Source organism: Anabaena azotica SJ-1 (assembly GCF_047275885.1).
Taxonomy (GTDB): domain Bacteria; phylum Cyanobacteriota; class Cyanobacteriia; order Cyanobacteriales; family Nostocaceae; genus Trichormus_B; species Trichormus_B azotica_A.
In genome coordinates this window covers 57,672-115,342 of sequence record NZ_CP178455.1, presented here as the reverse complement: position 1 = coordinate 115,342, position 57,671 = coordinate 57,672, and the positions used below count along the sequence as shown (strand labels likewise).

The window sequence follows — 57,671 nt, the reverse complement described above, 5'->3', positions numbered from 1 at the left end:
AATAATATGCAAAATTGAGTCTGTTATTTCCATTAGAAGGATTACCCATAGCTTCAGAATAGACAGGCGTACCATTTAAGGAGGAGTTATTGAAATATTGCACTTGCCACTGAGGACTTGAAGTATTAGATGGCAAAGAAATTGTTGTACCACCCGAAGTGCTTGGTTGATATTGCCCAGTGATAGATGTTTGTAATGTATATTCACTGTCTGTCCCAGACTTTTCTTGATAAGCCAATATATAGTAAGCACCTGCTGCCAAATTTTTAAGTGTGATTACATCCTCAATAGTTCCAGGATTGTAAGATGCTTGAACAAAGTTGAAATTTTTATCAAATACCTTTAAGTTGACATCGGCACTCTTTGATTGCAACGCAATCCTTACATCACTGGTTACACCAACTCCAATCTGATAATAGTCTTGGCGATCGCCATCATGAACGCGATCGCTCACTCCCATACTGGAATTGTAAGGTATCTCTAAGAAACGAGCTTGTTCAGGGGTATTTCCTGCATAATCAGGAATAAATGATGCTGCTAAATTATAAAAAGTTTTATCTTGAGGTGTTTCTGAATAGATATGAATAAAGTATTTACCAGGCTTATCGAGATAATGAGAAATACTTTCTGGGTTGCTTCCTAGATTATAGGATGCTTGTACGACAGATAATTTTGAAACAAATGCAGGATCAATAGAATTCCCATACAACGGAACAGACTCATAAGTACCTTCAGGGTAGTACAGAAGCCGTAGATTTGCATTGGCAGTTAAACCAGTTAAATCCAACTTGATATTACCACCGCTAGAAATTTTAAATGGGATAAAGTCATGCACATCTATATCTCCTACCCAGCCTGTACGAGTATGAACTTCATTTGTAGATATTGATTGAGAAAAATCAATATATTTCTCGACATCAGAGTATGCTCTAGTTGTTAGCGTGTAAGCTGTATCTGCCCATTTACTACCAATTGCAATATAATAGTTTCCTGCTGGTAGATTTTGTAAAATCTCAAATGAGCCTGGAGTTGACGGATCATAGTTTTTAATTATGTTCTGATTGTAATCCAGTAACTTCATTGAGATTGGTGCAGTCATCCCTGAAAGAGCTACATTAAAATTACTATATTCAGGTAAATTGAATTCAAATATATCCAGTGAGTCATTGGTTGGACTTACGAATTCATTTAACGATTGTGAACCATTAAGAACACCTAACTTACGAGCAGTGATTAATGTATTTCCTGCTGAATCTGAAGGATTTATTACAGGTGGAGCAGAAAGCTTAAGAGTATAATTTGTATTGTCCCCTGGTGCTTCGCGGTAAACATGAACAAAGAAGTTTCCTGCACCTAACTGATAGGTAAAAGAATCAGTTGCTGTACCTTTATTATAAGAAGCTTGGATGAAGTTACCTTGTGCATTCAATAAACGAACATTGGCATCTTTTGTTAATCCACTTAATTCAACCGAGAATACACTGGGTGTAGTAACTTGGAATTTCAGATAATTATGAACAATATTATCTCCAACAAATCCTGTAAAGACTTGGGTTGTAGAACCTAATACTCCAATATTTTGAGCCGTTTGCAGCGTATTTGCTGTGTTACTCACAACAGCCATTTCCACAGGTACTATTTGCCCATAAACAGTAATATAACCACGATCATCTTCTTGGTTAATACGGTTTAGTTCAGCATTGCTCAGATGTACACCAAAAACCGAGTTTCTCGCTAGTTCCCCTTCATCACCTGGGGTATCTGTACCTACTCGATTATCTAACCAGTGGAAAGTTTCTTCAACTAGAACACCTACTCCACCATTGACTGAATTGAGTGGCGCAGCACTGAGTCCAAATAATGTATCTGAAAGATAAATGTTGTTATTGGCACTATCATAAGCACCAACCGCACCATTCATATCAGCAGCCGAAAGCACTTGCACGAAAGGCAATTGACTAAAATCACCTACTAACCACTGCGATCGCACTAATTGTATTTCTGGTGTATTTGCTTTATCTCTTAAAACTTGTACAAATAGATCATCATCGTTGGCAAATTTTCGGAGTATTTCACCTGTTAAAGTCTTTATTGAATCAAGTGTAAACTGCTGATTTTCTTGTAATGAATATTCAATTGGACTAGGGATAACTTCGGATTGGTAGTTAATTGCACCTTGTGATTTTGGCAAGATTGGAGTAATAGTATCTGCATTAGTTAGTTGATACTCTGTACCCAAAGGAGGTATTTCTTGATTAACGGGGATATATTCATTATTCATATTGATAAGCAATCCTAGAATTACTGTTAGTGTTTTTAACTTTATATTAATACATAATAAATCTTTTTACACAATGCTTAATATAGTGCTTTTACGTAAATTAGTATGAATTTCTCGTGAAGAATTGATGAAATAACTTTGCTTTCATCTATGGATGATACTTTTTGTCAACAAATAGCCAAGTGGACAAAAAAGAAATAGCCAAAAGGTCAATGCCATCAAAGACAAAGCCCTGTTACCTTACCAACTAAGGCAACCAGCGTCATCGTCACTATGGCTACCAAAACACCAACCAAACCAAAGCGAAAACAAACACAAACTCGCTCATGGGAAAACCTGACAGACCGCCGCAAACTCCGCCATATAGAAAACACACTCGATAAAGCCATTACTCAATCACTAGAAAACGGTTCTATTCAATCCCACGAAGACTTTAAAGCCTGTGTAGAAAATTACAGCAAAGCATCAGGCAAAGCACCCATCACCGTAGAACTCTGCGTAGGAGGAGATGATGATGAAGAAATTAGAGGCTATCGCTTCTACCTTATCAGTGACCCTAGTCATAGAACCAGTGGTAAATATCTGCTCAAAAACCTAGAAGGAATAACCGACAAAGACGAAAACTACTTCACCCCTTCCAACATCGCTGAAATTTGCGGCTTTGCAGAAACAGAACTTGATGATTTAGATGATAATTTACTAGATTTAGATGAGGAAAACGAAGAAATAGATGAAATTGAAGATGAACTAGACGACCTATTAAACGACGATTTCAACAATGAACTAGACGACCAAGACGACTTATATGAAAAAGACGAATTACCTCAGAGTCGTGTTGGTGTAGCCGCAAGTAAAACTCAAACCAAAACCTCAACTAAAACCTCAAGTAAGTCCCAACCCAAAACACAAACTAAAACTCAAGATAAAACCCAAACAAATAAAACTGCTGCCAAAAAATCCAAATCCAGAGAACCACTAGATGAAGCTTCCCGTTTAAGTGCCACAGCAGCCACAAATGGAAGAGAAGTAAATGGTGTAAACTTAGCAGGATTAACAGGTCAACTAGCAACTTTAGGAATAGCTGTAGGACAAGGAGTTTTAGAACAACTGGCAGCCGAAGCTGATGAAAAACGACTGGAACGAATTCTTAAACAACTACAAAAGCAGAATGACCGAGTAGATAACCTCACCAGTCGCTTACAGGAAATAAACCCAGAATCATCAGAATTTCTAAATCCTTCAAATCCTGCAACATCTTCGACTACTCCAAACTTTTCAAATACTTCAAACTCTGTAAATTCTTCAAATCCTGAAAATTTACCAGATTCAACATTTGAAGCATCCACAGAAAATAATCCACTGGCAGTAGCCACCATGAAAATCGGCTCTAAAGTAGACAAGTTAGGTTCTACTATAGATCCTAATTATCAAACTCAACCTTTTGAGTTAGATAAAGATGCCAGCATCATTGAACAACTCCAACAAATCGAAGATTACCTGCAAAATATTTCTCAACGACTTGACCGTTTAGAAAAGATAGTTGACCGACTGGAAAAACAAATAGCAGCACAACAAAATAGTTCTGTAACTGAATCAAAAACTACTGATGAAACTGTTCAAGCTAACTCCAAGAACCAACCAGAAAACGACGTTTTAGGACATTTGACAAAACGCCAAACCAAGCAACAACAAATAGCCTGTGCTGATGCTTTAGTGGGATTTGCTGATGTTGCCAGTGAACTATTTAACAAATCTCCTGAAGATGGTATTCCTATTTCCAACAACAAAACTTTAACAGTAAAACAACAGGGGGTAAAACAACAGAGTAAACAAACAGCACAAACAGGAATATCTGCGGACGTAGCCATTGCTTTGGAGAATACCCAAGGTGAAACATTATTTGCGGGTACTTGCACTGATGGGCAGTGGAAAATTACACAAGATAATCTCACCTCTGATGAAAAAATCGGTATTTGTAAACTACCACAATCAAAATCAGAATACGCCCTCAAAGCCACCGCCCAAGCATTAGTGCAAAAGTTTCAAAAACAACTACCTAACAAATTTAATGGTGATGAAGAACCGACATTTACCTGGGCTGAAAATGGTAAACCCAAGTACGATTTTGAAGTGGTGAAACTGTCTAATGGTACACAACTACTTCAAGGATTTAACCCCAACCGTGATAACGAACAAGTGCTTGATGCAGCTTTAGTACCAGGAGAACCCCCAGAAATTAAACAATGTAATATCCCACTTAGAGAAATGGAAGCATTACTAGACAATCAACAATCAACTCGTTCTAGTCAAGCTGATAGAAATAATGCGAAACAGCAGAAAAAACAAACTAAAAATCAAACCAAAAAATCAGAAATTCAAGTTTAATTGTCAGGGGTCAGAATATTTGTTTGTATAGCTGTAGCCAGGATAATTAGGACATTATTAATCCTTGAAACCTAGATATAACAAGGCTTTCCCTCCTGCCCTCTGCCTCCTGCTATAGCAGTAATCCATAGTGGCAAGTTTTTTCATCAAACAAAATTAAAGATGTGTTTTTTGGTTCACTTCAATAACTGCTGACACCGTGCATTGTACCAAAATCACAAATTTTTAACCACAGTTGAATTTAAAACATTTGATAAACATTTGAATTTGACAGAGGAAAGAAAAATGAATAACACACAATCTCGCAGTTTTCAGTTTAAATTACTGCCATCTGCTAACTCAGTAATAAACATGAAAAACCAGAAAATAAACCGTACTGATTTATCATTCATTTTCATATCTCTAGCAACAGCAATTTATTTATTGGCAACAAAACCCATATTTGTAACCATTTTGGGATGTGCCAGTATTGTTTTCTTGAGTATCGGCTATGTAATTCGCACAGTACCAATTTTAGAAAAATATTTAGGTAAAAAAATTCGTTTTTGGCATATTGTGACTGCAATTATCACAATTACCGCTTTACTTGATACCCTAATAACTCCCACCTATGCCATTTTTTTAAGCGGATTAGAAAATTTCTTTGTAACACTTGCCCAACAGAGTTCACAAGCTGGAGGAGGAGGTGCAGCTACACTTGATGCTAACGTTGTTGGCTTAACATTTAACCTGATTCGAGGTGCATTTTTATTACTCGTTGCTGCTGCTTCTTTATTTGCCTATAACCAAGCACAACAAGGTAATGATTGGCGACCAATTGTAACTCAAGTTGGTTTAGCTTTTGCAATTGTCATTGCTATAGATGTCATCACTTTTATATTTATTGGCAATGGCACTGGTACAGGAGGAGGCGTTTAAGTTCACAAGTCGAAAGTCAAAAATCAAAAATATTATTTCTTAATGCAGCACTTTTGGAGTAAATGAGGTACAGGTTATTCTCAGGGGGAATGGGATTCGTTTTTATCTGTGTACCTCATAAACCTGAAAAACGCTGTATTAAGAATGAACAATTGATAATTACTAATTATTCATTATGAATTATCAATTGATAATCGAAATAATCAGGTATAACCCCTTTAATTTAAAAGTGAAAAATCTTTGAATCAGGATAAAAAATCCCCATTACAATAACGCCCTCTTGCCCTCTGCCTCCTGTCTTCGTTAATAGTTATGAAAAACAATCCACATAACGAATTTATCAAAGTTAATCGAATTCTAGGTAAACAAGCCAGCATTGGACCAATACTAGCAGAACAACTAGGTCCCTGGATTGCCATCATCATAATTTCCTACCTGACTACCAATGGTTTCCTCAGTTTAGGAATAGGTTGGTTTTTCCTCACATCATTCTGGCTAATTATTAGTTGGTGGATATTAACCGGCAACCAACCCCATCAATTCCTAGACAGATGGCGTAAACCACCCGGAAATGAATGGTACAACGCCAACAATATCTACATTTCACCAATACCAGAAAACCGTCCTCCTTGGTTACGTCATCGTTACAGTGATTCACAAATCAACATTCGACATAAACCCCTAATTGTACCAAATCAATATGGAGGTAAAAACAGATTTATGCCCTTTCAAAATGAAGTAAATATCTGTTGTATTGCAGAAATCAAAAAAGATGACCGGGAAGTAGCAGCTTTATTATTAGAACAAGGAAAATCACAATATCAACTTATATTTGGATTCCAAATTGCTGGACTACACGACATATTGCATGAAAGTGAAATCAACGAATTTGCCCATGCTATTACTGAAGGAATGAAAGATATACCACCAGCAGAACGCATCACTTTTTGTACAGGCTGTTACAGTGATAATACTCAACGTCAAACCCAACTTCATACATTAGCAGATGACTGTCACCTCAAACCCATATCTGTTCTCATTCGTAACGAACAACTGCGAGTAGAAGAATTAAAAAACGCAGGTACACGCCAAAAGTGGCAGCAAATAGCCTTTTGTACCTGGACAAGTGATCAACAAGGTAATTCCCAACAAAAAGATTTTGTCGGTGCTGTGATTGAAAAATGCCGTAATCTAGGCTCTTGGGTAGTAGAATCAATCACAGGCAACAAACGAATATACCAAGAAACATTCTTTAAAAAGCTATTACTACAAGGCTTTCAACAAGGATTTATTCAATGGGAAGTATTACTAAATACAAAAATAGGCTTAGAAATCACACCATGTAGTGCAGCAGATTTATGGCAATGGTTGTGGAACAGATTTAACGCAGGTGTTGCACCTCCCATTCCCCAGGTTATCACCTTAGAAGAAACAGCCACAGGAATACAACTCACAGAAACCCTAACCACAAACAAACATATCTGCACACTACTCATTGAAGGTACACAAGGACGTTCCGCAAGTCCAGAACATCGTGGAGATTATGATCGAGTTTATCTCACAGGCAAGGGTCAAGTCTGCGGTGTAATGACAATGACAGACCCGCCACTGGGTTGGACAAATGCTCAAGAACAACTCAAGTGGATGTGGAAAATACTGTCTTCCAGTTATGTCCATGATACAGAAGCATGGATAGAAATCAGCCGTGTTAATGACTTTTTCATTCAAGATAACCTTGCCCGTCAAGCCAAGCAATCTAAAACAGCCCGCACCATAGCCATAACCAAAGGTCAGGGACGTGACATTGGTGCAGAAATCAAGCAAGAAGAATCATTTGAAGCACAACGGCGACTGTATGAAGGTACAAAAGCCTTACATTGTGCGCCAGTATTCCTGGTATACCGTAACAGCACAGAGGAATTGACTCATGCTTGCAATCTATTGGCTAACAGTTTTGAAACCGCCAAGGTACTGCGTGAACGTAACATAGCTTGGGAAATATGGTTACAAACTTTACCTATCACCTGCAAACGCTTATTGCATGATGGCAATTTAAGTGAGCGACGGTTGACACTTGATACACAAACAATTGCCGGATTGATGCCTCTGACCGTACCTAAAGATATTGATAAACAGGGTGTAGAGTTTTTTACCAGTCGAGGTGGTAAACCTATTTACATAGATTTGTTTCATCAACAAATTGGACGGGCTTTAATTACAGGTACTTCTGGTTCAGGAAAGAGTGTTTTGGGGTGGCGATTTGCAGAAGAAGCCTTAGTGAACAATATTCCTGTAGTGGGAATGGATATTTCCGCCGGAGGTAACAGCACTTTTAAAACAGCGATTGAGCTACTGGGAGAACAGGGTGCATACTATGACATTGCCAGTGGCAGTAGTAATTTATTAGAACCGCCAGATTTGCGTCGGTTTGATAAAGCAGAACGGGAACGACGAATGGAGTCTTGGAAGGATTTTATACGCAAGGCGTTATTAGCGATCGCTATGGGTAAAGTTGAAAATCCTCATCTATCCCAAAGAGTTGACGCTTTACTGGTCAAGGCTTTGGATGTGTTTCTCAAAGACCCGGATATCATTGCTCGTTATAACCGTGCATTTGAGAAGGGTTGGCGTTCTTCAGAATGGCAGCAAATCCCTACCCTACCGGATTTTATCAAGTTTTGTACGCGAGAACGTCTAAATCTGCGTTCATTTGAAGAGATTGACCGGCAAGCACTCAACCAAATTCAAAATCAGGTCAGTGCGCTGTTATCGTCAAGATTGGGAAAAGCGATCGCACGTCCCAGTACATTTTCCCCTGAACCAGCGATTAAATTCTTTGCTTTGAGCGGGTTAAGTAACGAACAAGATGCGTACTTGATGGCGATTAATGCTCATACTGCTTGCATCCGCAATGCTTTATCCCATCCTAAAAGTTTGTTTATTGGTGATGAACTTTCAGTATTGTTGCGTAAAGATGGTTTTGCTCAAGTGATTGGTGAAACTTGTGCTACAGGACGTAAGGAAGGTATTGCAGTTTTACTACTATCCCAAGATCCAGATACGATCTGCGAGTGTGCAACAGGCGCTCAAATCATGCAAAACATGACTTACCGAATTACTGGACGCATTACCAGCACTGGAGTTGCTTCTTTTGAGCGTTATCTGGGTTATCCTGCCCATATCATTAGCCAAAATGCCACGGAAGCGTTTTTACCACGTATCAGTGACCTTTATTCCTGTTGGTTAGTAGAAACAGGTGGTAGATTTTGGCGTACTCGTTTTTACCCAGGGGAAATGATGTTGGCTAGTGTTGCTAATAACCAAGATGAGCGAGAAGCTAGGTCACGGGTAATGGCACAGTATCCAAATACTCCTAAAGGTAGGCTGTTAGGACTCAGAGCTTTTACGGATGCTTATATCAGTGCTTTGAAGGAAAACAAAGGTTTTCAACATATTGGACAGGAGGTATCTATGGTGAATACATCGCATTCTCGATTTAATTCTGGTGAACAGGCTGAAAATCGTCCTTTAATTGCTAGTTAAAAAGGAAGCATAGCAGCAGCTATTTAACACTTACATTAAAAATTTTGAACCATAACGTGAGCATAAGTTTTCAATTCACAACATCAAAATTTTTGAATCATAATGTGAGCTTAATGTTTCAATTCACAACATCCGATTTTTTGAATCATAACTTGACCCTAAGTTTTCAATAAATAAAATCCTGAACAATTCAATTAGGTTTAGGCGTTTTAAATCTAAAATCCAAAATCTAAAAAAGTTTTATCTGAAGGATTTTTGATTATGAAACTAAAAACGAAATCCTGAACGATTAGGTATTTTCAATCTAAAATCCCAAATCCGAAATCCGAAATCCCAAAAAGTGTTATCTGAAGTAATTTTGATTATGAAACTAAAAAGTAAGTCCTGAACGATTAGGTATTTTCAATCTAAAATCCCAAATCTAAAATCTAAAATCTAAAATCTAAAATCCAAAAAAGTGTTAGCTAAAGGAATTTTGATTATGAAACTGAAATGGATGTCAATTCAATTCATCACCATGATTTTAGTGTTGGGTATTAACTCAGTTAATAAACCAACCTTAGCTGCTACCCAACCTAACAATGTAGCAAACAACAATGTAGCAAACAACAATGCGGTTAACGGCAATAGTATTTTGGTGGAAAATACTGAAAATCAAATTAATAACTTCATTGGAGATGTAACAAACTTTGTCCAACAAGACTTATTCAGCCCCATAACTGATTTGATTAACTCAACAATTGGTGCATTCCAAATTCCTGATATTTCTAAATTATGGAATCAGATTTTATCTGGAACAGTTAATCAAAGTCCAGGTGCTATATTGTCGGAAATTTTGGAAAATAAAACCAATGGTCAAAGTTCTTATGGTATTCGAGAAGATATAGGCAAGAATACTACTAGGAATGTTGTGAATGAAATTGCTAATCAAACAACTTTAGGAGAAAACGCCCAAACTCAAATGGCTCAAATTAAAGAAGCTACTCGACAAGACACTCAAACAATTATTAACTTAGGAGAAGAGTCCCAGAGTTTGGATGTCACCCAACAAATTTTACAAAACTTGTCTCAACAAACAGCCCTCAATGGTCAAATTAATGAACGAATATTTCAAGAGGCACAACAAGCAAGAATTGATAGAGCATTAAACAATACTTTAATTACTCAAACAGCTAAAGAACTTGCAGCTATCAATACTGCTGACAGACGAAAAAGTATTGCTGCTGGTAATGCTATGTCTCAACAAGCAGGTTTATTAATGATGCCTGGTGGCGTGACTTTGGGTAACGATAATTAACTTGAAAGATATCAGTCTGAGTGAGGTACATCTATTGTAGGTAAGATACCCACATTATAAGAGTTTTACTATTCCTATCTGTACCTTCATTGACCTGCAATTTACTGTATCTGAAAACCCTACTCAACTTTTATTTTACTCACAATACTACTTGTTTAAGCCTTTTTATATGACACAAGATGATATTTCAAAGGGTTAATCATTTTTGATTTTGTTAACCGATTAGTATTGATTTTAATCATCCTTTTGATTTGCTGTTATGAGATATTGTGTGACTTTTTCGTAAGTTATCAATAATTTGCATAAAACAACTTTTTTCAACTAAAACTTTTGTAAAAATTAAAAAGTATGATGTACCTAATTGCTCAATCATTTCCTGTTACTGGTGGAGAAACTCAAGCTTTAGATATTGTCTCCAGTGCTTTAGAACTATCTCGTGCTACCGTTGAATCATGGAATTTAGTTTGGCAAGTTACCTTAAATCCCTCATCTCTTTTATGGTATGGCTTAGTTGATTTAGGTGTCACCTTGGGAGCAGCTAGTATCTTATTTGTGGCACTAACAACGGGAAAGGAAATTATTGAAAAACAATCTTGGTCAGAATTAGCAGCTATTTTTGTTTGGCCACTTGTAATTATGATATTCCTTGGTGGTAATGGTAATTTTTTAGCCAAAACCATTATTTTTATCCGAGGATTTGCTTATAATCAAGTACAGAATATCCTGGAAATTCAAGTTAGTGAGTTGACATTCAAATCGGCGATCGCTAATGTAACTATCAGCAGTATTGCTAGACAACAGCTAGAAAATCTTTACAGTGAATGTCAAGGACAAGTTGGAGAGGAGTTAATTGAATGTTGGGATTCAAAGCGAGAACAAGCAGAAGCAATTGTTACAGAAGCTGAAGAGAAAGCTGAATCTCCACTGCAACCATTAGAGGATTTTGCACAGTTCCTTTGGTCTAGGACTTTACCCGGTCAAATTGGCACTGCGGTACAATTTGTTAATGACCCAGGTAGTGTATTTCGAGATACTGCTATTCCCATTATTCGCTTTATTCTTTATGCCTTACAATGGGGATTTGTTAACATTTTAGAAGCAGCATTATTGCTAACTGCTTTATTTGCACCTATAGCAGTCGGTTTATCACTTTTACCATTACAAGGTCGTCCTATTTGGGCTTGGTTAACTGGGTTTATTTCCTTGTTTGGAGTTCAACTTGGATATAACATTTTAGTCGGTTTAACAGCTGTTGTTTTAGTTAAATCAGGTGCAGCATTAGCATCAGATGTGGCTTTTATGTTTTTCTTGAGTATCTTTTCTCCAATTTTGGCAGTATTGATAGCGGGAGGTGGAGGAATGGCAATTTATAACGGTATTTCTGCCAACATTAAAGGTTTAATTGATGTTTTCAGCAGTGCTATTGGTACTGCAACTAGCGTTGCTTTAATTCGCAGGAGTTAATACTAATTACTTGGAAGGCATAATTTTTTTAGTTGTATTTAGCTGTAATTAGCAGGAGAATATAATGGGAAAGAATTATCAATTGATAATTGACAATTGTTTACAGCACTTTGCTCAACTGTTTGGTACAAAATGAAATCGTATAACCCCTGCTGCATAAACCTTTTGGACATTTAAGTGTGGCACTTTAACAAGAAAACTGCTGTAATTCCAAAAATGTGAAATCTGGCAACAAAAGTTTACAATCTTTGTATTTTAGTATTTTACCCAGCAATTAAACTGAGATAGCTATGCAAATCAAACGATTACAATCTCCGCTATTACCGGAATCCAAAAATTTATTAGCTATTTGTTTCTTGTGTTTAACAGCATTCAATGGTTTAATTTTATTATTGACATTGTTTACTGCTTTTAAAGTCAATAAAATTGCTGAACGCAAAACTACCTTTGCTCAGTTAGTAAATGGTCAAACTATCTATATCTCGGAACAAGAACGCAATTGGCGTTATCCAGCAGTAATTCAAAAAGTTGTTAGTGATTGGACAACGCTAACATTTAATTGGGATAACAAATTGGTAATAACTGAAGAAACAGATCCAGGTATTCAAGTTGGTAAAAAACGCATTCCTACTAATACTTGGTTTGCTTCTCTACTATTAGAATCGAAATTTGCTCAAGCTTCTTTACCAAAGATTGCTGAATTAGTTCCAACGAGTGTTTTTACAGGTCAACTTCGTAGTACAACAATTATTTCCTATTTATCAGAACCAAGAGCAATTAGATTAGGAGAATGGGAAATAGATATGATTGCTACTCGTGTTTTAGTTGACCGTTCTACTGGTAGAGATGAACGTATTCCTTTTAATCGGACATTTACTGTTCAAGCAGTAGAAATTCCCCGTTCTCCACTCGGAAAAGATGCTTCTTTAATAGAACAGAAAATTTATGAAATGCGTTCTTCGGGGTTGCAAATTACTAAAATGGTTGATTTTAATCCTCAACAACGTCGTTAATTAGTAAGCAATCAGCTATCAGCAGTCAGCTAATAACAAGAATAACAAATATTCATCTAAAGGTTTGTGTGAACTTAATCAAAATTAATTAAACCGTTGATAAGTAAAAAAGTAAAATCATGGAAAATACAAATCAGAATCAAGAATTTAATTCCCACAATGGTAATTCTGCCAATTATTCCTTAGAATCTAATACTAATAACGGTCATCATCGTTTGACTCAAAACATTGTAGAAGAGGAAGAAAATATTAGTCCTGAAGAGGAACAAATGCTGGCAGGGTATAACCCTAATGCAACTGGGCTTATTTCTCAAGAATATCGCTTGAAACAGGATGAAGAAAAAGCAATAGAGCGACCTTTAACAGAAAAACCAGGTGTCCGTCTCGTTTTTGTAGTTGGTTTGGTAGGAATGGTTATTGGTTCTGGTTCATTGCTTTGGTTTGGATTTTTACAACCTAAACCTCCTGCTAAACAAGCTGTGAAAACTGCTAATCCTACTCCCAGCAGTGAACCAAATTTAGATGAATCTGCTGAACTCAAAAGCAGATTAGCATTTCAAGATCAACAGCAACAACTTCAAGTAGAACCAGTTCCCACTACCTCTCCTAGTCAAACATCACAACCAAAACCGACACCATCAGTTCGGACAGTACAGCAGACTGTTTCACCGCGCAGGACTGCTGTCAGAGTTGCTGAACCTCCACCTGTTGTTAGAAGGTATTCTTCCGCACCTGTAAGTTATACACCTCCACAAACAATTCAGCCATCAGTAGAAAAACCTGAAAGTCTTGCTGATGCTTTACAGCAATGGAATCAATTAGCCAGTTTGGGACAGTCACAAATTAGTAACTCAACAGACTCAACTCAACAAAAACTGACATCAAGTAATCCAGCTACTAAAACCTTAAAACCAGGTACACCCGCCCTCGAAGAAACTGAACTAGAAACAGTTTTGATTGGTTCTAAAAGCGTTGATAGTCAAACTGATTTAACACCTGGTATGATGGGTATTCTCAACCGTACTCCTGTTGATTTAATCAATGCCAATACAAGCAACAATAAGGATGTAGCATTGGGTACATCTGCATCTGCTAAAGTGATCATGCCGATGATTTGGGATGAAGCTGGTAAAAATGCTAATGACCGCTTTGCTGTGGAGTTAACTAAACCTCTCAAAGCTACAGATGGTAAGGTTGCGTTTCCTGCTGGTACTGTTGTGGTTGCTAAAACTACATCTGTAAGTAAGAGTAACTTGGTTTCCGCTACTGCGATCGCATTGGTTTATCCTAATTCCCAAGGTACAGTTAAACAGGAAACAATACCAGCGAATACTCTATTAATTCGCGGTGGAAATAAGCGTCCATTACTTGCTCAAAAACTGCATGATGCAGGGTCAGATATTGCCAAACAAGATTTATTGGTGGGATTACTCAGTAGTTTGGGAAGAGTGGGCAGTATCGTTAATCAACCCCGCACTCAATCTAGCACTGTTGTTTCTGGTGGTAATTTTAATCAAAGTACGGTTACTACTAATGCTGACCCGCAGATATGGGCTGCTGCATTGGAGGGATTTTTTAGTCCGGTAAGTCAGCGTTTATCGAGACGTTCTGACCAAGCTGTTCAGGAATTGCTGCAACGTCCTAATATTCAGTATCTACCTGAAGGTACGGAGGTTTCAGTTGTTGTTAATAATTTTTTGAAAGTTGAAAGGTAAGCATTCAGCTATCGGTAATCAGTAGTCAGCCTATAATTGTAAAAACAAAAATTTAGCACATTAATTGCGAGCATCCTAATTTTGAAAAATAACCGCAGCAACACCAAAAAATCTCTGAAACTCTCTTACCTTTGTGTCCTTTGCGCTCTTTGCGGTAATGCCTCCGGCTCCCGTTAGGGATACAATCATATCAGGCTCTTGGAGAATTTTATGTAATAAAAAAAATCAATTTATACATTTGGGATGCTCCCCCTTAATTGAGATAATTTACACTCTGTGCTTTGGTTTTCATTCTTTGTATTTTAGTTAGCATTGAAATCTTTTAGCAGAGCGTGCTGTATTACTTCTGCTTAGTCAATCTATAGCCATTTCCTGATAGCTAACGACTGAAGACTTACATTTTAGATAAATCAAAATTTTTAATTCAAAATCTCAAATAGATATGAAATTATTTGCTATAAAAATCATTGCCAGTAGTGTATTATTGTTTGGCGGAATAGTGCCTGTTGTCCAAGCACAAACTCCTGCTTATCGCTTGATTGAAAGGGATATAGCTGTTAACAATAAAATTCAAGTTAAAGTCACTCCTGGACGTGCTACACCTATCAGTTTTAGTCAAACGGATGAAACTATTGCTTACATTTTACTAGCAGATCCTTCACGACTGGTCTACACTACAGATACAGATTTAAATAGTGGAAAAGCTACAACCATTTTTTTAAGAGTAATCAAAACTTTGAAGTTTCCCCAATCTACCTCTACTACTATTACTAATTTACTGGTGCAAACTGTAGATTCTCAAGGACAAAAGCGACTTTACAATTTTGATATCATTCCCCATCGGGGAAAACCTGGTTATGTTGGTATTCAAATTGCAAAAGCAATTCCTGGACAACAGAAATTATTAATAGATAAAAATCGCACTGCTACAGTTGATGATATTGAAAATGGGCTAAGAATTGCTATTAATCGTGGTTATACTCAGAAAAATGATCCTGTTGTTTCTAAAGTGCGGCAGGTTTTAGCATTGTTACGCACTAACAAAGTTACTATTTCTGAGGCTGCTAAATCTGTTGATGTGCCACTGGCTGTAATTTTGGAGTTAGGGAAAGTTGCAATTAATCAGCGTGATTGTAAATTGCTTTTGAATGGTTGTTAAATGCAACAACTGTTGACAATTTCTAGTCCAGATTAATAAAATACTTGAACTTACGTGACTATCGTTAATTTTCATATTTTGAACCCTATTTTTTATTTTTATAAATTGTTCGGACATTTTTGCTTGACTAAACCGGTCAATGGAAATTTTGGATGCTAAAATCAGAGAACAAGTAACTGCAATTATTATGGAGTTTTTAGTATGATTAACTTAACTTATAAACAAGAAACCTTTATTAAAGATGCTATTTATATCAAGTTAAATAATCTAAATACTCACTTAACACAAATTCAGTCCTTATCACAAGATACTGGTAATAATGAAATAGTTAAAAGTTTGATTAGAGAGACAATGTATTTTATTGAATGGATTACCCCAGATGTAGAATTTGACCATGCTTTTGAGTTAGCTAATTTAGGAAGATTTCTGAGTCGCTGGTTGTTTAGTGTTGAAGGCTGGAATAACACAGACATCAAAAATCAATTTATTCAGGAACTTGTCACTTGGAATGACTGTATATTAGAAATGTCAAAATTACGAGATGCTTAACATTATGACTCAACCACCATTACCACAACCAAAATTAGAACCCAGTGGAATTACATTTGACCAATATGCAGAGTTCACGCCCCAAAAACTAGAATTGAGTAACGGATACATGGGATACGGTGGACAAGACCAGCTTGGGTTTCATTTAGCAGTGCTTACCAATATGGGGTTATTAAAAGCAGCCAAGCACACCAATTTAGCATTATGGGTAGAAGCCCTGAACTTTGTAGTGAGAGAAAAACTAGCAAAAGTTGATGCAGAACCAGAAGTAGCAGAAGCAATGTTAAATAGATTCAATCAGGCAATGTTAGACCTAGAAGCTGTGATAGATTATTTGGGTGAATAGCCTAGTTTTTCGATTTTCCTCTAAGAAAATTTCGCCAACAGTATCAGTGCCGGAAGCGATCGCCCTCTCAACAAATGAGATGTGAACAAAACCCATGCCCTATGCTATGAAGCCCAGCCTTCACGAGTGAGTTTATGATTCAAATCGGATTAGTATTTCTACAAAATCAATTAAAAAGCTAGTATTTTCCCTGTAATTGCGATTATCTTAGTATTATAAAGCTCAAGCGGATAAGCAGTAAGCAATTTTCGTCACACCAAAAGACCAAGGAAAATCAGATACATGAAAACCTTATTTGAAATCTGTACCCCCCGTGCTGACATATTAAAAGGAAATATTCGTGAATCTGATTTTGCCGCCGACTTAGCTCAAGTCATCAATGGTACAGCACCTCCAGAATATGCCAAGCCTGACCTGTTCTTTGATAACACCCATCCCACCCAAGGATTAAAAACATTATTAAAAACCGTGTGTCAACGGCTGCAAGGAAACGGTGGTTCTGCCGTCTTGCGTTTGGATACTCAATACGGTGGTGGAAAAACCCACAGTCTTATTGCCCTTACCCACGCCGCCCAGGGGATGCAAGGTGTAAGCAATGTCCAAGAATTTATAGATCCGGCACTTGTCCCCACAGTCAAAGTTAGACTGGCCTCCTTTGATGGCGAAAATGCAGATCCACTAAATGGCAGACCTTTGGGCAATGACTTACGGGCTTATACACCTTGGGGAGAACTGGCTTATGGACTAGCTGGAGTAGCAGGTTATGAAAAAGTTCGTCAAAGTGACATTGAAAAGGTTGCACCAGGGGCAGCTACCATACAAGAATTATTTGGCAACGAGCCAGTTTTAATCCTATTAGACGAATTATCTATATATTTACGCAAAATTAAAGGTAGACCAGAGCAAGACCAACTGACACCATTTCTCACCTCTTTATTTAAAGCTGTTAGTTCCTCAGAAAAAGCTTGTGTAGTCTTTACCCTAGCAGTTGGTAAAGAAGGGAAAGCCACAGATGCCTATTCTCAGGAAAATGAATTTGTAGCCAAAAGATTAGATGAATTTGTCGCTGAAAAATTAGACGAATCTACCAAAGTCGCAGGAAGACTAGCTACACTCCTTAACCCCACCACAGAACAAGAAACAGTCCAAGTATTACGCCGTCGCTTATTTGCCCACATAGACCAGAGTGCAGTACAAGAGGTAGTTAATACTTATAAACAATTGTGGATTACCCATCGTAGCTACCTACCCACGGAACGGATAAATGCAGATAGGGAAACAGATTTTCAAAATGGCTTTCCTTTTCATCCTGCATTAATGGACTTACTCACTGATAAACTTTCCACCTTGAGTACCTTCCAGCGTGTGCGGGGAATGTTGAGATTATTAACGCGCACAATAGCCCATCTTTGGCAAGAACAACCCGCCAATACCTACGCTATTCATTTACATCATGTCAACCCCGGTTATAATCCCATTCGGGATGAAATTAACACTCGTTTGGAACTAGGGAGATTTGACCCCGTAATTCAAAATGACGTAGCCGCAACTACAGGAGGAGTTTCCTTAGCAGAACAGTTAGATGCTAAATGGTATGCAGGTTTAGCACCCTACGCTTCTTGTCTTGCCCGGAGTATTCTTTGGCATACCTTTGCATTTAATGAAAATTTACAGGGAATAGATGACATAAATTTACGCTATAGCATTTTAGCCCCTGGTATGGATGTGGGTTTTATCAATGATGCCCGCCAAAAGTTTATTGCTGAATCTGCTTATTTAGACGATCGCCCCACAGCCCCGTTACGATTTTTAACAGAAGTCAACCTCACTGTTTTAATTAACCGCCAGAAAAAGCAAGTAGACACCAACGCGGCCAGAACCGAATTACAAGACCGAATTCGGGAAATTTTTAAAGGCAATACCTTTAATTTGATTCCCTTTGCTGGAGGTGCTTATGATGTCGCAGATGACGTGGGAGATGGCAGACCCAACTTAGTTTTAATTAGCTACGATGCAGAAACAGTTCGCAATGAAGCCGTCACCGTACCACAGTTAGTCGAAAATATTTACACTACCCAAGGTTCTCAAGGTAAATACCGTGATTTAAAGAATAACTTAGTGTTTTTGGTTGCTGACGATGCCAGCCGTGATGAAATGAAAGAAAAGATGGTGTATCGCTTGGCATTAGAAGCGATGAAAACACCAGACAATTTGGCACAATTACCAGAACACCAGCAGGATAAAGTTAAAGAACTTCATCAAAAATCAGAACAAGAATTAGCAATTATCATTCAACAATGCTATCGCCACTTATTTTATCCATCTAAAAATCGTTTAGATAATGCCAATGTGGACTTAGCCCACATAGTTTTTGATTTACCCGCAGCGTCCCAGCGTCCGGGGAATGGACAGCAGGAAGTTAATAAAGCACTACAGGACGCGCAGAAATTACTTACTGCTAATAGTGAACCATCAGCCCCTAATTATGTCAGAGACAATACACCCTTAAAAAAAGGACAAATCAGCACTGCGGGGTTAAGAGGTGAATTTCGCAAAGACCCCCGCTTTCCCATCATGTTAAGTGATGATACTTTTATTAAAATGGTGCGTAAGGGCATACAAGAAGGAATTTATATTTATCAAAGTGGGGATTTACTGTTAGGACAAGGCGACCCCTACGCGGACATAAAAATTGATGAACAGTCAATTATTTTTACAATGGCCTATGCCAAAGAACATGGTATTTGGCCACGTCGTCCCGTCACCCCAACAGATAACCAAAATCCAGATGGAAGCTCCTACGGAAACAGTGGAAGCGGTGATAGTGGTGCTACTGGAACAACTAAAGCAGGGGAAACAGGGGGAGGTTATGCTTCGGGGACAGACTCCACTGATACAGGTACAGACGGCGGTGATACCCCACCTACTCCACCAGCTACACCCCGTCAGCGAGTATTTAAAGCCGAAGCCCCTTTGCGTGAAGCCTTAACCAAAATCTGGGAAGATGCTAAAGGCGCAAAAATCAAAAAAATTAGCCTACTGAGTTTAAGAATTTTTGACAGTAATGATGGTTTTAAGCTACTGGCAGCCATTAACAATGCCACCAATGCCGAAAAACAGGTGAAGCTGACAGCAGCCTATGAAACTAAAAATGGCAGTAGTTTCAGCATGGAATTTACTGGACAGGTGAATGATGTCCAAGCAATTAAAGAATTTTTACAACCCCAACTGCGGGCAGCTTCTGAGACAGATGTAGAGATAACTTTAAATTTAACCTATCCTAATGGTTTAGACCTTAATGGAGATGAGCCAGAAAAGATGACGGAAAAGTTAGCTAGATTTGCTACGGGTGCTGCTTTTGTCGAAGCTTATGCAGAGGCGGGTTAAACAATGACTATTTCTATTTCTCCCCTAATTCAATTAGCAAATCACCATGATAATTTACCCAATAATTTGAGCAAACCTCACTACCAGCTACAAGTTGAAAAACTCCCAGGTAGTGATTTATCTTTAGAAATTTGGCAGTTACCAGCCCCAGCTACACCCCATCTCAAACATCCCCGGCGAATTGCTGGACTAAAAGGCAGAAATTTAGCTTTAATTGAAAATCGTTTATTGCGACAGTTAAAACTGATAAATATTGATTTACCAAATATGCAAAGGGGGAAAAAAAAGGAATTTGAAATTGATGAAGAAAATGCTTTGAGAATGGGTTTAATGTTTCGGGTATTAGCACCAATGCGAAACCGAGAAAATATGTGTTGTTGTGCGGAGGGAGTTGAAGCTATGGGTAAGGAGGAAGCTGCTTATTGGTTGGGAATGGCTATGCACCGGAAAAATCCCAGACGGGTATTAATGGCTTTGCGGTGTTTATTAACTGACCCGAATAGATAATAAAAATTATAGAATTGCCTTACTTTGTTATCAGGGACGATGCACGTTATTAGTTTTAGAATCTTAAGAGAGTATGCAGAAAACCATGCAGATTGTCAGGAAGCCCTGAATAATTGGTATAAGGTGGCTGTAAAAGCCAAATAGTCAAATTTAGTGGAAGTACAGCAGGTTTTCCCGAAAGCAGAAGCCGTTAGTAATTTTACTGTTTTCAATATTAAGGGGAATAAATATCGCTTGATTGTTAGTATAGATTATGAAGGGCAGTTAATTTATATTAAGTATATCCTCACTCACGCGGAATATGATAAGGAGAACTGGAAAAATGACCCTTACTTTTAATCGGGAAAAATACAAGGAATTATTAACAGCTTATCTTCCCAAGTTGATAAAAACTGAAGCGGAAAATGAGCAAGCTTTAGGAATTGTGGAAGATTTAATGCACCGGAAACGTACACCGGAAGAAGATGAATTATATCAGTTATTAATTACTTTAATTGAAAAATTTGAACAAGAAAATTATCAACCTAATCAGCAAAATCATCCTCTATCTATGTTATTATTTTTATTGGAAGAATCTGAAAGAAGTCGAGATGATTTAGTAGCAGTTTTAGGGAATGAAGATATAGTTAATAATATTGTCAATGGACAAGAAAAGATAAATGCAGAACAAGCCCGAAAATTAGGAGAGTTTTTTCATGTAGAACCGAGTTTATTTACGGAATAATAATTAATTGAATAAAATTATCAAATTAGTAATAAAGAGAATATTGCTTTAGTCTCTAGTTGTAAATTACCGATTTTTTTGTTTGTAAATTGTAAAATAAATGGAGTTTACATGATTGATATAATTCATCATAAAATTTATTTCAAGATAGCGAAACAAAAACTAGAATTAGCTTTGTCGTGTGAAAAATCAGTCAGAAGCTGGATTATAGACCGCAATCGCAATGAGTGGGTTAAACAAGATTCAATTGACCATGCTTATTATGAATTTCTAGAAAATGCTATAACTTCCATTATTTTTTCTGGATTAACTGTTGAATCTTTCATAAATTATTATGGAACGACTAGACTTTCAAAAAATAAATTTAATACTTATTTGGATAAATTAGATTTATTATCTAAATGGATTGTTGTTCCAAAATTTATTACAGGACAAGAAATTAGTACCGATTCTCAAGCTCTTGAGTTACTAAAAAAATTAGTAAGTAGCAGAAACAAACTGATTCACTATAAATCTTCACAAACTGACCCACGAGAATTTTATAATAACTTTAAAACTTTTGAACCAACAGATTCAAATAATCGTCTTCCTTGGGTTAAAGATGCTGAAATAGGTGTAAAAGCAATATATGAATTATTCAATGAAATCAGAAAAATTGATACTAGCATTACAAAAGAAGAAATTGAATGGAGCGAAGAATCAAACCATTGGTTTGAATTATTTTCAATAATTTAAATAATTATTGAAAATAAAGCTTATTGAGGCTGTATTATAGTATTAATTTAAGGTATAAAATTATGACTAAAAGATTAATTGAAGAATGGCTACCTGTAGCAGCACTTGGCGAAGAAAGCGTTAGAGAAAGACGCTCAATGACAGCTTTACCACCTATTTATTATCTTCATGTTTGGTGGGCTAGACGGCCTTTGGTAGCTTCACGGGCTGCGGTTTTAGCTTCTTTATTACCTGCGGATACTGATAAACAGAAATTCTTGCACGTTTTAGGTATTCATGGCGACCCAGTAGCAACTAGAAAGAAAATTGAAAAGGCTAAAAAGACAGGCGAAAATTTAGGAACTAATATTTATGGTTATGATAGAGCTTTTTCTTATATTCCTACAGATGAGGATAAAGAATGGTTAAAATATGAAACTAATAGAATTGGTTTAGAAAATCCCAGTGTTTTAGATCCAACTTCTGGTGGTGGTAGCATCCCTTTTGAGTCAATTCGTCTTGGTTTTGATACTATTGCTAATGATATTAATCCCGTTGCATCTATTATTCTTAAACAAACGTTAGAAGCTCCAATGCAACATGGAGTTAAAGTATTAGAAGAATATAATCGTATTTCTCAAGAATTTATTAAAAAAGCATATCCAAAATATCAAGGAATTTTCCCTGCTGAACCAAATAATAATAGAGTAGATGGTTATCTTTACGCTCGCACTATACGCTGTCCATATTGTGAGGGAATTATCCCACTTTCTCCTAACTGGAAACTTGCACCAGATGGTACGGGAGTAAGATTAAAACCTGATGTAAATAAACGGATTTGTGAATTTGAAATTGTTAGTAAAGCTAAAGATCAATCACCTGGAACAGTAACCAGAGGTGATGCTCAATGTCCCTATCCTGATTGTAATCGAGTTGTTTCAATTGATGCCATAAAAGCTCAGGCTGAAGTGGGAGAAATGGGTGAACAGTTATTTGCTGTTGTTTATAAAGAAAGAATAGTTACCACAACTAAAACAGGAAAAACTAAAGAAAAATGGCAGAGAGGATATCGCGCACCTTTACACAGTGATGATAATTCAACAGAAATAAGAGCAAGATTAGAAGAAAAATTAATTGACTGGCAAGCGTTAGATATTATTCCTAGCGAGAATGTTCCTTATGGATTTGAAACTCGTGATGCTTACCTATATGGATTCAATGCTTGGTGTGATTTCTTTTCTCCTCGTCAAGTTATTTGTCATGGAACAAGTGTAGAGGTATTTCGAGAATTATTAGAGGAAGAAGAATCTAACGGAACATTAGAAGACGCTACAAAAGCAGCATTTATTTATTTAAGTTTTGCTATTAGTAAATTATTAAATTGGAATGCCAGATTAAGTAGTTGGAATGTAGAAGCAGAAAGAATGCGCTCAGTATTTGATCGTCATGACTTCGCCTTCAAATGGTCTTATGCTGAAATGTCTCTTTTGATTACTGGACTTGGTTATGATTGGGCAATTGAACAAACCGGAAAATGTATTAAAGAGCTAATTGAATTAAGCCGTCCTGATATTGATACCAAAAAAGCCAGCAATAAAAGCGAACAACTCAATTTATTAAATTCGTTAAATTCCTCCTCTTTTACCCCTCCTAATATTACCATTATCAACGAATCAGGAGATAACCTTTCTCACTTAAAAGATAACAGTATAGATGCAGTTGTCTTTGACCCTCCCTACTATGACAACGTAATGTATGCAGAATTAAGTGATTTCTTTTATGTCTGGCTGAAACGTACAGCCGGATATATTTATCCAGAATTTTTCACCCGTCAACTTACAGATAAAGAAAACGAAGCAGTAGCAAACCCGGCTAAATTCCCAGGTGAAAAAGGTGCAAAAGCACTAGCAACAAAAGACTATCAAGAACGCATGGCCAGCATTTTTAAAGAATGTCGCCGTGTTCTCAAAGAAGATGGTATTCTCACCTTAATGTTCACTCACAAAGCCCAAGGTGCTTGGGATGCTTTAGCCAGTGGTTTATTAGAAGCTGGCTTTACCATTACCGCTTCTTGGCCTATCAACACAGAAGCAGAAGGTAGCTTACATATTAAAGATAAAGCCGCCGCTAAAAGTACCATCTTCCTTGTTTGTCGTCCCCGTATAACCAAAGCGGAAGCAGATACAGTTTATTGGGAAGATGTAGAAAAAGACGTTGCCAAAGCCGTCAGAAAACGAGTCAAAGAATTCCAAGATTACGGCATCAAAGGCGTTGATTTATATCTATCCTGCTTTGGACCAGCCTTACAAGAATTATCCCAACATTGGCCACTCACTCGCGGTACACCCAAAACCCCACCGCAGACTAAAAAAAGAAGCAAACAAACCAGCCTATTCGATGAATTTGACCCCTACGCAGTCAGCCCAGAAGATGCCTTAGATGCAGCCAGAAGAGAAGTAAAACAATGGCGCATGGAACAACTTTTAGGCACAAAACGCCAAAGTAATTTAGACTCTATTACCGAGTGGTTTGTATTAGCTTGGGATGCCTTTGAAGCCCCCCGCTTCCCCTACGATGAAGCATTGCGGTTAGCCAGAGTAGTCGGTGTAGACTTAGACCGGGAAATTGTCGGTAACTTAGCCCAAAAACAAACCAGCGATTTAGTTTTATTAGACAGTAGCCAACGTGCTGCTAAAGGTTGGTTAGGTTCTCCAGATGGTAGCCGTGCCATGATAGATGCCTTACATCACGCCGCTAACCGCGCCCGTAGCAATGGCTTAGAAGCTGGTATCAAACTTTTAGAAAGTAACCAAGTTGAGAAAAATCCTGATTTTCAAATCGCATTGTCGGCAGTGTTAGAAGTATTACCAGTTTCCGGCACTTATACGGGAATTACAGAAGAAGAAGGAGACGTTGCCGAAGCAGCCAAAGATTTTGATGTTTTAGAAAGTCTACGACGGTTGGCATTTAGTGAAAAAGTACCCCAACCCAAGCAGTTAGAATTGTGGTTGAATGTTTAAGTAGTTAAATGTTTAATTAGTTGAATGTTTAATTTTAACTGGGTATTTCATCCATCAAAAAAGGGCAGAAATACCCATGTTGCAGATTTTTTAGGGTTAAAACCCTATTCATAGGTGTCAACTTAACCAAAAAATGACTTATCTGTTAGCTTCCACACCCGCCAGAGAATAAATTCTCTGTCTCATAGCTAAAGTCCGTTAAAACGGACTGGTTAATTTTCCTAGTGTTTAGTCATCTTGAGATGACTTTCGCTATTAGCAAGGAACTTGAGTTCCTTGCAGAATATGAGTTTTACGTTAAGTTGACACCAATGAACCCTATTCCCTGCCTATACTATAAATAACTACATCAAAAAACAGACTAACAATAATTAAGGTATTGATATGCAAATTACCATCGAACTTCCAGAAGATATTGGCAACCAGTTACAACAAAACTGGCAAAATTTACCTCAGAAAATTTTAGAAGCCATAGCATTAGAAGCCTATAGAAGTGGGATAATGACTACTGCACAAATTCAAGAATTACTCAAATTTTCTTCCCGTTGGGAAACAGAACAGTTCCTTAAACAATATCATGCTTATCTTGATTATACAGAAGAGGATTTAGAACAAGATATCCAAACTATAAATCAGGTTTTATCTAAATGATCATTATTGCAGATACTTCGCCAATTTGTTATTTAGTTCTCATTGGAGAAATTGAACTTCTCCCCCAATTATTTGGAAAAATTTTAATTCCCACATCTGTTTATATAGAACTAACTGCAAAAGGTTCACCCCCAGAAGTACAAACTTGGATAAATACACCACCAACATGGTTAGAAATTCGCTCAGTTACCATGTTAGATGACCCCCAGTTAAAGCATCTTCATCCTGGTGAAAAAGAGGCTATTCTCTTAGCAGAACAATTACAGGCTGATTTAATTATTTTGGATGAAAAAGCTGCTCGTAAAGCAGCACAACAAAAGAAATTAAAAGTAACTGGGTTATTGGGGATTTTAGATGTAGCAGCTAGTCAAAATTTAGTGGACATTCCCTCAGCAATTCTAGCTTTACAAAAAACTAACTTTCGGGCAGCATCTAAATTATTGACATCTTTGTTAAATCGTCATCAAATCTCAGATTAATTAGATAGGTATGATAAAAAATATCTATAGCAGATTGCAGAAAAATGAGGTATAAAATCTAAAAAATCTAAATTAAAACCTACACTGTTTCCTACTCTAATGAAGTACAAAATCATCTGCGTTTATCTGCGTTCAATTATTAATGCTTGTACCTCACTTGAATGGAAATTGATATATATACCAAGCCAGTTTTACTCCTGACTCCTGACTCCTGACTTTTGACTCTGCTGTATGTTTATTCTTGTTTAAAAATGAGCTTACTTACAGATTATACCTGGGCGACTAAATACGACTCAGACACCCTGAGTTTAATTAAACAATTCTATGTACCAGCCCTCAATTGTGCAGTCCGCTATGACCGTTCCACAGGCTATTTTTCTGCCCGTATTCTCACCTTAGCAGCCATAGGAATTGAAAGTTTAATCCGTAATCATGGAGTCATGCGGTTAATTATTGGCTGTACTCTGAGAGAAGAAGAAACAGAAGCCATCTCCAGAGGTGAAAAACTCAAAGATGTAGTAGAAAATTCCCTAGTAAATTTACCCTTAATTCCTGATGATATAGCAGAAGCAGATGCTTTAGAATTACTCTCATGGATGATAGCTAAAAATTACTTAGAAGTAAAATTAGCCCTTCCCTGTTCTCCCCAACGTCAACCAATTCCCGTCCAAGGTATTTTTCATGAAAAAGCCGGAATTATTCAAGATAAAGCCGGAAATAGATTAGCATTTAATGGTAGCGTCAATGAAACAGCTAGAGGTTGGACAGGTAACTGGGAAAGTTTTCATGTTTTTACAGACTGGGGTGGAACAAGAACCTATGTAGATGATGAAGAAATAGGCTTTACTAAACTCTGGAATAATCAAGCTAAACGCTGTCTTATTGTTGATGTTCCTACAGCAGTTAGAGACAAGCTACTTACTTTTTTACCAGCCAACGACCAAAAACCAAGACGCTTAGAAATAACACCAGAAGTAGACAATCATCCTCAGATTAATATACCATTAATTGATACCCAAAATCCAAACTTAGAAAATAATCATCAAAATCTTCCCAATGTAAATACTCCTTCTCCTCAAAATTCAACAGATAATCAAAATACCGAGGACTTAAATAATCATCCTCATCAAGATTTAATAGATAATCAAAATACCAAAGAATCAAATAATTATCCCCATCAAGATTTAATAGATAGTCAGAATCCAGAGAACTTAAATGATCCTTCTCATCAAGAAGATTTAATAGATAGTCAAAATACCAAAGAATCAAATAATCATCCTTCTCAAGATTTAATAGATAATCAAAATACCAAAGAATTAAATAATCATCCTCATCAAGATTCAACAGATAGTCAAAATCCAGAGGAATCAAATAATCATCCTCACCAAGATTTAATAGATAGTCAAAATCTAGAGGACTTAAACAATCCTTCTCATCAAGATTTAATAGATAGTCAAAATCTAGAGGACTTAAACAATCCTTCTCATCAAGATTTAATAGATAGTCAAAATCTAGAGGACTTAAATAATCCTTCTCATCAAAATTCAACAGATAATCAAAATCCTGGTGAAATTAATCATCCTCATCAAGATTTAACAGATAATCAAAACCCAGAGGAATTAAATAATAATTCTCTGCCACAAGAAACAGAAATTAATAATAACACACCGCTAGATTTACAAGAACAATTTAAACAAATTTGGCGCATGATTCAAACTGGGGCAGCCACCCCAGGAGCAGGAGATTATATTGGTGTAGCCACCTGTGCTATTACTCCCTATCCTCACCAAATTAGTGCCTTCCAACGCCTTTATTTTAACTGGCCTCCCAAACTTCTCATCGCTGATGAAGTTGGTTTAGGTAAAACCATTCAAGCTGGATTATTAATTCGTCAAGCATGGTTAGCAGGTAAAGCCAAACGGATTCTTATCCTTGCCCCCAAAGCAGTTCTTACCCAATGGCAAATAGAATTAAGAGAAAAATTTAACCTCAATGTTCCTATTTATGACGGTAAAAAATTAATTTGGTATGATTGCCCAGCCTTGAAAGTATTAGGTGAACCAATTATTAAACCCGTCAGTCGTCAAGAATGGCATCAAGAACCCATTGTGATTACTTCTAGCCACTTAATGCGGAGAACAGATAGAGCCAAAGAATTAATTAATGCAGCAGAACCTTATGACTTAATCTTCTTAGATGAAGCCCATCATGCCCGCCGTCAAGGGGTGAGTGGTAATCAACCGAAAGGGGCAAATCAATTACTACGTTTAATGCAGCAGTTAAAGCTAAAAACCCAAGGATTAGTATTATTAACTGCCACTCCCATGCAAGTAAGCCCCATAGAAGTTTGGGACTTACTAAATTTATTAGGACTACCACAACTATGGGATGTAAGCAACTTTAAATATTTCTTTGATTATGCCAGTACAGCCAACCCCAGCCATGATCAATTGGAATTTATGGCGCGGTTATTTCGGGCTGTAGAAGCAGAATTTGGGGAAACATCCCTGGAAACTGCCAAAAAATTTGTTACTGGTGGCAGTAAATTAGCCACCAAAAAGATATTACAAGCCCTCAGAGATGAAGCCACCTTACCGAGAAAACAACTCAACAGTGATAAACGACGGGCAGCAATTTCAATTATGCGTTCTAATACTCCCGTTAATCGTTTAATTTCTCGTCATACCCGTGAATTACTACGTCGCTACTATGAAGCCGGAAAAATTAGTAGTCGCATTGCTACTCGCCATGTTGAAGATGAATTTGTTTCTTTAACTCTTGCAGAAAGAAATGTTTATGAAGCAGTGGAAGATTATATTTCTAGCACCTATGATAATGCCTCCCAAGCTGATAAAAATGCTGTGGGCTTTGTGATGACAATTTATCGTCGGCGTTTAGCTAGTAGTTTCGCAGCTTTAGAACGTACTCTCAGCCAGCGAGTTACCAACCTCAAAAATCGTAACTTCTCCCAACTAGAACTGAATGAAGAAGATATTTCTGATGACGAAACTGCCGACGAAACAATGGATACAGAAGAAGCTAATGAATTAGAACAAGAAGCATTACAAGCAGAAGAAGTGCAAGAATTAGAATTTTTATTAAAACAAGTTCAGAAATTACCAACAGATAGTAAAGCCCAAAAATTGCGCCAGAAACTGCAAGAAATCAGACAACAAGAATATCCCCAGGTGATTGTGTTTACTCAATACACAGACACAATGGACTTTCTGCGTCAGTATTTAATGGCCACCAAAGAATATAAAGTGATTTGTTTTTCAGGACGTGGGGGAGAATTAGCTGTCAGTAATGACAGTTGGCGAGTTATTTCCAGAGATGAAACTAAGCGGATATTTCGGGAAGGTAAAGCCGATATTCTTCTCTGCACAGATGCCGCCGCCGAAGGGTTAAACTTTCAATTCTGTGGAGCATTAATTAACTATGATATGCCTTGGAATCCCATGCGAGTTGAACAACGCATTGGGAGAATTGACAGGTTAGGACAGGTCTATGAAAATATTAAAATTATTAACTTGCACTATGAAGATACTGTGGAAGCAGATGTTTATTTAGCATTAAGAGAAAGGATTAGTTTGTTCTCTCAATATGTAGGTAAACTCCAACCAATTTTAGCTACATTACCTAGAAGTATTGCTGCTGCTGCTTTATCCAGTCGTTCTCAAAAAGAACAACAACGAGCTACTATTGTCAGTGAATTGGATAACAGTATTCTTCAGGCACAAGCAGATGGTTTTGATTTGGATGCCATAACAGATGCAGATTTAGAAGAACCACCACGTCCAGAACCACTGTATGATTTAAAAACCTTAGACCAATTACTACAAAATCCTGCTTTACTACCACCAGGAATTGATGTGGAACTAATGCAGGATGGGGAATATAAATTTTCTATGCCGGGAATGAGGGAAACTTTGCGTGTTACTACCAAGGCTGATTATTTTGAACAGCATCCAGGTAGTACGGAGTTATGGTCTCCTGGTAGTCCCTTGTTTCCTGTGGTGGATGGGTTAGGGACAAATGAAGCATCAAATTGATATCGGGGTGGAGAGCGATGATGGGTTTTCACCGAGACACGGAGGTAAGGGCTATGTTACAAATAAAAAAAGCTCTACAGATTTAAAAGTTATGCCGCCAGTTCGCTTGATCAACGATCGCTATGCTCTATCTCCTCAACCGCGCTCTGGTGGAATGGCTGATGTCTATAGAGCAAGAGATTATGAACAAGAAGAACGACTTGTGGCGGTGAAAGTATTTAAACATGGGCAGCTTGAAGGCGATATTTTAGAAGAGTCTTTCAGACGTGAAACCCAAGCACTCAAAGAATTAAAGCATCAAGGAATCGTAGAACTTCTTGACTCAGGCAAGGATGAAACTACAGGCGAGTATTTCCTGGTTTTGGAGTGGATGGAGCAAGATTTGGCAAAATTGTTGAAAGAATCTCCCTTAGACGAATGGGATTCTTTTTGGCAAAAAGTGGGTTTTCCTATATTACAAGCTCTGGCTTTCTCTCACAATCGCAACTACAGCCATCGAGATATCAAGCCCAATAATATATTAATTAGTAGTGACGGTAAACCAAAACTTGCTGACTTTGGCATATCTAAGCTCAGAAGCTACTTTCAACCTAGCGTTACTCTCAGGGAGTTTGTATCTCGTCCCTTCACACCACCGGAACCTGATGATGGCACTTATCCTTACACCAGGGATGTCTTCAGCTTTGGCGTACTGATACTAAAGTGCTTAACAAAGGTAGAGATTAACGATTATGATGCCATACTTCAAGGGGTGGCTGCATTTAATGCACCACCTGAAATTATCGAAGTCATAGAACGTGCTGTTTCCTTAGATCCAGCAGAACGCCAACACAATGCAGAAGTGCTACTGACAGAACTGAAGGGTATCCAAGAAAAGCGATCGCAAATCCTGTCAACTAAAAAACGTGCTTGTTATCTGACATTAACTCGAAACGCCTTGAGAAATCTTAATAACGAACTTCAAACATCAGAAGCGGAAATTCAAAAAATTATTCTAGAGGATTTGAATACAGCTTGTGGCATCAGCCGTTACCGTAACCGTAATTTCAACTCTCCTGAAGAAGAATTTCGAGAAGGACACTATTCTATTTTTGGGGTTAATTATAAATATCATGTAGCGGTAGGACAAGAATACCTTGATATTATTAATGCCAATACTTTCTCTAGTGCCTTGCTAGAAAGAAATCGAGAGCAAGCTTGGATTCCTCCCTACGAATTTAAGTTTGGTAGACCAATCTTCATATCTGAAGCCGTAGACGTTATTACAGACATAGAGAATGCAGTTGAAGAACACGAAGCTAACCTGCGACAAACAAAATTAGAAGCAGAAAAACAAAGATTATTCAAAACTTGGTTTAATATTCTCCAAGCTAAAGCTGAGTGGGAAAGAAGCCGAGAACAGCCAATTAAATATACCGACTTTACTCGTGATGGCAAGCATATTATCTTTGAAATCTCAGAACTTCCAGATAAGGATATAGCAGGACAACCCCGCCATATCATTCGCAAAAATGGATTTAGTATTTTAGGAGGAGATGTTGTCGAAGTTGTTCAAAAAGCCAGTGAGCAATTAATTCTCTATGTAAAACATGGACAGCCAGACAGACTACCAAAATCAGGCGAGCTAGTTTTTGATATTCGTGCTACTGAAACCGCATTAAATCGCCAAAAATACGCCCTAGATGCAATTAGATTCGACCGTGCAGTTCGGTCTGATATGCGTCAATTATTTGTTAATCCTCAAGAAGTCAATCCCCCTAGAATATGTGAAAATATACAGTTTTTTCAATCTCTCAATGAATCACAAAAAGAGGTTGTAGAAGCAGCATTAACAACGGAAGACTTTCTTCTAGTTCAAGGTCCACCAGGTACAGGAAAGACAACTTTTATTACAGAAATAATTATTCAAACTCTTAAACAAAACCCGGAAGCCAGAATCCTGTTGAGTTCACAAACTCATGTAGCATTGGATAATGCACTAGAACGGATTCAAGACAAAAACCTTAACTTAAAATTGTTGCGGCTTGGTAATCATGAACAGGTTTCAGAAAACATTCACTCTCTGTTGTTGGAAGAACAAATGGAGAAATGGAGAGAACAGGCTGTAACTACCAGTAAGAAATTTATTACTAATTGGTCTACTAAAAGAGGTGTTTCGCCGCAAGAATTAGAAAAAGCGATTTTATTTCAAGACCTAAAAGCTATAGTCACAAAGCTCAATGAATTAAAAACCGAAGCAACAACTCGCAAACAAGAATTATATGAAATTTACCCCATAGACTATGACATAGACAATCCCAAATTACCAGCTAAACAGAAAATTCCCAAAGATAAAAGAGATGAATTTCAGCGTCTTACAAGTGAACTTGAAGAACTGCGTGAAGAACAGAAACAAGCACGAGAGCAACATAAAGCCAAAGCCCAGCGTCTCCAAGAACTCACAGGAATTGCTAAAGAGGAATTATTAAAACTCAACGCTAATCAACTAGAAGCAAAGAGCAATCAGTTGATTGACCCTCATGCTCCAGATGCTAAAATGTTACAACAACTAATTAGTATTCAAGCCGAGTGGTTTGACTGTTTTGGTCGTAATGAAAATTTTAATGATCCACTGATCAAACGTTCTGCTGTAGTAGCAGGAACTTGTATTGGCATTTCTAAATACATTCAGGACATAGAATTTGACCTTTGCATTATTGATGAGGCATCAAAGGCTACAGCAACAGAAGTATTAGTCCCGATGTCGAGAACTCGGCGATGGATACTTGTGGGTGATACGAAACAACTTCCACCCTTCCAAGATGAAGTCAGCCGCAATGCAGAGTTTTTAGAAAAATATGATTTAACTGAAGATGACATCCGAGAAACTTTATTTGACAGACTGCTAAGAACACTCCCTGACAGTTGTTGTAAGATGCTAAAAATTCAGCATCGGATGGTTGAGCCAATTGGTAATCTAATCAGTGAGTGCTTTTATCAAGGTGAACTGAGAAGTGCCAGAAAAGATATAGATGCAAATTTGGCTAAAGTTTTACCACAACCAGTAACTTGGTTGACAACTTCTAATCTGCCAAATTATCAAGAGCAACGTGCTAATTCCAGTTATAACAATAGCTGTGAAGCTAGAACTATTATTAATCTGCTTCGCCAAATTAATACAATGGCAGAAGCAGCAGAAAAAACCTATAGTGTGGCAGTATTAAGTGGTTATTCAGCACAATTAAAATTGCTGAATCGCGGAATTAATACAGAATTAAATAATTGGAAAAGATTAACCATTAGGTGCGCTACAGTTGACGCATTTCAAGGAAGTGAAGCTGATATAGCTGTATACTCTATCACTCGTTCAAACAAAAAAGGGGAAATAGGTTTTCTTAGAGATGAAGCACGACTAAATGTTGCTTTATCTAGAGGCAGAGTTGGCTTGGTGATTGTGGGAGATCATCATTTTTGTCGGAGTTCAAAAAATAATCCTTTGTACCAAGTCTTAGATTACATTGAACGCCATCCTGAAAGTTGTAGCTTAATGGAAGCGATGAATGGTAAGTAAATAAAATAGGTAAACAAAATTATGAATTTAGACAATTTTATCTCTCTCTCAGCCAATGAACTGCTGCGTTACAATAGAACAGGTTTCGATTTAGTAGCCTGTAAAGAGGTAGGTTTACCAGTTTATAAAGTAACTATCGAAGCTTTAATACAATTACGTAAACCAATACCTCCAATAGAGGAATTTGTATTAAAGGCTCTTGATGCTGGGCTTAATTCAGAAGAAGATATTAGTGCTTTCCTTGGTATAGAAAAGCAAATTTTAAAGGATGCAATGGTCAATTTAAGAATGAGTGAAAATATTGACCTTATAGCTCCTGATGATTCTCGGTTACAAGTTTGGAAATTGACGAAAAAGGGTATTACAACTCTCCAAGAAGCTAAAATTATTGTTCCAGAAGAGCGTACATTTGATATAGATTTTGATGGATTATTACGATATCCACACTGGTATGGCAGCAATTCATACTTTTTAAAACACAAGGATTTACGAGAGCAAGAAATTCTAGAGATTGATCCGTTTCCAAATAAACCTCCAGAATTATCTGATATCAAACTTAAAGACGTAGATAGAATTATTCGTCAAATTGAAGGAGCTAGTAAAGCCCGATATAAAGAAGAGAAAGACTTACTAGCATTAAAAGCAATTGAAAAAAGGCAGAGATTTTTTGAAAAAGCTTTGGCTCTTATATATAAAGCTAAAGATAGTGATGATGTTCAGGTGGCATTTTTAATTGATGATGTAATTTCCAGTGAACATGAAGCAGCTTTTGCTCGTTCTAATGGAATTAAAAAACTTCGCATTGTCGAAACTCTAAAAGAAAGCTCCCCTAGAAAATTAGCTGAAGAAGTTTTAGGAAGTGATTTTGTTAATCAAGCTCGACTAGAAGAAATTGATTCTATTAAGTCGGAAGTTTCTACTAAGCAAGCAAAAATTGTAGCTGAAATAGAAAAAGTTGAAAGTAACCTTGAACAAACTGAAAATGAAGATGAAAAAGTTATTTTGGAGCAGCAACTTCAATCTGCACAAAAACAAATTGAAGAACTTCGGACACAGCTGAATTCGCTCCTAGCTACAGTTCCCATGCGTTGGTTAGATATGTCAGAACACCGTCCGCTTCTGGAACAAGCTCTCCGTGATACTCAAGAATGTTTAATGATTATCTCACCCTGGATTCGAGCTAGTTCTGTAAATAAATGGTTTCTTGCAGATTTTGAAAATCTCCTGAAGCGGGGAGTGCAAGTTTATATTGGGTATGGTTTGGGAGAAGACGATAAAGATAAAAAGTACAAAGAAGATATCCAAGCCGAGAAGAAAATACAACAATTAGCCATTGAGTACGGAAAGAATTTCCAGCTAAAGCGTTTGGGAGATACCCATGCGAAAATTCTTATTTCTGATAGGAAATTTGCTGTTACTACAAGTTTTAACTGGCTATCTTTCCGAGGCGCGAGCGATCGCACATTCCGTGATGAACGGGGAACACTTGTATCCGAACCAAAGAAGATTAGTGAACTATTCGACACCTATAGAAAGCGATTTGATGAGTAAAAGAGTTGATTGTATCGTATCAGGGGTTTACCCAAAGAATTGCAACGAGGATTAGTAACTAAAATCAAACATTGGGAGGAGGAAAAGAAAATGCTATTCATTAGTCCCACAGAAGAACTGGCAATGGAACGGGGTGAACAAAAAGGAATACAACAGGGAATACAACGAGAACAACAACTCATTATCCGACTATTAAATCGGCGCGTTGGCGAAATTGAATCATCATTAATTGACACAATTCGCACCCTAACAATTGACCAATTAGAATCACTAGGTGAAGCACTCCTGGATTTTTCCACTGTCACTGATTTAGAACAATGGTTACAAAATAAACCAGAATCATAAAACCAAACCCCCCACTTTTCATTAACTACTGTGGAGTAATATTACAGCAATTTTCAGTAGGGACGGGGGATGATAAGGAAAAACAAATTAGTTGAGCGATCGCACGCAATATTGGGTATAGCAACGATTGATGAAAAATCCCGCCATTTGGTGTGAAAAGCTTCCAATGCAAGCTTTTCACTCATATAAGGTGTAGCGAACTGCGGTTATTTCGTAAATGTTCCCAATAAATATAATTCAAACCAAATCTTCCAATAAAGCAGTAATTTTCCCCTGGGCTTTAGTGCGGTTATCATCATAAATCATTAAAGTATTCAGATTGGCATGACGGCTTAACTTCTGCACACTCCTGACATCTCCACCACTAGCATCCAAAGCCGCCGTCACCGATGAATGTCTAATTTTATGGGGGCTGACCACTTTAGAAATCCCCGCCACACTAGCAATCTTTACCACAATTTTGCGAATACCATCCCCCGTCAGCCGATGTCCGTAGTGAGGCCGCAGAGAAATAAACAACGGTTGCTTGATATCTAATTCCTTCCTTGTCCACAACCAATCTTGCAAAGCATCACAAGTTTTAGGATGCAAATCAACATTTTCCTTCTGAGTTCCCTTACCCTTACCCAAAATACTCAAAGTCCGTAATTCTAAATCCAAATCCTCAATATTACAGTGAGAAACTTCCTCCCGTCGCAGAGCATTAGCCCACAATAACCGCAGCAGTGCATAATCCCGTTTACCTTTAATAGTTTCCCGGTCTGGTATCGACAGCATTTTTCTAAAAGATTCAGGAGTAATACCCGAAGTATCTCGGTAAGGTTGAATTTTTTCACTCTTGATATCAGCTAACGTCCAATCACACTTACCCACCTTATAGGCATAGTTAACTAACGCCTTAATTGCAGCCAAGCGGCGGTTAACAGTAGCTTCCTTCAAACCCAAATCAACCAACTCTGCCTTGTAGCGCAAAACCAGCGTTACAGCCGAGTACCTATCCATTTGCAGAAATTGTCCCACCAAAGCGGGAGTTGGTTGTTGACCGCACACAGACAGGAAAAATTTATTTAAATCTTTAGCGTATTCATGACGGGTATTTTTATTACGCTTGCCCACCAACAATTCTGCCAACAAATCGCGTTCAGCGGTAATGGCAAAGGGGTTCACCTTAGCGAGTGAATTTGACTCTTGGGGTGGCTGCATACAATTATCGAAAATGAGTCTTTTCGATAATTACTTTAGCATTGATCTGCACCACCTGACCTACCAGCCAGTTTCCCCTTGATAGCCACCGAGGTATGTGCAGAAGTCGAGAGCGGGCATCTTCCCGCTAGGTTTATACAAATTAAATACACAACAGCTTCAACTTAGTACAGCAGAAAAATTTGTGTTGGCAAAATACAAGCAAAGAAATTTACCATTTCCGTTACAATATTCGATATCAAGCACAGATATCATGACTATCAAGAAAACCCCGCCCAGCGAGATGATCCGCGTGCCAATTGTACTAATTTCTGTAGTACGGCAACTATCAAAAATCCACCGCGAAGGACACACAACGGCGTTACTGGAAGCATTACAGGAAGTGATAGCACAGTTTGATAGCAGTGTGGAATTACCAGTTACCGAGTTACAGCAGGTAGAAAATAAACTAGAATCACTCTCTACTCACCTTTCTCAACAAGATGAACTCTTAGCAAGTAAATTAGAAATCATTGGTAAACATTTAGAAAAGATTGAGCGATCGCTTGCTTCTGGCAGATACAGTGGTGGTAACTCTAGACAACGGCGTTCAGCGTATCCATACCAATATCAGCAACCAGTAGAAATCAATTCTTTTGCACCGGAGAACTTAGCCATGCGGTTAGGGGTGACACAACAGAGTTTAATGAATGAATGGGAAACCAAAAGCGAAAAGGAATTTATTAGCTGGTCTAGGAATCGTGACCCCAGTAGTTTAGGATGGAAATTTCAGGTTAGTGATGGGTTGTTTTATCCGGTGAGGCAATAGTAAATAATATTAATTTAATTGGCTTTTATGTTTTTTAATCTACGGCTGACGGCTGAATACTTACGAATGATTATTGCTTGTCATTGGCAAGTCATTTGATATCATGCTTGCCAAGATTACAAAGATTAAGTTTACCAAAAATCATCTTCAACAGGGTCTGAACCAATCATAAAATCAAAATTACCTTCACCCCTGCTTTTCTTCAATGTTTCCATAATTTTTGTGGGGTTATCGTGGGGACCATTGACATAGAATGGTTTCCCGTTACGACCACATTCAATACGTATTGTTCCATCCCATTCTCCAATGTGCGCTCGTGATTTTTCAAAGTCTTTGTGTGGTTGAAATCCTAAGCTATCTGCATATTCACAAGCACTAAATATCATCCCTTGGGCAACTTCAAGGGGAATCTCTTGCGGTTTTCCGGGAAAGAGATCAAATAATGCTGCTACAGCTTCTTTAAACTTTATTGTATCTACTGTACGTGGTGGCATGGCATCTTTAACACCCAAGCACCATACATCTAAAAGGTAACTACAAAAAGTGATTTTATTGTATCGAGATTCCCTGGCAATAACTACTAATCCTAAACCACTATTAATATCATTTTTCTTTACGGGTATGATTTTTGTCAACAGATTTTTGAGGCTGTTGTCTGCTGGGATTGTTGATAACAATTGGACAAGATTCTCACTTGCTAAACACTGATATATAGGGTCTAATTCTCCTGAAGCTAATCTATCCGATATCGTTTGTTCTACTTGATTTTTAATCACTGCATTGACTTCTGATACTTTGACACCTAGTTTTCGAGCTATTTGTTTAGAAGTTAAATTCAATGCCCGTAAATTCAGGATTTCTTGTTGTTGTATTGCTGTTATCATAAATTACTATCCTCTACAAAAAACCTATGTAAAAATATTAAACCTAAACTTGGGTACATAAACCGCTATTACCAAAAAAATAAACGCTTTGTGGGACTTATCTAGTTGTCGGTTGTCAGTTATCAATTTAATTGGAATTTATTTCTAAGCTGTTAAGCACCTAAATTTACTGCTTTGATACAAAAAATCCCCTTCTAAGTAGGTTAACAGAAAAATTTAAAGGTATGTAACGGTACGTAAAGTTGCCTCAATGCGATATTCTGATTGAGTTTCAGCCATTTTACAAAACGCAATACCCCTCGTTTTTATTTTGTTCACCTACTTACACCAGGGGACTGTGATTACCAATTTTTTCGCAAACATAGTTCAATTGTACTATATAAAAATAATATTGACAATGGGTGTGGCTACTAATGGAGGTTTTCAATATTCTTGGTTTCCCCTTCAACACTGGCAGTTAACAGGCGAACTGACTGCGCTATCGCTTACCGTAGGCGATGATCGCCCAAGAACAGCTATCAAAACTTTCCTCGCTTGAAAATCCCGACATATCAAACAGTGACAACTGACCAGGAGAAACGTTACCCTTACCTCCTCTATGGTATCCTAGATGACATCCACTACAGAGGCAAATTAGGTTCTCAACTCTGTTATCGGCAGGATTCATATTGTGGTGGTGAACTTGCAGGTTATAGGCACGGGGTTTAATATTGTCAGGTGGTTTTTCACCAGGACGTAAACAAACACGCCCGCATTTTTGACAACGCCAATCAGCTTTTTCTTTGATATCTCTAGCTAGTTCTTTCCAGTGTTTTGGGTATCCCATGATAACTATAGACACGCACAAATTTTTAGCAAATAATTTCTAGTATGTTTACTCGTAATATCATTCAATTGCCGTATTAATAATCAATTATAACTCAAATTAATGACTTCATTACCAAGTAATTTGGGTACACCAGCCAATAATTCTAAGTTTTGTAATTTTACAGTTAACCAAGGCTGACCTAAACCTAAAGAAGTAAAAGGGCTGTGTTGGGGAATTTCTAAATTAGATTTTAATAAGCTAATTTGGGACTTAAAATTATTTTGAAAATATAGCAACTCAGAACCTAAACCGCCGAAAGCATTACCTCTAAATTCTTGTTGCCACCATGTAGATAAGCTCAACAAGTCTTTTTTATAAGATAATTGGTATAACTGCTGTTGATTTTGTTTAACACTAACCTGACCATGATTATCCCAGCTAAATTTAGCCATTTCTTTGGGTAATCCCCAAATTTCCCTACCTCCAGCGACAGAATCTTCATTATCTACATAAATATGGGAAATCCAAGCACCAATATATCCTTGATATCGTACAAAAGCCGGAACAACAATCAATTCATTATATTCCAATAAAGAACCAGCTTCATAGGAAGATATGTAAGTTCCCGCCAAAGTTTTACCGGGTAAAAGGGAAACAATTTCTAATTCGGAGGGAACAAAAGGAACAGCTTGCTTGATATCAACTAAGTGCAAGGTTTGAATCGCATAGCCTTCAAGTTTCCAAGGAGCAGTTGGATATGTCATCTTTCTGGAAAATGCTTACGTCTTTTATTTTAATCTCTGATGCCACTTCATCTCTATTTCCCAGGTATCATAAGTAGTCGGACAAAATTAAATTCACTCGTTGAGAGAGGGAACAGGGAACGGGGAACAGGGAACAGAAAAATCAGTTGTGTAATTAATTCTGTCCCATTATTTATCATGATCTGTTAAATACTTATTATCATTAAGGAACTGCATGGGGGCAAGATGCAGGGGGAAAAAGAATTTTTGGATTTCTGCACAAACAATTTATATCGCAAGTGCTGAAGGGGGATATGATATCAGTCCCCAAATTAATTGCTTCAGAAAGACTTACCTCTGACTGCCACGGCTGTTTCATTCTAAAATTTGACTTTTTATGTATTTACAAGAATGCTTGATTTTAGCCTTCAGGGATTCTATCTCACGAGTGCTGAGAATACCTAAATTAGTTGCTTAAATCTAGAATGAAATAACCTTGTTATGACTGCTCTTATACCCTTAATAAGTAGGTAGGCGTTAAAATTTATCGTTATAGCAAGGCAAAAGGGAAGAGACTTTCAGGGAATTTGCCTTTTGTAACATACCTCGGTTTTTTCAAGCCGACTTACTTAAATATTTGATACTAAAAAGAGTGTGGTTTTGAATTAACCAAACAGCTAACGCTGCATTGAGTGGATCAATGAATGGAATTAACGAAGCAACTATGCTACAAACACTTCCTACTTTCTTAACCACAAATTCTTTCCCATTTCAATTTACTCAACAGCAGCAAAAAGCCTTAGATAAAATGTGGACATTTGTCCAACCAACCGTCACTGCTGCTTTATTTCTGCTAGTAGGATTTGCCGGAACAGGAAAATCAACAATAGTTTTTCAACTTGTAAAAGTCCTGGTAGTCACAGGTAAAAAAGTTGTATTAACTGCACCCACAAATAAAGCTGTAGGTGTACTGCGAAGGATGGCAGCAGAAAATGGAGTAACTAACGTAGAATTCTTTACAATTCACCAATTACTAGGATTAGGAATGGTGACTAGAGGTAAAGAGAAAATACTTGAGCAGATAGGACCATCGTACATTAATTTATTTGATGTTGTCTTTATTGATGAATGTTCCATGATTGGCAAACAACTTTGGCACTGGATTGAAAATGTTGCTAATCAATCATCACCTTGGACACAAATCAAAATTATTCTCATGGGTGATCCTGCACAATTAAATCCAGTCAATGAAAGAAAATCTCTCAGTTTTCAAGTAGCAAATAAAGCAGTATTAACTCAAGTTGTCCGTCAAGGAATTGATAGCCCCTTATTAGAGTTTGTTACTGCTGCTCGCTATGCAGTTACTAAAAGTAAACTACCATTTAGTCCTTTTGCTAAATATCTACCTGATAAAAGCAACGGTTCGCTCATGGTAAAACGCCAAACTTTACTACGCTATGCCTACAAAAAGATGTCTAAAGAGTTTGTGCATAATCCAGATTGTTTCCGTATTTTATCATGGACTAATGCCCAAGTAGACTTTTATAATCAACAAATTCGTACATATTTGTATGGGAAGAATGCCAACAGATTTATTCCTGGAGAAAGATTAATTACCAGAGATCCGGTGATAGCTCCTGATGGGAAAACTGCCATTCTTTCTACATCTACAGAATTTAATGTTGTAGATGTGTTTACAGAACGTTATAACAATTATGATGCTTGGAGATTGAAGGTAGAAACAGATGAAGGAATTGTGCGTCAAATCTACGTTCTACATGAAGATGAAGAGAAACGATTTAAACAAGAAACGCAACGGTTGCTCAGAAGTGCCAAACGTAATCCTTTTCTGTGGAAGCAATACTATAAACATTTAGAACAGTTTGCTAATATCAGAAATTGCTTTGCATTAACTGTGCATAATAGTCAAGGTAGCACTTTCTTAGAAGCTGGTATTGATGGACAAGATTTGAGTAAGCGATTGAATCCAGAACGGGGAGATGATAATAAATCAATTCTAGCTAAAATTAAGGAGTTTAATCGCTTGTATTATGTTGCTAGTTCACGAGCTAGACAGCGTATTTTAGTAATTCGGTAATCTGAACAGCTGATGTGCGGCTAAATTGGATAATCCAAAAACGTCAAGTTATTATAGTTGCTGTATCTTCTTGCTACTTGGTTTTATCTGAATTAAATGCACAACAGCTTACCATTTTATCTGAAGCTGCATAGAATGAGGAAATCCTTTAATTAATTTAAAGGTTATCTTTAGTCAAGTGTTTTTGAAATCTTATTCTATGCAACTTCATATTAATTTGGTATTATTGAACTCCCAAAAATAAATTGTTATCCAATTTTTTAAGTAAACCCCTTTGTTTATCTCTCCATAACTAGGCATGAAAGCGAGGGAATACTTTTTATTTATAAGTAAGGATTCAGGTCATACCAAAATCCCTACAACCTTTTCGTGATAATGGTTTCCGGGGATTAGGCATAAATTTATATTCTCAATAAGATTTGTGTAACGCCTATGTTTTCGTTCCTTATTGCGACTTGCGACTAAAGGTATGTTAATAAACAAAATTCAATTTTGGAACTGTCTCTGTGACTGGGTTTCAAACACCTGAATCCTTACATTTGTAAGTCCCTAACTGTCTGCTACCGCAGTCTTATAGTAATGATGCAATTAGAGATAAAGGATCATGACTCAAACAGCGCAAAAACAAAAGGTAAAGACTGCAAAGCAGACAAAACAAACAAGTGCTGCTACTACTGAAACAGAAAAGGCGAAACAAACAAATACTGTTACTCCTCAAATAGAAAAGACAAAAACTAAAAATGCTGCTACTACTGAAATAGAAGATGGAGTATCAACAAAAATCCCTGTGCGGAAAAAGAAAAAAACTACCTCTATCAATTCTGACGCTTCAGATAAAACAACTCAAAAGCAAAGGAATAATATCTCTTCTGACACTTTAGATGAACCAAATCAAAAGCAGAAGACAAAGAAAAAATCTCCCAAAAAGGAATCAAATCCTCAACCAATCATAGAATTAGGGATGGAAGTGATTTGTGAACAAACTAAATTTTACAATGCGCTATTTTTAGTCCATTGTGCTACACCAGCTAAACCTAGTCATCCTATTCTTGCCAATGTCCTGATTATTGCAGATGTTGAAACACAACAAATACATCTAACTGTCACAGATTTAGCATTAACAATTCAAGCTAGTTTTGCAGCGCAGGTGTTATTAAAGGGGGAAATTACTGTACCAGTGCAAATGTTATTTGAAATAGTCAAGCATTTTCCTCATGGTAATATTTCTCTGAATAGTCAAACTCAAATGACACAACTGACAGAAGAGGAGCAGTCAACAAAGATATATTCTCTTGGTATATCTGATACCGATGGTAAATATGAAATTAGAGGTATTAATGCTGAAGAATTTCCACCTACTAATATCATTGATACTACTCCTGTTTCTCTGCCAACAATAGTTTTAAAAGATGGCTTAAAAGGTGTGCTTTATGCAGTTAGCACTGATGAAAATAAATATATTGTCACTGGAGTTCATGTTCAACTTACACAGGAGAAATTAAAGTTGATAGGTACTGATGGACATCGAGTTGCTATTACTGAAGTTTCAACTCAAGGAATTGGTAGAAAACCACGTCAACAAGTTACATCTGACGAGATGATTAAATTCACTCTGCCTGGTCGTGTGGTAAGAGAAATAGCACGAAATTTAGGTGATGATGTAGAATCAATAAATATGCTGTATGATGCCCAAAGTAATCGTTTGGGTTTGGCTTGGCAAGATGTCATTCTTAGCTGTCCAGTTCTGGAAGGAATTTATCCTGATTGTGAACAATTGTTAGCTCAATTTAGTTTTGAAAAAGAAGTGATTGTAGAAAAAGCACCGTTGGTTAAAGCACTGGAACGGTTAGCTGTATTAACGGATAAGAAAGCGCAAGGAATTTATTTGCAGTTTGATGGCAGTTTGCAGCAATTACGGTTATCTATTGAACGGGAATTTGGTAAAGGGGATTTGGTGATTGTTGCTAATTTACCCACAGAAATGATGTTGCATATTCAGTTTAATCTCAAGTATTTGATAGAAGCTGCTAAAGCTATTCCTAGTACGAGTATCAAAATGCACTTACAGCAATCAGATCATCCAGCTATGTTAGTTCCTCATGGAGATAGACCAAATCCAGAGGTGGAAATGTCTATGCGTCATTTCTTGCTACCGTTGTATATTCCGCAGCAGTAAATACGGTGTTGTTCCCTTTGCGGGATGAATTAGCGGCTATAGGACTTACGCATAAGGTACATAATTACTTTATTCCTTTGGCGTTAATCTTACCGCAGTGTGCGATCGCGAAACACCCGTCGGAGGCGATCGCAACAAAATCGACTAAAATTATGGGATTGCTTCCCTACACTGGATTCGAGTCGCAATGACAAATTTTGGTTGCGTAAGCCCTTGGCTAGAAACATTGAAACTTCCTTGTTGCATAAAATTGTCCCATAATTCCCATAATATTGATATAGCTTGCGTGACGAGGTAAGAGTCCTACGCCAATGTGCGGTAACAGCAATGCTGAAAAAACAGAATGTCCACAAATTGTGGACATTATTTTGGACATACACATACAGCAGAGGTCAGTAGGGTTAATTAACATGGTGCTACGTCCACCGCAGATATTCCACAAGACTCAAATCTTGCACCACTCCGTATAAACCCAGATAATCTAAAAAAATGCGCCATAAAACTACCTTGTTTTTATTGGGTTTAAACTGTAAATCAAGGGTTTTGGGATTATACGGTGTAATAAAAATACATCAATTTTTGTTGGTGCAAGATGTCAGAAGATAGAAAATTGCTCTCATTCTAGATTAAACTAACGCACCTTGACAAATCCAAGCTCCCCAGTAAAAAGGATGCTTAAGGGGAGTATCTTCTTCCTGACAATCAATTTTACTTTGTGGTGACAAGTCCCTAACTTTTAACAGTTCCTTCAATATTTCTATTCCCAAACTAGACTGTCTCAATTCCCTAACTGTCAGATTGCGGATATAATTTTGAGCATTGCGTAAGGCTTCTACATAGTGCATTCCCGATTGGAAGTTATCAAAAAAACGCTCCATTAACAATGCTGTGGCTTTATCCGGTACTTTCCACAGACTCATCACCAGAGTTTTTGTCCCAGCGACTGTAAAAGCGCGACGCAAGCCAAAAACACCTTCGCCAATTCTAATATCACCTTTAGCTGTGTCACAGGCAGATAAAACGGTGAGTTCATTTGTCCATAAGTCCAAATTGGCGATATCTTGAGCAAAGACACAACCTTTCCCCGCTTCTGGTGGCAAAGTTCCACCATTTAACCAAGTATTAGCACCTGCTAAAGCCAGTAAGGAACGCAGCATAGGATTTTTGGCGTTGGCGATACCTATAGCGTTGGTGTAGCGTCTGGTTGGTGTAGACTTTTGCTCAGAAGAGAGTGAAGCTGTTGCAAAACTCTGGTTTAACTCCTCATTTTGTATCTGTAGTGGTGCAGGTGGTGAGTTTGGTAAAAATAAACCGTGGGTAGCAATAAGCATGATACTGGGACACTTACTACTTGTTAAGTGGGTGAAGAGTGCATCTGTTCCCAAATACAAACGTGCATTTTTGAGCTTTTTGGCCACACTTTCAGCCAAAAACTTTGTACCCGCAGCACGAGATAAAGTCTCACCATCAAGAGTTTGGATAAATTCAACATTGGCTGTTTGTGGCTGTGTTTGTAAATTGCTATCTTGGTTTGGTACTGTTTGATTGGTGGACTCAACAGCTAAATCAAAATCTGGATCTGCTATGATTAGGGGTGAATCTGCAATCCGCGATGTTGCTATTTGCGATAGCTTCGCTTGCTGTAAGCATCGCATAATATCCCGCCCCACGTTTAAATAAGAAATCGTATATTTGTCCATTAGCAGGGATGTACCCACATCATCTAATGGTAATATTTGCAAGGGCAATAAGTTTAAGTTACCATCTGGTGCAAATATCAGATGTTGATAACCCTTGAAGAATTCCTGGATAGGCTGAAATAACAGTTGACTCAGTTGAATAGCCGCAGTCGGGTTGTATGCTTTAATTGGTAATTTTGGTACAGCCGCAAATTTTCCCCATCCTAGTGTTGCTTGAGTAGAGTCAGAAGCTTGTTTTTGCAATTCCCCAATTAAGTTATCAATAACTTCCACCTCCCCTAAATCTATCATCTCCACTGCATCTGGTTGTCCAGAGGGTAAAACAAATGCTAGATAACGGGAAGGATGCCATTGCTGCTCTTTTTTGGCTGGGACTGCTTGAAAATCAAAGACATCAAAGCGGACAAATTCAACTAGAATTGAGTTGGCTGGTAATGCTTTAGCGATCGCACAACGATCTGCTATTTGTGCAGAAACTTGAATTTCCGGTACTTGCGATGCTAAGTATTTTTGTAAAATATTATACTCAGCTTCCAGTTGACTGAGTTGGCTTTGATATGCTGTAAAATTGCCGTTTGCCGGTGGAGAAAAAGTTAAATTGATTAATTGGGTATTTAAATCGCAGAGTTGACGAAACTGGGTTTGCAGATGAGGATAGCGATCGCTATACAAAGCCTGATTTTGAGCAGACACAGAAGTAGCTGTTAACCCCTTGCGTCTGAGGACAAAATCTAATGCTTCCCGCTTTGCATCTTCCTTATTCCATAAGTGTCGATAGACAAGAGAGAGAAACAAATCAAAATTAACCCGCAGTTTCTCAATTAAAGCCAGGCGATCGCTTTCGGAACTAAAAGCAAACACCTTACTAATCAATTTATCATTAATATAACTGGCTTGTACTCGGCAAGATAAAGATTCTGTATAGCTATTTGTAGCAGTTAATATAGTAGCCAAATTGTTAAGACTAGTAGCCACATCAGGATGCACTTGTCCCAATAGGCTTTTTCTCATTTCCAAAGCAGCCCTATAATTTTTTTCAGCTTCCTGATAACGTCCCAGAGAAAAATAGATTTCAGCTAAATTATTGTAACTGCGGGCAATTTGCGGATGTTCTTTAGCAAATAAAGATTTTCTAATTTTTAATACTTCTAAATGTATTGTTTCTGCTGCTAAATACCGCCCTTGATAACTATAAATAGGGCTTGCTGAAAAAGTCGTATTTAAGCCAGACCAAGAATCAATTAACAATGCTTGTAAGTGAAAACATAATTCATGATATGAAGTAATTTGAGTAAATATAATATTTTCTAATCATCCAAATCTAAAAATAGGAAAAACATAGTATTTTCTAAAATAGATACAAAAAAAAGTCATAATAATCCGCCGCAGTAATGCGGAAAGATTCATGACTAGAAAAGTTATGGCAATGGCTGTTTCTGAAGTATTAGAAAGTTTACTCATCATTCGGTCAAGACTATATCTTCTTTTGGCTTCTCCGAATTTACCTTCAATACAATTACGATCTCTCTCGTCTAATTGTGCCTGCTTTTTGGTTTCTTTGCTGACATTTGTTGGTGGTCTTCCTAATGGTGGACCACTAATTCTGATCCCTCTTTCTTTGCACCATTTTCTATTATCCTTGGTTCGATAAATTTGATCTACATGTACTGATTCTGGATAGTATCCTGTCGCAGCTTTAAACGCTTCTACTTGTGATTTTAAGTCACCTGATTCATTAAAATTATCCCAGCTAATCCGGTCTAAAAATACGTATCCTTCGTAACAACTAGCTGATAACTTAGCTCCAAATTCCACTGATGAACCAGCTTTTCCCCTGACAATTGGACGGACATGAGGTTGTGTTAAACTCACGATTCTATCGTCAACACGAGTCAGGCTATTTTCATACATGAATGACTGTTGTCGGTATACTTCATTTACCACTAATAGTATTTTATGTTTTTGGCTACTTAGCCACTCCAGCTTGGCTCCCACTGCTATTAGTCTATCTATATGTCCTAAGTTTCTTTTCAGGTATTGTAGTTGTTTTTTTATGGCTTTTCTTTTTTGTTTTTTCGATGGTCGTCGTTTTTTAGCGACGTTTAGATATTCTTTTCTAGCTGTATTTCTGTAAGTTCTTGGTTTTTTATTTTCGTTTTCATCCAATTCTTCATACAGAATATCTATTATTTCTTCTGTCTGCTCCCTTGCTTGATTTAATAATCCTAAATCTGTTGGATATTTAATATCTGCTGGTACACAAGTTGCATCTAACTTTAATTTCCCCTGATTTTTATCTTCATCTATTTTTTCTTCTCCCGCTTCAGTGCTAATAACTTTTTTTCTGTTTCTTCCTCACTGATTTTATCTTGATTATTATTAACCATGCTTCTATTCATTCTATTCACTAATTCTATATCTATTCTTTGTCTAAAATGAACTAACATTGATGCCTCAAATGGTGCTTCATTGCTATAGCTATTCAATCCTATAAAGTATTGTAGATATGGGTTTTCTCTTATTTGTTCTACTGTTTCTCTATCACTTAACCCCAATCTTTCTTTGATTATTAAAGATCCTATGGCTATCCGAAAAGACTTTGCTGGTGCGCCCATTTCAGTCGTGAATTGTTTCGCATATTCATCTTCAAATTCTGACCACGGAATTAAATTTGCCATTATTACCCATCTATTATCTTCTGCCAATTGTCCCTCAAATGGCAGTTTAAACTTTTCTATGGGGGTAGGTAGAGTTTCAATTTTTCGATACATTTTCTATGTTTTTGTGAGGATTTTTACCCATTTTACCCGATTGCCTTGCACTTTTTTCCCATTTATAGACTTCAATCACTATTTATACCAGGGTTTCAGCTTTAATCAGCAAGCCCTAAATAGTAGCTAAATTACTCATAGCAGTAGCTACTTGTGGATGTACTTCACCGAACAAATTTTTGGCAATATCTAAAGCCTGTAAAAATAAAGATTCAGCTTGAGAATATTTTGATTGAGCATTATATAATACAGCTAAATTATTGAGACTAACAGCCACATCAGGATGCTCATCACCTAACAAACGTTTTCTCATTGCTAAAACTTGTAAATACATAGCTTCAGCTTCGGAATATCGCCCTTCTAGCCGATAAACTTCGGCAATATCATTGAGAGTAACTGCTACATCAGGATGCTCATCACCTAACAGCTTTTTCCTCGTGTTTAAAACTTCTAAATAAATTTGTTCAGCTTCCGCATATCTTCCTTGTTTTTCATAAAGTGCTGCCAAATTATTTAAATGATTTGCTACTTCAGGATGTTCTTGACCTAATGAAGCTTCACCTATTTTTAAAGCATCTAAATACAATCGTTCAGCTTCCGAATAACGTCCTGTCTCTGTATATAATAACGCTAAATTATTCAAACTAACTGCTATTTCAGGATGTTCATCTCCTAACAAAATCCTTCTCATTGCTAATGCTGATAAATACTTTTCTTCCGCTTCCAAATAACGGCCTTGTAAAAAACCAAGTTCTCCTAAACTATTCAGACTACTGACTGTATCAGGATGTTCATCTCCTAATAAAGACTTTCTCATCTCCCAAACAGTTAAATGTAATTTTTCAGATTCTAAATAACGCCCTTGGTCTTTATAATTTTCAGCAATATTATTTAATGTAGCAGCAATATAAGGATGTTGATCTCCTAATAATGGGTTTAAAATCGCCAAAGCTTGCAAATAATTATCCTCTGCTTGAGAATAAAAACCCTGAGAATTATATAATGCGGCTAAATTATTGAGGCTGACAGCCACATCAGGATGTTCATTACCATACAACTGTTTTATCATCCCTAAAGCTGCTAAATGTGTTTTTTCAGCTTCTTGATAACGTCCTTGTAAATCATATATCGCAGCTAAATTATTCAAAGTTCGCCATATATCAGGATGTTCAGAACCAAGTGAACTATTTTGAATTTCTAATACTTGAACATAAATACTTTCAGCTTGCAAATAATTACCTTGGGCTTGATATAATTGAGCAATATTATTTAACCCAATCGCCACTTGGGGGTGTTCATTACCAAGTAAGCGTTGCCACAAATTTAAAGCCGCAAATAAATTCTGCTCTGCTGCTAAAAATTTACCTTGATAAAAATAAAATGTCCCTAAATTATTTAATGATTCAGCAACGTCAATGTGTTCTTTTCCCCTGATACTAATTCTGATTTCTAAAACTTGTCGATATAAAGGTTCTGCTTCTGGATAGTGACCTTGAATGCGATATAATTCAGCTAGATTGTTAAGACTATCAGCAAAAACTGGATGTTCAGTTATTTGATGATTTGTGCATAATTGCACAGCTTGTTGAGCAGTTATCACCGCTTGCTCTAAATTGCCTTGATTGACTAAATGGACAACTTGAGAATTGAGATGATTGATATGATTGAGTATTTCTGTCATCCTGATAATATATTGTGTGTGCGCCTAATCTGCTGAAAAATAGGATATTTATATTTGGAACTTTCTAAGTTAGATAAATTTTACACTAAACCTGAGAGGTTATTATTCTATAACTGTATATTCTGTATATAAAACTTCATATTTTTTGTACACATTCATATAATCTAATAATTCTCGTAAATGACTTTCCTTTAATTGTAAAGGTTCATCACTAGCTTGGAGCAACCAGTTTAAAGAAGGCATATTTGGAGTAATGACTGCTAAAATTTCTTCTTGACCTGGAGTTCCTTCAATGGGAAAACAAGTAATTTCTGAACCCTCTTGAGGTAAACAAGTCTTACCTGTATTTAAATGTGGTTGAGGGGCAAAACAGGAAGGACAAAAACACCAAATATTACCAGATGTATCGCGCTGTAACAGCAGTAAATAACCAGAATTATCAAAATTGACTTCGACACGAATGTAACTACCTATTCGCACAAATTTTTCATAAGAGCTACTTGTCGGCCAACCCCAACCTAAAGTTTGTTCTTCAACTAAAACTAATCCCATTTTTTCTGTCACATTACCCAATGTTTGGAGTTGTTTCCAAAGTTGGTCTATAGATGTGGCGATATCCTGCCAATCTAATCCTAGAAATGTGCAAATCTCTTCAAAATTAGTGCGATAAATAGGGATACTATGAAAAAAATTATGCACAGTTGTTATACTCAAACCCGTTTCTAAAGCTAGGGATTTTTGAGTAAAATTTCGCAGTCTCAATGCTTGCTTTGCCTGTTGGATGCCTGTAGGTGATGCCGCAATAGAACGATTTGACCCCGCCATAGTCTAAATAATAACGCTACCCTGTTTAACTCATATCCGAAATCAGATATTTATGTCAACAAGATTTATAGCAGATTCAATACTGCTCGGTTAAGGATTTTCGTAGGTTGGGTTGAACAAAGTGAAACCCAACAAATCCTTGTAAATGTTGGGTTATGCCTACGGCACGCTACGCGAACGTTCCATTGCTTGGCGTTCACGCAGTGTCTCGCAGAGATACGTTTACGTTCTACAACCTTACCTGCATAATTTCATTGTTTTGAGCTTAACCAACAAGTATTGACAGCAGATTTCTTTTAAGTGAGTACAACGTTAGCGGGTAATATACCCACACCATAAGAGTTTTATAATTTATGTCTATAACTTATACACTTTTAGACCGTAGTATCAAATATTTTGACTCTCACTTTTGACTGTTCCTATATCAACTCATAACTCAACTCCTAACTATTACTGAGCAACTCATAACTCAACTCAAATACCCACCTGAGAACATGAAATTAAGGAGTTCAGAAGACACAAATTGGTAATTAAACAGATGCCAACAACTGGTTAATTCTTTTGTAACTCCTGGTTTTTCATCCTTAATTATTAACCAAACTATGCCTACTGTTTACATCACTGAATCAGGCGCTGTACTGAAAATCCAAGGCAAAAGTCTCAATGTTTGGCAACAGCAAGAACTACGACTGACATTATCTCTTTCCCAAATTAGCCAAATTGTTATTTTCACACACACTCACATTACTCCCAAAACCGTCAAACTGCTGTTGTCAGAGGAAATTCCTACTTTATTTCTCACTTCCCAAGGAGAATATATCGGCAGATTAGAAACCGATACCAACCACACAGCCAAATATTTAGCCAAACAAGTCCAGCGTTCCCAGGACAGCGAATTTATCCGCGCTACTGGTGAAAGTTGTTTGTGGGCGCAACTGCACAACCAACTCACTCTCCTGAAAAATGCTACTCTTCGCCAGTTTAACCCTAGTTTGCAATTGGCTGAAAACTTTCTCACCCTATTAATGGATGATTTAGCCACAGCCCACTCTCTCAAAGAGTTGCGGGAATACGCCACCAGTGCAGCTAGTTTTTACTATCCGGCTTTTGCGTTTATCCTCCCCCACCAATTCAAATTCCCACGTCGTAGCAGCTGCAAAGCCAACCCAATCAACGTGCTTTTTAATATAGGTTATGCACTGTTACAGCAACAAATTCACTGCTTCCTCAAGTCTGCGGGTTTACATCCTGACTGGGCTAACTTGCACCAAGAAAGCAATAATAATTCTCCTTTAGCTTGTGATTTGATGGCAGAATTCCGCGCCCCCTTGGTTGATGAATTGGTAGTTAATTTACTCAACTCCCGTATCATCACTTTAAAACATTTTACCCTTCCTGATTCTCAAGGCAATGTAGAATTATACACCCATGCTTTGAAATTATTCCTCCAACACTGGGAAGAAAAGTTAAAAACTACTGTCAACCATCCTCGTGCAGGTGAGGTTACATATCGTCAATGTTTGCAATTACAAGTGCAGGAATATCTTGCTTGTTTGTTGGGTGATGTAGAACATTATCGTCCGATGTTGGTCTCAACCCAAGTCAGTCAAACCGATATCAACATTATTCAAGAACTAGAAGCCATACCGTTAATGATGGTGAGACGGTGATGTTTTACCTTGTCTGCTATGACATTGTAAATAACAGCCGTCGTCAAAAAATTTCCCAACTTCTAGAAGCTTACGGACTGCGGGTACAGAAATCAGTGTTTGAGTGCGTTTTAGACGAAAAACAATACCAAAATCTCTCCCAACGTCTACTCAGACTGGTTAACAAACGAGAAGACCAAGTTCGTTTTTATCCTCTCTCAGCTAATACCCGTACTAAAGTTGTAGTCCTGGGAATTCAACCACCGTTAGCAATTGATGACTCTGCTTTCATTGTTTAAGACCTAACCCCCCAACCCCTTCCCTATAAGGGAATGGGGAGTTTGAAAGAGTAAATAACAATAAAAGTTATTCTTGTTCCCTCTCCTTGTAGGCTACGGTGTACACACAAATCCTACCTGTCTGCGTTTGAGCCTTTTCTGCCCCCTAAATCCCCCAAACTTGGGGGACTTTGAAAATTCTTGTTCCCCCATAATTGGGGGTTAGGGGGCGATTCGATCACTTGTGTGTACACGGTAGCTCCTTGTAGGAGAGGGTTAGGGAGAGGTTATTCCTTGTCTCATCAAGTAATTCAGTTTCATCTCATTTTGGCATCAAAAGCCCAGCAACAACTTAACGAGTTATCACCACAAGACCGTAAACAATATCATAAAGCTTTTCAGATTTTAACTGAATCAGGTCCAGCTTACCGCAGTTTAAGAACCCATAGATATAGATATAAAGGAGGTGATATTTGGGGTTCTTCTGCATCTATGGCGAAAAGATTCTTTTGGCAATATGCAGAGAATAAGAGCATTATCGTCACAAGTTTAGATTCTCATTAGTTATCAACTTTCATCTCAATGCTGCTTGTCAGGTGCGTCAGATGGAGAAAATATGAAATGGTGTCTAAACCCCGTTCTTTAGGTGCAAGAGAAATCCGTCTTATTAACCTTTACAGTAATTGGGAATTTAGCATGACACCCCAAGAATTTTATGCCAAATGGGCTGTCAGTTATGAACAAATTGCCCAAATCTGCCAACGTTCTGATTCTACTGTCAGAGGGTGGTTTCAACAAGGAAAGTTGCAACGTTATCCTCAGTTTAATGATTTGCGTCACTTAGCACTCATGGATTTTTTGCTAGAGCATTTTGAAGAAATACCTGACCAAGTTGTGCAAATCTTACTCGCAGTTATGCACATGAAAAATTAATTGTCAATATCATCCTGGTCTGTCTTATCAATTGCCTCTTGACTTACAGTAACTCTTGTCAGTTCAAAGTCAAAAATATGGTGATTTTACCATAGTTGTCAGGAGGATAATATGACTTATTCAGAGCAGTTGCATCCGTGGTGTATTGTTCGTTATCTGGTTAATCAAGAATATATTATTGTCGCCAGATTTCGCCGCCGTGATGATGCTGTTGCTTATTTGCAAGTGTTACGCCAAACAAACGAAAAGATTGTTTTTGCAATCCTTTTTCATGCACCAACTGTCAAAACTTCCCTGACAAGTCAAACTTTGAATTGACAGGCTTCTTGTGAAGTTGATTAAAAATGGAAACACCTGCGTTCAGTTAATTAACACTTGCAAAAATACCCGGTATTAACTTTGTTATATCCGGGTGTTTTTTTATAAATTTTTATACAAAATTTAGGGGTTTAGCATTACGCCTACAGTTTAACAAGAGTTCTATTTTTATTCGACTTCATAGAAGCCAAAGACCTGCACCCCCTGTGTTGGTTGCGTAAAAAAATCAAGTTTCCATTTTTATTCGACTTCATAGAAGCCAAAGCTGGAGAAAATTACTCCAAAGTCAATGGAAACATTGGTTTCCATTTTTATTCGACTTCATAGAAGCCAAAGTATTAATAATAGGTAGACTCAATTCCTTTCAAGGAAATAGTTTCCATTTTTATTCGACTTCATAGAAGCCAAAGATTTAAATTCCGTTCTGCTGACGGTAATATATTGACCAGTTTCCATTTTTATTCGACTTCATAGAAGCCAAAGTCCACTGATGCAGAGCCATTACCCGCTACTACAACCAAATGTTTCCATTTTTATTCGACTTCATAGAAGCCAAAGTCCAAATCTGCGGGAAAGAAGAAATCAAAATTGAAAGTTTCCATTTTTATTCGACTTCATAGAAGCCAAAGTCTTGGATGTTCAGACTACCGAAAATGGGGGGTCAAGTTTCCATTTTTATTCGACTTCATAGAAGCCAAAGCTGAAAAACCCTCAATGTTCTTCAAATCACCTCTTACCAGTTTCCATTTTTATTCGACTTCATAGAAGCCAAAGAAATAGAAAAGGATTTATCAGTCAAAGGTTTTTCTAACGTTTCCATTTTTATTCGACTTCATAGAAGCCAAAGAGCCATCTGATGTAGTAATTTACAGAGATGCCAAAACTACTTGTTTCCATTTTTATTCGACTTCATAGAAGCCAAAGCTGACGGTTTTTACAGTGAAAATTCATCTGAATCTATAGTTTCCATTTTTATTCGACTTCATAGAAGCCAAAGAAATTCTTTAGTAATCATTAGAGAAGATTACAACCAAACTGTTTCCATTTTTATTCGACTTCATAGAAGCCAAAGTTTGAATCGAAGTTGCAAAATTTTATTATAAACAACGTTTCCATTTTTATTCGACTTCATAGAAGCCAAAGGCTACCGCCTGAAAGCTTTACCCTGAGCTAATTCTACAACACTTTTTCGTGGGATGCAAATTTTACCCTAAATAATTGAGAAAAGCTATCAATAAACTCTATCTTAACCCGCATCAAACCCTTACCAGGAGAGTTATTCGTGGGATAGAACGAAAGAATCAGGGTTTCAGGCATTGTGTCTATCCCACGAATGGTATCACATTGTTACTTTTCCCAAACCATAGGGCGGTAAACTTCCACCTCACCCATCAAACAAGCAATGTATTCACGCACCTGTAACTCAATACAACGACGATACGCAACCTTATAACCCGTGTGAGGATGTGTGACTTCAGTTTGTAACTTTTCTTCCCAATGCTTGAGAAACTTCTTCAACGCATCTGGATGTAAGTATACACCACCACGTTCATCAGGAGGAGTAAAATCTTCAGGAGTTAAAATCTTTTTGTTCACCAAATAACTCACAAAAGAATCAACCACTTGGGCGCGAAATTCCTCCATTAAATCAGACACCAAAGCGGGATGATTATCACGGGGAACGTGCAAATTACCAAAGTGCGTATGTAAACCTACAGCTTGGACAAAGGAATAAACTTGCTGACTCAATAGAGTATAACCCAAACTGAGTAAACTATTAATTGGGTCAGTGGGTGGACGCTTGGTACGTTTATCAAAAGCAAAATAGCCCATAAACAAAGAACCCAAAGCTTGAAAATAAACAGTAGCTGCTTTCCCTTCATATCCGCGCAGCGCGTCCATATTTTCTGCAAAAGCTAACCTGTCCATCAACATTTCTATAGTATCAATAGCTTGGGTAGCCATATCCGTAGGACGACGACGGTTTAACCGCATTAATAGGATACGAGAATTATGCAGCTTGGCTAAAACGATCGCCTCTGCTTGTTTCCTGGTAAACTGAATATCTCGACAACATTCCACCTGACGCGCTAAATATTCTACCTTTGCTTGTCCCTCGGTTTCCAACCTACCAAAATACTTACCCTTTTGGGAAAGATACATCACCGGAATGCGACTCCGCAAAGCACAGGAAACCGCCCCATGTGATAAATTACAACAACCAAATAAGACAACGTGACTAACACGAGTTACGGGAATTTTCAGCTTCAATTCTCCTTTGTATAGCACCTGAAACTGTTGGTGGTAAACATTCAAATACGCGCCTTGGTCAGTGACATAAAGTGTACTCATTTCGTTAATCCAATAATGGGAAACAGGGGCTGAAGGAATTGTCACGGGCTTAACAATACTGCAAGCCTTGGGCGGACGAGAAGCAAATTTAGCTGGGCGTTGATGCAGACGAAAATAAGGTGTACCAGAATCATTACTTACCCATTGACCATTTTTAATTTCTGGTGGTAGTGGTGCATAAACTTCACCATTAACAAAGCGATAACCAAGAAAAGTAAACTCATCATCAGGGGCATAGATTTGAGTTTTTTCCGGTTGCAAAAAGAGATACAAACCTCCTAACCACTTGGTAACTTGGTCAAGGATGCGGTTAGCTTGTACCCAACTTTCACAAGCAATAGCGAAATCATCACCGTAGCGGACTAAATTAATACCGTGACTTAGACATAAACGGTCAAATTCCGTGAGGTAAAGATTAGCTAAAGCCCCGGATAAAACTGCACCTTGTAAAACTCCTTGACCAGAGAAAATTGTTTTACCAGCAATGACAACACCAGCTTTAATTTGCTGTTCTAGAAGTTCCAAAATATGAGATTCTAGTTTTAATTCCTCCAAATCAGTGAACAGCACCGCCCAACAAAGATTGTCAAAAAACTGCTGAATATCAGCTTTAATAATCCAAGTAGGACGCTGTTGGTAATAAGAAAACAGGTGTTGAACTGCTTGCTGAATGTTACGACCAGGACGGTAAGCATAACTACAATCAAGAAAAGTATCTTCTAAGGGGAAATACAAATCTTCTAGCAGAAAGCGTTGCACAATTCTGTCCCGGACTGTGGGGATACCAATTAGGC

41 protein-coding genes, 1 pseudogene and 1 CRISPR repeat array (2 of these 43 cut by a window edge) are annotated in these 57,671 nt (G+C 37.4%); of the genes and pseudogenes, 30 read left to right on the top strand and 12 right to left on the bottom strand.

Going from position 1 to position 57,671, the window contains the following annotated elements:
* Positions 1-2,281, bottom strand: partial view of a pre-peptidase C-terminal domain-containing protein gene (locus ACLLO5_RS26915; RefSeq protein ID WP_413176237.1) — the 5' portion only. The gene continues 1,508 nt to the left of window position 1, outside the view; only the first 2,281 of its 3,789 coding nucleotides appear in the window; it begins with the start codon at positions 2,279-2,281; the stop codon falls past the left edge of the window.
* Between the two features lie 273 nt (positions 2,282-2,554).
* Between ACLLO5_RS26915 and ACLLO5_RS26910 the strand changes: the two genes are divergently transcribed.
* From ACLLO5_RS26910 to ACLLO5_RS26805, 22 genes and pseudogenes are all read left to right on the top strand, one after another.
* Positions 2,555-4,666, top strand: a complete 2,112-nt coding sequence (locus ACLLO5_RS26910) for a hypothetical protein (protein WP_413176236.1) — start codon at positions 2,555-2,557, stop codon at positions 4,664-4,666.
* A gap of 285 nt (positions 4,667-4,951) precedes the next feature.
* Positions 4,952-5,584 carry a hypothetical protein gene (locus ACLLO5_RS26905; RefSeq protein ID WP_413176235.1) on the top strand — a complete coding sequence of 211 codons (633 nt, stop codon included), beginning with the start codon at positions 4,952-4,954 and terminating at the stop codon, positions 5,582-5,584.
* Between the two features lie 312 nt (positions 5,585-5,896).
* Positions 5,897-9,127 carry a hypothetical protein gene (locus ACLLO5_RS26900; RefSeq protein ID WP_413176234.1) on the top strand — a complete coding sequence of 1,077 codons (3,231 nt, stop codon included), beginning with the start codon at positions 5,897-5,899 and terminating at the stop codon, positions 9,125-9,127.
* A gap of 481 nt (positions 9,128-9,608) precedes the next feature.
* A complete protein-coding gene (locus ACLLO5_RS26895) occupies positions 9,609-10,424 on the top strand; it encodes a hypothetical protein (protein WP_413176233.1) in 816 nt (271 codons plus the stop codon).
* A gap of 348 nt (positions 10,425-10,772) precedes the next feature.
* Positions 10,773-11,888, top strand: coding sequence for a hypothetical protein (locus ACLLO5_RS26890; protein WP_413176232.1), 1,116 nt, complete (start codon positions 10,773-10,775; stop codon positions 11,886-11,888).
* A gap of 290 nt (positions 11,889-12,178) precedes the next feature.
* Complete coding sequence (locus ACLLO5_RS26885; RefSeq protein WP_413176231.1) at positions 12,179-12,901, top strand: hypothetical protein; 723 nt, start codon at positions 12,179-12,181, stop codon at positions 12,899-12,901.
* A 119-nt stretch (positions 12,902-13,020) separates the two neighbouring features.
* Entirely contained in the window at positions 13,021-14,616 is a 1,596-nt protein-coding gene (locus ACLLO5_RS26880) for a hypothetical protein (RefSeq protein ID WP_413176230.1), read from the top strand.
* 442 nt (positions 14,617-15,058) lie between these two features.
* Positions 15,059-15,775, top strand: a complete 717-nt coding sequence (locus ACLLO5_RS26875) for a hypothetical protein (protein ID WP_413176229.1) — start codon at positions 15,059-15,061, stop codon at positions 15,773-15,775.
* 201 nt (positions 15,776-15,976) lie between these two features.
* Entirely contained in the window at positions 15,977-16,324 is a 348-nt protein-coding gene (locus ACLLO5_RS26870; RefSeq protein ID WP_413176228.1) for a hypothetical protein, read from the top strand.
* Positions 16,325-16,328: 4 nt separating this feature from the next.
* On the top strand, positions 16,329-16,670 hold the full coding sequence (locus ACLLO5_RS26865; RefSeq protein WP_413176227.1) for a hypothetical protein: 342 nt from the start codon (positions 16,329-16,331) through the stop codon (positions 16,668-16,670).
* A gap of 282 nt (positions 16,671-16,952) precedes the next feature.
* Positions 16,953-20,057: an ATP-binding protein gene (locus ACLLO5_RS26860; RefSeq protein ID WP_413176226.1), complete on the top strand. Its 3,105-nt coding sequence runs from the start codon at positions 16,953-16,955 to the stop codon at positions 20,055-20,057.
* 3 nt (positions 20,058-20,060) lie between these two features.
* Positions 20,061-20,564 carry a hypothetical protein gene (locus ACLLO5_RS26855; protein WP_217385627.1) on the top strand — a complete coding sequence of 168 codons (504 nt, stop codon included), beginning with the start codon at positions 20,061-20,063 and terminating at the stop codon, positions 20,562-20,564.
* 39 nt (positions 20,565-20,603) lie between these two features.
* A pseudogene (locus ACLLO5_RS26850) lies at positions 20,604-20,903 on the top strand (type II toxin-antitoxin system HigB family toxin).
* Complete coding sequence (locus ACLLO5_RS26845) at positions 20,887-21,288, top strand: helix-turn-helix domain-containing protein (RefSeq protein ID WP_413176225.1); 402 nt, start codon at positions 20,887-20,889, stop codon at positions 21,286-21,288. The pseudogene ACLLO5_RS26850 and the gene ACLLO5_RS26845 overlap by 17 nt, the downstream one beginning before the upstream one ends.
* Positions 21,289-21,399: 111 nt before the next feature.
* Positions 21,400-22,023, top strand: coding sequence for a hypothetical protein (locus tag ACLLO5_RS26840; RefSeq protein WP_413176224.1), 624 nt, complete (start codon positions 21,400-21,402; stop codon positions 22,021-22,023).
* Between the two features lie 62 nt (positions 22,024-22,085).
* Positions 22,086-25,022 carry a DUF1156 domain-containing protein gene (locus tag ACLLO5_RS26835; protein WP_413176223.1) on the top strand — a complete coding sequence of 979 codons (2,937 nt, stop codon included), beginning with the start codon at positions 22,086-22,088 and terminating at the stop codon, positions 25,020-25,022.
* Between the two features lie 384 nt (positions 25,023-25,406).
* Positions 25,407-25,673, top strand: coding sequence for a UPF0175 family protein (locus tag ACLLO5_RS26830; protein WP_413176222.1), 267 nt, complete (start codon positions 25,407-25,409; stop codon positions 25,671-25,673).
* Positions 25,670-26,152: a DUF3368 domain-containing protein gene (locus ACLLO5_RS26825; RefSeq protein WP_413176221.1), complete on the top strand. Its 483-nt coding sequence runs from the start codon at positions 25,670-25,672 to the stop codon at positions 26,150-26,152. The genes ACLLO5_RS26830 and ACLLO5_RS26825 overlap by 4 nt, the downstream gene beginning before the upstream one ends.
* Positions 26,153-26,403: 251 nt before the next feature.
* Positions 26,404-30,204, top strand: coding sequence for a helicase-related protein (locus ACLLO5_RS26820; RefSeq protein WP_413176338.1), 3,801 nt, complete (start codon positions 26,404-26,406; stop codon positions 30,202-30,204).
* Complete coding sequence (locus ACLLO5_RS26815) at positions 30,188-33,754, top strand: AAA domain-containing protein (RefSeq protein ID WP_413176337.1); 3,567 nt, start codon at positions 30,188-30,190, stop codon at positions 33,752-33,754. The genes ACLLO5_RS26820 and ACLLO5_RS26815 overlap by 17 nt, the downstream gene beginning before the upstream one ends.
* A gap of 21 nt (positions 33,755-33,775) precedes the next feature.
* A complete protein-coding gene (locus tag ACLLO5_RS26810; protein WP_413176336.1) occupies positions 33,776-35,305 on the top strand; it encodes a phospholipase D-like domain-containing protein in 1,530 nt (509 codons plus the stop codon).
* A gap of 90 nt (positions 35,306-35,395) precedes the next feature.
* The gene (locus ACLLO5_RS26805; RefSeq protein ID WP_413176335.1) at positions 35,396-35,650 is read left to right on the top strand and encodes a DUF4351 domain-containing protein; all 255 of its coding nucleotides are present in this window, start codon (positions 35,396-35,398) and stop codon (positions 35,648-35,650) included.
* Positions 35,651-35,703: 53 nt separating this feature from the next.
* Here ACLLO5_RS26805 and ACLLO5_RS26800 read toward each other — a convergent pair whose 3' ends face one another.
* A complete protein-coding gene (locus ACLLO5_RS26800; RefSeq protein ID WP_413176334.1) occupies positions 35,704-35,835 on the bottom strand; it encodes a hypothetical protein in 132 nt (43 codons plus the stop codon).
* A gap of 52 nt (positions 35,836-35,887) precedes the next feature.
* Complete coding sequence (locus ACLLO5_RS26795) at positions 35,888-36,853, bottom strand: tyrosine-type recombinase/integrase (protein ID WP_413176333.1); 966 nt, start codon at positions 36,851-36,853, stop codon at positions 35,888-35,890.
* Between the two features lie 253 nt (positions 36,854-37,106).
* Here ACLLO5_RS26795 and ACLLO5_RS26790 point away from each other — a divergent pair, with 253 nt between their 5' ends.
* Complete coding sequence (locus tag ACLLO5_RS26790) at positions 37,107-37,661, top strand: hypothetical protein (RefSeq protein WP_413176340.1); 555 nt, start codon at positions 37,107-37,109, stop codon at positions 37,659-37,661.
* Between the two features lie 131 nt (positions 37,662-37,792).
* Here ACLLO5_RS26790 and ACLLO5_RS26785 read toward each other — a convergent pair whose 3' ends face one another.
* From ACLLO5_RS26785 to ACLLO5_RS26775, 3 genes are all read right to left on the bottom strand, one after another.
* Positions 37,793-38,545 carry a DNA-binding response regulator gene (locus tag ACLLO5_RS26785; protein ID WP_413176332.1) on the bottom strand — a complete coding sequence of 251 codons (753 nt, stop codon included), beginning with the start codon at positions 38,543-38,545 and terminating at the stop codon, positions 37,793-37,795.
* Between the two features lie 478 nt (positions 38,546-39,023).
* A complete protein-coding gene (locus ACLLO5_RS26780; RefSeq protein WP_413176331.1) occupies positions 39,024-39,371 on the bottom strand; it encodes an HNH endonuclease in 348 nt (115 codons plus the stop codon).
* Between the two features lie 83 nt (positions 39,372-39,454).
* Complete coding sequence (locus ACLLO5_RS26775; protein WP_413176330.1) at positions 39,455-40,117, bottom strand: acetoacetate decarboxylase family protein; 663 nt, start codon at positions 40,115-40,117, stop codon at positions 39,455-39,457.
* A gap of 679 nt (positions 40,118-40,796) precedes the next feature.
* Here ACLLO5_RS26775 and ACLLO5_RS26770 point away from each other — a divergent pair.
* Together ACLLO5_RS26770 and dnaN are read left to right on the top strand one after the other, a co-directional pair.
* Complete coding sequence (locus ACLLO5_RS26770) at positions 40,797-42,194, top strand: ATP-dependent DNA helicase (protein WP_413176329.1); 1,398 nt, start codon at positions 40,797-40,799, stop codon at positions 42,192-42,194.
* Positions 42,195-42,798: 604 nt separating this feature from the next.
* Positions 42,799-44,370 carry a DNA polymerase III subunit beta gene (gene dnaN / locus ACLLO5_RS26765; protein WP_413176328.1) on the top strand — a complete coding sequence of 524 codons (1,572 nt, stop codon included), beginning with the start codon at positions 42,799-42,801 and terminating at the stop codon, positions 44,368-44,370.
* Positions 44,371-44,459: 89 nt separating this feature from the next.
* Here dnaN and ACLLO5_RS26760 read toward each other — a convergent pair whose 3' ends face one another.
* From ACLLO5_RS26760 to ACLLO5_RS26740, 5 genes are all read right to left on the bottom strand, one after another.
* The gene (locus ACLLO5_RS26760) at positions 44,460-44,597 is read right to left on the bottom strand and encodes a hypothetical protein (RefSeq protein WP_413176327.1); all 138 of its coding nucleotides are present in this window, start codon (positions 44,595-44,597) and stop codon (positions 44,460-44,462) included.
* Positions 44,598-44,996: 399 nt separating this feature from the next.
* Complete coding sequence (locus ACLLO5_RS26755; RefSeq protein ID WP_413176326.1) at positions 44,997-47,318, bottom strand: CHAT domain-containing protein; 2,322 nt, start codon at positions 47,316-47,318, stop codon at positions 44,997-44,999.
* 63 nt (positions 47,319-47,381) lie between these two features.
* Positions 47,382-48,841, bottom strand: a protein-coding gene (locus ACLLO5_RS26750; protein WP_413176325.1) for an IS5 family transposase whose coding sequence is annotated in 2 segments (ribosomal slippage) — positions 47,382-48,374 and positions 48,377-48,841 — 1,458 coding nt in all. Because the reading frame shifts where the segments join, the coding sequence is not laid out codon by codon here.
* A 115-nt stretch (positions 48,842-48,956) separates the two neighbouring features.
* Positions 48,957-50,522: a tetratricopeptide repeat protein gene (locus ACLLO5_RS26745; RefSeq protein WP_413176324.1), complete on the bottom strand. Its 1,566-nt coding sequence runs from the start codon at positions 50,520-50,522 to the stop codon at positions 48,957-48,959.
* A gap of 102 nt (positions 50,523-50,624) precedes the next feature.
* Positions 50,625-51,347: a DUF4384 domain-containing protein gene (locus ACLLO5_RS26740; RefSeq protein WP_413176323.1), complete on the bottom strand. Its 723-nt coding sequence runs from the start codon at positions 51,345-51,347 to the stop codon at positions 50,625-50,627.
* 602 nt (positions 51,348-51,949) lie between these two features.
* On the opposite strand from ACLLO5_RS26740, the gene cas1 (ACLLO5_RS26735) reads away from it, so the two are divergent.
* The 5 genes from cas1 (ACLLO5_RS26735) to ACLLO5_RS26715 all read left to right on the top strand — a co-directional run bounded on the left by cas1 (ACLLO5_RS26735) (position 51,950) and on the right by ACLLO5_RS26715 (position 54,525).
* Positions 51,950-53,017 carry a CRISPR-associated endonuclease Cas1 gene (gene cas1 / locus ACLLO5_RS26735; protein ID WP_413176322.1) on the top strand — a complete coding sequence of 356 codons (1,068 nt, stop codon included), beginning with the start codon at positions 51,950-51,952 and terminating at the stop codon, positions 53,015-53,017.
* Positions 53,017-53,295, top strand: coding sequence for a CRISPR-associated endonuclease Cas2 (cas2, locus tag ACLLO5_RS26730; RefSeq protein ID WP_413176321.1), 279 nt, complete (start codon positions 53,017-53,019; stop codon positions 53,293-53,295). Before cas1 (ACLLO5_RS26735) ends, cas2 begins: the two co-directional genes overlap by 1 nt.
* Positions 53,296-53,568: 273 nt before the next feature.
* A complete protein-coding gene (locus ACLLO5_RS26725) occupies positions 53,569-53,838 on the top strand; it encodes a hypothetical protein (RefSeq protein WP_413176320.1) in 270 nt (89 codons plus the stop codon).
* Positions 53,839-53,898: 60 nt separating this feature from the next.
* The gene (locus ACLLO5_RS26720) at positions 53,899-54,207 is read left to right on the top strand and encodes a hypothetical protein (protein ID WP_413176339.1); all 309 of its coding nucleotides are present in this window, start codon (positions 53,899-53,901) and stop codon (positions 54,205-54,207) included.
* A 111-nt stretch (positions 54,208-54,318) separates the two neighbouring features.
* A complete protein-coding gene (locus tag ACLLO5_RS26715) occupies positions 54,319-54,525 on the top strand; it encodes a hypothetical protein (protein WP_413176319.1) in 207 nt (68 codons plus the stop codon).
* A gap of 158 nt (positions 54,526-54,683) precedes the next feature.
* Positions 54,684-55,668: direct repeats of the CRISPR family, unit length 35 nt; unit sequence GTTTCCATTTTTATTCGACTTCATAGAAGCCAAAG.
* A 204-nt stretch (positions 55,669-55,872) separates the two neighbouring features.
* On the opposite strand, the gene cas1 (ACLLO5_RS26710) is transcribed toward ACLLO5_RS26715, so the two are convergent.
* On the bottom strand, positions 55,873-57,671 hold the 3' portion of the coding sequence (gene cas1, locus ACLLO5_RS26710; protein WP_413176317.1) for a CRISPR-associated endonuclease Cas1. Its footprint extends 208 nt past the window's final position; only the last 1,799 of its 2,007 coding nucleotides appear in the window; the start codon falls outside the window, past its right edge — the gene reads right to left on this strand; the stop codon is at positions 55,873-55,875.

Coding starts and splice junctions, on each gene's coding strand:
- ACLLO5_RS26785 (WP_413176332.1), bottom strand. CDS start 38,545: ATGATAACAGCAATACAACAACAAGAAATCCTGAATTTACGGGCATTG.
- ACLLO5_RS26840 (WP_413176224.1), top strand. CDS start 21,400: ATGATTGATATAATTCATCATAAAATTTATTTCAAGATAGCGAAACAA.
- cas1 (WP_413176322.1), top strand. CDS start 51,950: ATGCCTACTGTTTACATCACTGAATCAGGCGCTGTACTGAAAATCCAA.
- ACLLO5_RS26760 (WP_413176327.1), bottom strand. CDS start 44,597: ATGTTTCTAGCCAAGGGCTTACGCAACCAAAATTTGTCATTGCGACTC.
- ACLLO5_RS26770 (WP_413176329.1), top strand. CDS start 40,797: ATGAATGGAATTAACGAAGCAACTATGCTACAAACACTTCCTACTTTC.
- ACLLO5_RS26835 (WP_413176223.1), top strand. CDS start 22,086: ATGACTAAAAGATTAATTGAAGAATGGCTACCTGTAGCAGCACTTGGC.
- ACLLO5_RS26790 (WP_413176340.1), top strand. CDS start 37,107: ATGACTATCAAGAAAACCCCGCCCAGCGAGATGATCCGCGTGCCAATT.
- ACLLO5_RS26905 (WP_413176235.1), top strand. CDS start 4,952: ATGAATAACACACAATCTCGCAGTTTTCAGTTTAAATTACTGCCATCT.
- ACLLO5_RS26885 (WP_413176231.1), top strand. CDS start 12,179: ATGCAAATCAAACGATTACAATCTCCGCTATTACCGGAATCCAAAAAT.
- ACLLO5_RS26740 (WP_413176323.1), bottom strand. CDS start 51,347: ATGGCGGGGTCAAATCGTTCTATTGCGGCATCACCTACAGGCATCCAA.
- dnaN (WP_413176328.1), top strand. CDS start 42,799: ATGACTCAAACAGCGCAAAAACAAAAGGTAAAGACTGCAAAGCAGACA.
- ACLLO5_RS26715 (WP_413176319.1), top strand. CDS start 54,319: ATGACTTATTCAGAGCAGTTGCATCCGTGGTGTATTGTTCGTTATCTG.
- ACLLO5_RS26845 (WP_413176225.1), top strand. CDS start 20,887: ATGACCCTTACTTTTAATCGGGAAAAATACAAGGAATTATTAACAGCT.
- ACLLO5_RS26820 (WP_413176338.1), top strand. CDS start 26,404: ATGAGCTTACTTACAGATTATACCTGGGCGACTAAATACGACTCAGAC.
- ACLLO5_RS26745 (WP_413176324.1), bottom strand. CDS start 50,522: ATGACAGAAATACTCAATCATATCAATCATCTCAATTCTCAAGTTGTC.
- cas2 (WP_413176321.1), top strand. CDS start 53,017: ATGTTTTACCTTGTCTGCTATGACATTGTAAATAACAGCCGTCGTCAA.
- ACLLO5_RS26800 (WP_413176334.1), bottom strand. CDS start 35,835: ATGAGTGAAAAGCTTGCATTGGAAGCTTTTCACACCAAATGGCGGGAT.
- ACLLO5_RS26865 (WP_413176227.1), top strand. CDS start 16,329: ATGACTCAACCACCATTACCACAACCAAAATTAGAACCCAGTGGAATT.
- ACLLO5_RS26860 (WP_413176226.1), top strand. CDS start 16,953: ATGAAAACCTTATTTGAAATCTGTACCCCCCGTGCTGACATATTAAAA.
- ACLLO5_RS26910 (WP_413176236.1), top strand. CDS start 2,555: ATGGCTACCAAAACACCAACCAAACCAAAGCGAAAACAAACACAAACT.
- ACLLO5_RS26810 (WP_413176336.1), top strand. CDS start 33,776: ATGAATTTAGACAATTTTATCTCTCTCTCAGCCAATGAACTGCTGCGT.
- ACLLO5_RS26890 (WP_413176232.1), top strand. CDS start 10,773: ATGATGTACCTAATTGCTCAATCATTTCCTGTTACTGGTGGAGAAACT.
- ACLLO5_RS26830 (WP_413176222.1), top strand. CDS start 25,407: ATGCAAATTACCATCGAACTTCCAGAAGATATTGGCAACCAGTTACAA.
- ACLLO5_RS26895 (WP_413176233.1), top strand. CDS start 9,609: ATGAAACTGAAATGGATGTCAATTCAATTCATCACCATGATTTTAGTG.
- ACLLO5_RS26775 (WP_413176330.1), bottom strand. CDS start 40,117: ATGACATATCCAACTGCTCCTTGGAAACTTGAAGGCTATGCGATTCAA.
- ACLLO5_RS26780 (WP_413176331.1), bottom strand. CDS start 39,371: ATGGGATACCCAAAACACTGGAAAGAACTAGCTAGAGATATCAAAGAA.
- ACLLO5_RS26875 (WP_413176229.1), top strand. CDS start 15,059: ATGAAATTATTTGCTATAAAAATCATTGCCAGTAGTGTATTATTGTTT.
- ACLLO5_RS26855 (WP_217385627.1), top strand. CDS start 20,061: ATGACTATTTCTATTTCTCCCCTAATTCAATTAGCAAATCACCATGAT.
- ACLLO5_RS26825 (WP_413176221.1), top strand. CDS start 25,670: ATGATCATTATTGCAGATACTTCGCCAATTTGTTATTTAGTTCTCATT.
- ACLLO5_RS26815 (WP_413176337.1), top strand. CDS start 30,188: ATGAAGCATCAAATTGATATCGGGGTGGAGAGCGATGATGGGTTTTCA.
- ACLLO5_RS26870 (WP_413176228.1), top strand. CDS start 15,977: ATGATTAACTTAACTTATAAACAAGAAACCTTTATTAAAGATGCTATT.
- ACLLO5_RS26900 (WP_413176234.1), top strand. CDS start 5,897: ATGAAAAACAATCCACATAACGAATTTATCAAAGTTAATCGAATTCTA.
- ACLLO5_RS26805 (WP_413176335.1), top strand. CDS start 35,396: ATGCTATTCATTAGTCCCACAGAAGAACTGGCAATGGAACGGGGTGAA.
- ACLLO5_RS26795 (WP_413176333.1), bottom strand. CDS start 36,853: ATGCAGCCACCCCAAGAGTCAAATTCACTCGCTAAGGTGAACCCCTTT.
- ACLLO5_RS26880 (WP_413176230.1), top strand. CDS start 13,021: ATGGAAAATACAAATCAGAATCAAGAATTTAATTCCCACAATGGTAAT.